General features: G+C 68.8%; 45 protein-coding genes and 2 pseudogenes (1 of these 47 cut by a window edge). 9 read left to right on the top strand and 38 right to left on the bottom strand.

What is annotated here, in order from left to right; all coding sequences use genetic code 11:
- From AOZ49_RS11835 to AOZ49_RS11810, 6 genes are all read right to left on the bottom strand, one after another.
- Positions 1-254, bottom strand: partial view of a Bug family tripartite tricarboxylate transporter substrate binding protein gene (locus tag AOZ49_RS11835; protein WP_054430035.1) — the start only. Its footprint begins 736 nt before the window's first position; the window shows 254 of its 990 coding nt (coding positions 1-254); its start codon is at positions 252-254; its stop codon lies beyond the left edge, outside the window.
- A 13-nt stretch (positions 255-267) separates the two neighbouring features.
- A complete protein-coding gene (locus tag AOZ49_RS11830; protein WP_054430036.1) occupies positions 268-957 on the bottom strand; it encodes an AroM family protein in 690 nt (229 codons plus the stop codon).
- On the bottom strand, positions 954-1,883 hold the full coding sequence (locus AOZ49_RS11825) for a DUF1177 domain-containing protein (RefSeq protein ID WP_054475468.1): 930 nt from the start codon (positions 1,881-1,883) through the stop codon (positions 954-956). The genes AOZ49_RS11830 and AOZ49_RS11825 overlap by 4 nt, the downstream gene beginning before the upstream one ends.
- Entirely contained in the window at positions 1,880-2,584 is a 705-nt protein-coding gene (pepE, locus tag AOZ49_RS11820; protein ID WP_054430039.1) for a dipeptidase PepE, read from the bottom strand. The genes AOZ49_RS11825 and pepE overlap by 4 nt, the downstream gene beginning before the upstream one ends.
- Positions 2,585-2,672: 88 nt before the next feature.
- On the bottom strand, positions 2,673-3,440 hold the full coding sequence (locus AOZ49_RS11815; RefSeq protein ID WP_054430041.1) for an IclR family transcriptional regulator: 768 nt from the start codon (positions 3,438-3,440) through the stop codon (positions 2,673-2,675).
- A gap of 153 nt (positions 3,441-3,593) precedes the next feature.
- Positions 3,594-4,634 carry a metal-dependent hydrolase gene (locus AOZ49_RS11810; protein WP_054430043.1) on the bottom strand — a complete coding sequence of 347 codons (1,041 nt, stop codon included), beginning with the start codon at positions 4,632-4,634 and terminating at the stop codon, positions 3,594-3,596.
- A gap of 105 nt (positions 4,635-4,739) precedes the next feature.
- Between AOZ49_RS11810 and AOZ49_RS11805 the strand changes: the two genes are divergently transcribed.
- The 3 genes from AOZ49_RS11805 (at position 4,740) to AOZ49_RS11795 (ending at position 6,683) form a co-directional block, all read left to right on the top strand.
- The gene (locus AOZ49_RS11805; protein WP_054430045.1) at positions 4,740-5,378 is read left to right on the top strand and encodes a DedA family protein; all 639 of its coding nucleotides are present in this window, start codon (positions 4,740-4,742) and stop codon (positions 5,376-5,378) included.
- Between the two features lie 11 nt (positions 5,379-5,389).
- Positions 5,390-5,938, top strand: a complete 549-nt coding sequence (locus tag AOZ49_RS11800; protein WP_054430047.1) for a hypothetical protein — start codon at positions 5,390-5,392, stop codon at positions 5,936-5,938.
- Between the two features lie 118 nt (positions 5,939-6,056).
- The gene (locus tag AOZ49_RS11795; protein ID WP_169537467.1) at positions 6,057-6,683 is read left to right on the top strand and encodes a dUTPase; all 627 of its coding nucleotides are present in this window, start codon (positions 6,057-6,059) and stop codon (positions 6,681-6,683) included.
- Between the two features lie 69 nt (positions 6,684-6,752).
- On the opposite strand, the gene AOZ49_RS11790 is transcribed toward AOZ49_RS11795, so the two are convergent.
- The 7 genes from AOZ49_RS11790 to AOZ49_RS11760 form a co-directional block, all read right to left on the bottom strand.
- Positions 6,753-7,865, bottom strand: coding sequence for an NADH:flavin oxidoreductase/NADH oxidase (locus tag AOZ49_RS11790; RefSeq protein ID WP_054475467.1), 1,113 nt, complete (start codon positions 7,863-7,865; stop codon positions 6,753-6,755).
- Positions 7,866-7,986: 121 nt separating this feature from the next.
- Entirely contained in the window at positions 7,987-8,757 is a 771-nt protein-coding gene (gene ehuA / locus AOZ49_RS11785) for an ectoine/hydroxyectoine ABC transporter ATP-binding protein EhuA (protein WP_054430052.1), read from the bottom strand.
- Positions 8,754-9,425 carry an ectoine/hydroxyectoine ABC transporter permease subunit EhuD gene (ehuD, locus tag AOZ49_RS11780; protein ID WP_054430053.1) on the bottom strand — a complete coding sequence of 224 codons (672 nt, stop codon included), beginning with the start codon at positions 9,423-9,425 and terminating at the stop codon, positions 8,754-8,756. Before ehuD ends, ehuA begins: the two co-directional genes overlap by 4 nt.
- Positions 9,422-10,075: an ectoine/hydroxyectoine ABC transporter permease subunit EhuC gene (gene ehuC / locus AOZ49_RS11775; protein ID WP_054475465.1), complete on the bottom strand. Its 654-nt coding sequence runs from the start codon at positions 10,073-10,075 to the stop codon at positions 9,422-9,424. Before ehuC ends, ehuD begins: the two co-directional genes overlap by 4 nt.
- Before the next feature lie 9 nt (positions 10,076-10,084).
- Positions 10,085-10,993, bottom strand: coding sequence for an ectoine/hydroxyectoine ABC transporter substrate-binding protein EhuB (ehuB, locus tag AOZ49_RS11770; protein ID WP_054430057.1), 909 nt, complete (start codon positions 10,991-10,993; stop codon positions 10,085-10,087).
- A 177-nt stretch (positions 10,994-11,170) separates the two neighbouring features.
- Positions 11,171-12,340 (bottom strand): ABC transporter substrate-binding protein, encoded by a 1,170-nt coding sequence (locus tag AOZ49_RS11765; protein WP_054475462.1) that lies wholly within the window; start codon positions 12,338-12,340, stop codon positions 11,171-11,173.
- Between the two features lie 37 nt (positions 12,341-12,377).
- Positions 12,378-13,322 carry a bifunctional Delta(1)-pyrroline-2-carboxylate/Delta(1)-piperideine-2-carboxylate reductase gene (locus AOZ49_RS11760; RefSeq protein ID WP_054460484.1) on the bottom strand — a complete coding sequence of 315 codons (945 nt, stop codon included), beginning with the start codon at positions 13,320-13,322 and terminating at the stop codon, positions 12,378-12,380.
- A gap of 249 nt (positions 13,323-13,571) precedes the next feature.
- Here AOZ49_RS11760 and AOZ49_RS11755 point away from each other — a divergent pair, with 249 nt between their 5' ends.
- Entirely contained in the window at positions 13,572-13,997 is a 426-nt protein-coding gene (locus tag AOZ49_RS11755; RefSeq protein ID WP_054430063.1) for an OsmC family protein, read from the top strand.
- Positions 13,998-14,120: 123 nt separating this feature from the next.
- Positions 14,121-15,410, top strand: coding sequence for an Nramp family divalent metal transporter (locus tag AOZ49_RS11750; RefSeq protein WP_054430065.1), 1,290 nt, complete (start codon positions 14,121-14,123; stop codon positions 15,408-15,410).
- Here the strand turns inward: AOZ49_RS11750 and AOZ49_RS11745 are convergent.
- The 7 genes from AOZ49_RS11745 to AOZ49_RS11715 form a co-directional block, all read right to left on the bottom strand.
- A complete protein-coding gene (locus tag AOZ49_RS11745) occupies positions 15,383-16,861 on the bottom strand; it encodes an efflux transporter outer membrane subunit (RefSeq protein WP_054430067.1) in 1,479 nt (492 codons plus the stop codon). The genes AOZ49_RS11750 and AOZ49_RS11745 overlap by 28 nt on opposite strands.
- A gap of 9 nt (positions 16,862-16,870) precedes the next feature.
- Positions 16,871-17,800 (bottom strand): HlyD family secretion protein, encoded by a 930-nt coding sequence (locus AOZ49_RS11740; RefSeq protein WP_369815793.1) that lies wholly within the window; start codon positions 17,798-17,800, stop codon positions 16,871-16,873.
- 7 nt (positions 17,801-17,807) lie between these two features.
- On the bottom strand, positions 17,808-18,002 hold the full coding sequence (locus AOZ49_RS11735; protein WP_049073118.1) for a DUF1656 domain-containing protein: 195 nt from the start codon (positions 18,000-18,002) through the stop codon (positions 17,808-17,810).
- Positions 17,992-20,148: an FUSC family protein gene (locus tag AOZ49_RS11730; protein ID WP_231690312.1), complete on the bottom strand. Its 2,157-nt coding sequence runs from the start codon at positions 20,146-20,148 to the stop codon at positions 17,992-17,994. Before AOZ49_RS11730 ends, AOZ49_RS11735 begins: the two co-directional genes overlap by 11 nt.
- 120 nt (positions 20,149-20,268) lie before the next feature.
- Positions 20,269-21,186 (bottom strand): LysR family transcriptional regulator, encoded by a 918-nt coding sequence (locus AOZ49_RS11725; RefSeq protein WP_054475458.1) that lies wholly within the window; start codon positions 21,184-21,186, stop codon positions 20,269-20,271.
- A gap of 112 nt (positions 21,187-21,298) precedes the next feature.
- Positions 21,299-21,520, bottom strand: a complete 222-nt coding sequence (locus AOZ49_RS11720) for a hypothetical protein (RefSeq protein ID WP_054430075.1) — start codon at positions 21,518-21,520, stop codon at positions 21,299-21,301.
- 178 nt (positions 21,521-21,698) lie between these two features.
- Positions 21,699-22,322, bottom strand: coding sequence for a TetR/AcrR family transcriptional regulator (locus AOZ49_RS11715; protein ID WP_054475456.1), 624 nt, complete (start codon positions 22,320-22,322; stop codon positions 21,699-21,701).
- 132 nt (positions 22,323-22,454) lie between these two features.
- Here AOZ49_RS11715 and AOZ49_RS11710 point away from each other — a divergent pair, with 132 nt between their 5' ends.
- Together AOZ49_RS11710 and AOZ49_RS11705 are read left to right on the top strand one after the other, a co-directional pair.
- A complete protein-coding gene (locus tag AOZ49_RS11710; RefSeq protein WP_054475454.1) occupies positions 22,455-23,738 on the top strand; it encodes an MFS transporter in 1,284 nt (427 codons plus the stop codon).
- Between the two features lie 149 nt (positions 23,739-23,887).
- Complete coding sequence (locus AOZ49_RS11705) at positions 23,888-24,685, top strand: alpha/beta fold hydrolase (protein WP_054430081.1); 798 nt, start codon at positions 23,888-23,890, stop codon at positions 24,683-24,685.
- 64 nt (positions 24,686-24,749) lie between these two features.
- Here the strand turns inward: AOZ49_RS11705 and AOZ49_RS11700 are convergent, their stop codons facing one another.
- From AOZ49_RS11700 to clpS, 13 genes and pseudogenes are all read right to left on the bottom strand, one after another.
- Positions 24,750-25,487 (bottom strand): ABC transporter ATP-binding protein, encoded by a 738-nt coding sequence (locus tag AOZ49_RS11700; protein ID WP_054475451.1) that lies wholly within the window; start codon positions 25,485-25,487, stop codon positions 24,750-24,752.
- Positions 25,484-26,284 (bottom strand): ABC transporter ATP-binding protein, encoded by an 801-nt coding sequence (locus AOZ49_RS11695; protein WP_054430085.1) that lies wholly within the window; start codon positions 26,282-26,284, stop codon positions 25,484-25,486. Before AOZ49_RS11695 ends, AOZ49_RS11700 begins: the two co-directional genes overlap by 4 nt.
- Complete coding sequence (locus AOZ49_RS11690) at positions 26,281-27,369, bottom strand: ABC transporter permease subunit (RefSeq protein WP_054475449.1); 1,089 nt, start codon at positions 27,367-27,369, stop codon at positions 26,281-26,283. The genes AOZ49_RS11695 and AOZ49_RS11690 overlap by 4 nt, the downstream gene beginning before the upstream one ends.
- The gene (locus AOZ49_RS11685) at positions 27,366-28,217 is read right to left on the bottom strand and encodes a branched-chain amino acid ABC transporter permease (protein ID WP_369815796.1); all 852 of its coding nucleotides are present in this window, start codon (positions 28,215-28,217) and stop codon (positions 27,366-27,368) included. Before AOZ49_RS11685 ends, AOZ49_RS11690 begins: the two co-directional genes overlap by 4 nt.
- A gap of 236 nt (positions 28,218-28,453) precedes the next feature.
- Positions 28,454-29,599: a branched-chain amino acid ABC transporter substrate-binding protein gene (locus AOZ49_RS11680; RefSeq protein ID WP_054430089.1), complete on the bottom strand. Its 1,146-nt coding sequence runs from the start codon at positions 29,597-29,599 to the stop codon at positions 28,454-28,456.
- 188 nt (positions 29,600-29,787) lie between these two features.
- Positions 29,788-33,609: a trifunctional transcriptional regulator/proline dehydrogenase/L-glutamate gamma-semialdehyde dehydrogenase gene (putA, locus tag AOZ49_RS11675; protein ID WP_054475445.1), complete on the bottom strand. Its 3,822-nt coding sequence runs from the start codon at positions 33,607-33,609 to the stop codon at positions 29,788-29,790.
- A gap of 168 nt (positions 33,610-33,777) precedes the next feature.
- Positions 33,778-34,465: pseudogene (locus AOZ49_RS11670) on the bottom strand (membrane integrity-associated transporter subunit PqiC).
- Between the two features lie 4 nt (positions 34,466-34,469).
- Positions 34,470-36,134, bottom strand: coding sequence for a PqiB family protein (locus tag AOZ49_RS11665; protein WP_054475442.1), 1,665 nt, complete (start codon positions 36,132-36,134; stop codon positions 34,470-34,472).
- Between the two features lie 66 nt (positions 36,135-36,200).
- Positions 36,201-37,520: a paraquat-inducible protein A gene (locus tag AOZ49_RS11660; protein WP_054475440.1), complete on the bottom strand. Its 1,320-nt coding sequence runs from the start codon at positions 37,518-37,520 to the stop codon at positions 36,201-36,203.
- Positions 37,521-37,524: 4 nt separating this feature from the next.
- The gene (clpA, locus tag AOZ49_RS11655; RefSeq protein ID WP_054415980.1) at positions 37,525-39,834 is read right to left on the bottom strand and encodes an ATP-dependent Clp protease ATP-binding subunit ClpA; all 2,310 of its coding nucleotides are present in this window, start codon (positions 39,832-39,834) and stop codon (positions 37,525-37,527) included.
- A 55-nt stretch (positions 39,835-39,889) separates the two neighbouring features.
- Positions 39,890-42,112 (bottom strand): penicillin-binding protein 1C, encoded by a 2,223-nt coding sequence (gene pbpC, locus AOZ49_RS11650; RefSeq protein ID WP_156355631.1) that lies wholly within the window; start codon positions 42,110-42,112, stop codon positions 39,890-39,892.
- Positions 42,109-47,253, bottom strand: a complete 5,145-nt coding sequence (locus AOZ49_RS11645; protein ID WP_231690321.1) for an alpha-2-macroglobulin family protein — start codon at positions 47,251-47,253, stop codon at positions 42,109-42,111. Before AOZ49_RS11645 ends, pbpC begins: the two co-directional genes overlap by 4 nt.
- Before the next feature lie 230 nt (positions 47,254-47,483).
- On the bottom strand, positions 47,484-47,798 hold the full coding sequence (clpS, locus tag AOZ49_RS11640; RefSeq protein ID WP_054430097.1) for an ATP-dependent Clp protease adapter ClpS: 315 nt from the start codon (positions 47,796-47,798) through the stop codon (positions 47,484-47,486).
- A gap of 226 nt (positions 47,799-48,024) precedes the next feature.
- Here clpS and AOZ49_RS11635 point away from each other — a divergent pair, with 226 nt between their 5' ends.
- Both AOZ49_RS11635 and AOZ49_RS11630 read left to right on the top strand, forming a co-directional pair.
- A complete protein-coding gene (locus tag AOZ49_RS11635; protein WP_006220277.1) occupies positions 48,025-48,270 on the top strand; it encodes a cold-shock protein in 246 nt (81 codons plus the stop codon).
- Between the two features lie 101 nt (positions 48,271-48,371).
- On the top strand, positions 48,372-48,890 hold the full coding sequence (locus AOZ49_RS11630) for a DUF192 domain-containing protein (protein ID WP_156349999.1): 519 nt from the start codon (positions 48,372-48,374) through the stop codon (positions 48,888-48,890).
- A 108-nt stretch (positions 48,891-48,998) separates the two neighbouring features.
- Here AOZ49_RS11630 and pcaF read toward each other — a convergent pair whose 3' ends face one another.
- From pcaF to AOZ49_RS11605, 5 genes and pseudogenes are all read right to left on the bottom strand, one after another.
- Complete coding sequence (pcaF, locus tag AOZ49_RS11625) at positions 48,999-50,204, bottom strand: 3-oxoadipyl-CoA thiolase (RefSeq protein ID WP_006396026.1); 1,206 nt, start codon at positions 50,202-50,204, stop codon at positions 48,999-49,001.
- Between the two features lie 137 nt (positions 50,205-50,341).
- Positions 50,342-51,749: pseudogene (locus tag AOZ49_RS11620) on the bottom strand (chloride channel protein).
- Between the two features lie 90 nt (positions 51,750-51,839).
- Positions 51,840-53,570: a methyl-accepting chemotaxis protein gene (locus AOZ49_RS11615; RefSeq protein ID WP_054475437.1), complete on the bottom strand. Its 1,731-nt coding sequence runs from the start codon at positions 53,568-53,570 to the stop codon at positions 51,840-51,842.
- A gap of 288 nt (positions 53,571-53,858) precedes the next feature.
- Positions 53,859-54,437, bottom strand: a complete 579-nt coding sequence (gene sodB / locus AOZ49_RS11610) for a superoxide dismutase [Fe] (protein ID WP_054430101.1) — start codon at positions 54,435-54,437, stop codon at positions 53,859-53,861.
- Between the two features lie 130 nt (positions 54,438-54,567).
- Positions 54,568-57,671 (bottom strand): ankyrin repeat domain-containing protein (locus AOZ49_RS11605; RefSeq protein ID WP_231690310.1); only part of this gene is annotated, 3,104 nt, incomplete at its 5' end.

Here is a 57,671-nt window from a genome sequence, read left to right as displayed (position 1 = left end):
GACAGGCGGTACGCCATGATGTTGCCGCCCGCGCCCGCCAGGTTCTCGACCACGACCGTCTGGCCCAGGCGCTGCGACAGCGGCTCGGCCAGCAGGCGCGCCAGCGTGTCGGCGGAGCCGCCGGGCGCGAAACCGACCAGCAGGCGCACCGGCTTGGTCGGCTTCCAGGCATCCGCGGCCATGGCCGGCGCGGCCGCCAGGGTGCTGACGACGAACAGTGCGCCCGCGGCGCGTTGCAAACTACGGCTGAACATGAAATGGATTCCCTTATTCCAGTATTTGCGCAAGCATCTGCGCGACGACACGATTCGACAGCAGGACCGGGCGGCCCGAAGCCTGCGCCACGGCCTGGCGCATGCGTTCGGCGTAACCCATGCAATGCATGACGATGAAATCGCAGTCGGCCAATTCGCGGCCGGCCTGCGTGAAATTGGCGGCCGCGCGCGCCGCGTCCGTTTCGTAGGGCGAGGCATGCACCACCACCGCCGGGCATTCCAGCGGCACGGCCATGTGGAAGGCGTCGACCTGCGCCTCCAGCGGCACCACCAGCCCGACCTTGCGGCTGTGCTGCGACAGGCCGGCGACCAGATGGTCGACCACCTGCTGCGGCTCGACCACCAGCGTGCGCATCGGCGCGATCGCGGTGCCGGTGCACAGCGGCACCAGCAGGTCGTAGCCGGCGGCGTCGGCCTCGCGCATCACCTGCGCCAGGCGGGCCTCGGCGGCGGCGGCGTCCAGCTCGATCTGGCTGCCATCACGCATGCGCGTGGCGAAGCGGTATTCGCCGGGTCGCGGCGCCAGCGCGGCCAGCGCCGCGGCGTCCAGGCCGTCGAGCGCGCCGAATTCGTCGATGCGCACGTGCGCGCCCAGCAACGGCGCCATCTCGGGCACCACGTCGCTGCGCGGCGACTGGCCGATGGTGAAGAACGCCACGCGGCGCGGTTTGGGCGCGCTCATTGCGCGCCCCCGGGTTCCTGGCCGGTGGTCTGCAGGTGCGCCATCGAGCCGTAGCGGGCCTGCAACGCGCCCCATTCGGCAGCGTCGAAGAAGGTCATCGCGCCCTGACCGAACAGCTTGGCGATCTCGATGCAGAAGCGCATGGCGACGTCGGCGTCGACCGCGTTGGTCACGCCGGTGGCGCAGCCGGGCACGGCGGTCTGCGCGGTCAGCGCCACGCCCACCACCGGCGCGTCGGTGACAATGGCCGGCTGCATCAGCGAATTGACGTGCCACAGGCCGTTCTCGTAGGGCGTGATGTCCTGCGTGGTCAACGGCAGCGTCAGGGGCAGCTGGCCGCTGACCCAGCCCAGCACGTCCAGCATGGTCTCGGGAATGCGCAGCAGGTAACCCTGCTTGGCCACGGGCGTCAGCGCCACGCCGCGCTGGTTCACCAGGCGGTTGCCGCGGGTGGTGTCGACCGACAGGATCGCGTCCATGCGCGGATCGACTTCGTGCGACATCATTTCGCGCATCGGGAACGGCGAGCGCATCATCGGCACCGGGTGGTGCGGCCGGGTGCCGGCGCGCGGGCAGATGTGGGTGCGGATGCGCACGGTGCCGGGCAGCACGTCGCCCTGGCGCGCCATGGCCATCAGCTTGAGCGCGGTGGCGACGGCGACCACGGCGCCATCGCTGTCGGACACCAGGCCGGTGACGGCCGGACGCGCGCCGATGCCGCCCAGGCGGCCGACGATGCCCAGTTGCGGCGCATTCTCGTCGGAACCGGGAATGACGATGGAGAGGAAGTCGGTGGCCAGGCCATCACGCGCCAGGCGCGTGACCTCGACCTCGCAGCGGCCGGCCTCGCGCAGGACCTGCGCCACCTCCTCGCCCGTGACATGGGCCGAGGACAGCAGCTCGATGGTATCGATGACCTGTTTCATGCCGGGATCTCCAGGACGCCGGGCTGGAACACGCGCGGCTCGTTGCCGCCCAGGAACAGGGTCGCGTCGTGCGGGCCGACCAGCGTGATGGCGGCATCGCGCACGCGCAGCGCGGCGCCTTCGGGCAGGCCCAGGACCGGCATGGTTGGGTTCAGCGTGCAGAATTCGGCCAGGCGCTGCGCGCGGGTTTCGCCGCGGTGGCCGGGAGGATGGGCGTTGGTGTAGTGCGGATTGATCTGGAAGGACAGCAGGCCGAGCGCGTCGAAGCCTTCGGGATCGGTGATCGGCATGTCGTTGGTGGTGCAGATGCTGGGGCAGGCCAGGTTGGAGCCGGCGCTCCAGCCCAGGTAGGCGGCGCCTTCGCGCACGCGGCGCGCCACCACGCTCAGCAGGCCCTGGCGGCGCAGCTGGCCGAGCAGGTTGAAGGTGTTGCCGCCGCCGACGATGATGACCGCGGCCTGTTCCAGCGCGGCCGCCGGATCGGCGGCGCGGTGCAGGCCCTGGATGTCCAGCCCGGTGTCGGCCAGCGCCGACACCACCAGCGTGGTGTAGTCGTCCCAGTCGCGGGTGACGCCGGCGTACGGCACGAACACCGCCGGCGCGCCGGCCGGCAGCGTGGCGATCAGTTCGCGGATGTCGGGCAAGGCGTGCACCAGGTAGCCGGCGTCGCTGCTGGAATTGCTGAGGAGCAGAAGGTTCATGTGCAAGGTTCCGTGGATTCGGTAAGTCGGAGTGCCGCGCGAACGCGGCCGGATAGCGGGAATCGGTAAAAAGGATCGGGCCGGGGCGTCAGTCCAGCCAGTAGGGATCGTTCAGTTCGCGCCCCAGCGCGGCGACCTGCTGCGTCAGGGCATCGCGCAACGCGGCCACGCGGACCGCGTCGACCTGGAACGACACGAAGGACAGGCACAGGCCGCGCAGTTCGCCGCTGGACGGATCGCGCACGGCCGCCGCCACGGCGCCGATGCCGGGCATCGCCTGGTCGATGGCGACGCCGTAATGGTCGGCGCGGGTCTGCGCCACGCGCTGGGCCAGTTCGCCGACGGTGGCCGGACAATCCTTGCCTTCCATCGGCAGCGACTGCGCCGGATCGGCGCCATAGAGCGCGTCGAACTCGGCCTGGCTCAGGCGCGACAGCAGCGCCCGCCCCATCGCCGTGCCCGAGGCGGCGCGGCGCGAGCCGGGCGGCGACAGCACCTGCACCGGGTGCGAACCATTCAGGCGCTGCAGCACCACGGTTTCGCGCTGGTTCAGGGTGGACAGATAGGCGGTCAGGCCGCTGTCGGCGGACAGGCGCGCCAGCACCTTGCGGCAGGCCTCATCCAGCGGCGTCGCCGCCAGGCCGGCTCGCACCGCCTGCGACAGCAGCAGGCCGGGACGGTAGCGGCGCGAGGCCGCGTCCTGGTCCAGCATGCCGTAGTGCTGCATCTGGTTGAGCAGGCGCGATGCCGTGCTCTTGGGCATGGACAGCCGCTGCGCCACGTCGGTGAAGCTGAGCTCCGCCGCGCCTTCCGCATAAAGCGCCAGCACGCGTTGGACGCCGTCGAGAATACTCATTCAATGTTCCACAAAACGGAACTACTGTTCCTTAATATCGAACAAGAATAATGCAGGGCCGGACGGACGGTCAATACGGACTCATCCCGGCGCCGCGGCGGGGCATGAAAAAACCCGCCGGATCGCGGCGGGTATCGGGGCTCGAAGGCCGGTCTAGCGCGTGGCGGTGTCCGCCCATTGCGCCAACGGCAGCGGCGGCTGGGCATGCAGGATGCGCGCCAGCACCAGCTTGAGTTCGGCCCAGCCGCCCCGCTCGCCCGGCCAGCTGGACGGGGTCACCGGCCGCCAGTTGCCGTCGGGTCCGCGCTCGGCCATCTTGAAGCGGAAGTTGTAGTGGCCCGCCATGCCCATGCGCAGATCGGTCACCACCAGCGCATCGCCCATCGCGTCATAGCGCAGCCAGTCGTCGGTGAACCAGCGCAGGCGCTGGTGCAGCGGCACGCCCGCCAGCGCCTGGCCCAGTTCCGGATGCAGCGGCTGGCGCAGCCATTCCGGCGGCTCGCGATCGAACCAGCTGCTGACGGCCTCGTAGTAATGGCCGTCGGGCGTCTTGGCGATGACGCGCCACAGCAGCGTGTTGAGCGGCATGGGGACTGCCCGCAGCTCGGTGACGGCAATGCCCTGCGCCTGCATCGCGTCGCGCACCCGGTGCTCGGCGGCGAGGCGGCCGGCCAGGCCGAACCCCAGATAGGCGGTGCTGAAGATCAGCGCCCCGGCCAGGAAGCGCCGGGCGTTGCGCGTCATGCCCGCGATGATCGCGTAGACCGACGCCAGCAGCAGCGGCACGGTGTAGACCGGGTCGATGATGAAGACCGCCGCCCAGCTTTCCGGGATCGATGGCAGCGGCCAGAACAACTGCGTGCCATAGACGGTGAAGGCGTCCAGCAATGGATGCGTCACCAATACCAGCCACAGCGTCAGGAACAATCGCCTGCCGCTATAGGGGGCCTGCGGCCAGTACTTGCGTATCAGCCAGGTCAGCAGCAGCGCCAGGCCGGTCAGCACGAAGATCGAGTGCGAGAAGCCGCGATGGTAGGTCATCAGCGACACCGGATCCGGGTAGCGCATCAGCACGTCCAGGTCCGGCACCGTCGCCAGCGCGGCGCCGTAGATCAGCGCCCGGCGCCCCTGCACGCGCCCCAGCAGCGCCCCCTGTATGCCCGCGCCCAGCACGGCTTGTGTAACCGAATCCATAACACTCCGACGAAAGCCTTCGATGGACCGCCATTTTCACCTGCCGGCCATCACGCAGGCGTTAAGATACCCGATTGCATTCAGCTAATTTTCAAGTTTCGACCCATGGACCAATACATCGACAAGATCGGCGTGCTGATCGAAACCAACCAGGCCTGGGCCGGCCCCATCACCTTCCTGCTCACGCTGGGGGAATCGATGGTGCTGCTGGGCCTGTTCATCCCCGCGACCGCGCTGATGCTGCTGACCGGCGGCCTGATCGGCGCGGGCACGCTGGACCCGTGGAGCATCCTGGCCTGGGGCATTGCCGGCGCCATCGTCGGCGACGCCCTGTCGTACGCGCTGGGCCGCTGGGCCGGCCCCAGCGTGCTGCGCCGCTGGCCGCTCAAGCAGCAACGCACCGCCGTCGCCCGCGCCCGGCTGTTCTTCTACCGCTATGGCTTCGCCTCGGTGCTGATCGGCCGCTTCCTGGGCCCGATCCGCTCGACCATCCCGACCGTGGCGGGCGTCATGGGCATGGCCCATGGCCGCTTCCAGATGGCCAACGTGCTGTCGGCCGTGCTGTGGATGCCGCTGATGCTGGCGCCGGGCTACATCACCGCGCGCAGCCTGGGCGCCGCCCAGAACGCGCAGCAGATCGCCATGATGATCGGCGCGGGCTTCTCGGTGCTGCTAGGATGCGGGCTTCTGGTCGCGATGATGCGCAAGCGCCGGCAGCCGGCCCGCATCCGTCGCGGCAACTAGCGGAGAACAGCATGGCCATCGACCTGGAGCCGAAGAACGGCGACTTCGCGCGCTACATCGAGAATCTGTCGCGCGCCGGCGGCGCCACGCCCGGACGGGTGCCGAGCAAGGCCGAGGCCAAGCGCCAGGCCGCCGCGCCGGTGGCCACGCCCGCGCCGACGCCCGCGCCCGTGCCGAGCCAGGGCTCCCTGAACGACCTGACCTGGGGCAAGACGGCCCCGCCGCCGCTGCAGTCGCGCCGCGCCGACAGCGTGCCGCCCACCGTCGCCCCCGGCCAGACCGACGCCGAAGCGGTCTCGCTGGCCAAGCGCGCGCGCCAGCGCAAGCAGGGCATCTTCCTGACCATCGCCGGCGCGGTGGCCGGCTGGGCCGCGGTCAATGTCGCCTTCAAGGCGCTGCACGCGCCGCGCTTCGACCTGGATGATTTCATGCCGGCGGTGTTCCTGGGCTTCTTCGCGCTGATGCTGTTCAAGGCCGCCAGCGGCGCCCGCGACCCGCGCAAGCGGCCGCTGGAAAAGCTGCCGCCGCTCAAGACCTCGTCGTACCGCAAGGACGCGTGAGCGGCCACGGCCGCGGCGGCATTGGTGCTAACATTTCCGCCGCTGTCGAACAGACCCCACGAATACCGGAGTAAAAGTGAATAACGTTGTCGGATTGAACCAGGCCCAGGCGGCCACGATGCTGAAGCTGCAAGGCGACTTGAACAGCATGATCAATCCGGACTGGATCAACGGTGGCGCCCGCTTCCTGCGCGCCGCCTTCGTCGAATCGGCCGAGGCCCTGGAGCACTACGGCTGGAAGTGGTGGAAAAAGCAGACCATCGACCTGCCGCAGGTGCAGATGGAACTGGTCGACATCCTGCATTTCTACCTGTCGCACACCATCGTGCAGGCCAAGGGCGACGTCAACGCCGCCGCCGCCGCGCTGGTGGCCGACCTGGCAGGCCCCGCATCGATCACGCTGGATGGCAAGAGCTACGCGCTGGCCAGCCTGAACGTGCCCGAACTGCTGGAACTGATCGGCGGCCTGGCCGTGTGCGGCCGCGCCAGCTTCAAGCTGCTCGAGCAGAGCATGACGGCCTGCGAGATGAGCTGGAACGATGCCTACACCCAGTACGTTTCCAAGAACGTGCTGAACATCTTCCGCCAGCAGCACGGCTACAAGGAAGGCACCTACATCAAGATCTGGAACGGCGAAGAGGACAACGTGGTGCTGGCGCGCCTGCTGTCGCAGCACGACGCCGCCCGCGCCGACTTCGCGGACATCCTGCACCGCGAGCTGGAAGCGGCCTATTCGCGCCTGTAAGCGCCTCCCGCACGCCCGAAAAAAACGCCGCGTCATGCGGCGTTTTTCATGGGACGGCAGTTGGCGCCGCTAGCGCTGGCCGAAGCGGGTCTCGCCGAACAGATCCTTCAACTCGCGCGGCTGCGAGCGCCAGTACTGGCGCGGCGCATTGACCTGGCCGCCCAGTTGCGCGGCGGCATGCCAGGGCCAGCGCGGATCGAACAACATGCCGCGGGCCAGCGCCACCATGTCGGCCTGTCCTTGCGCCACGATGTCCTCGGCCTGCTGCGCCTCGGTAATGAGGCCGACCGTGATGGTGGGCAGGCCGACCGCGCGCTTGATCGCGTCGGCGAACGGCACCTGGTAGTTCGGCCCCACCGGGATCTTCTGCAGCGACGACACGCCGCCGCTGGAGACGTCGATGAACTCACAGCCCAGCTCCTTGAGCCGCAGCGCGAACGCCTCGGTCTGCGCCGGGTCCCAGCCGCCCTCGACCCAGTCGGTGGCCGACACCCGCACGCCCAGCGCCACCGACGACGGCGTCACCTCGCGCACCGCGCGGAACACTTCCAGCGGAAAGCGCATGCGGTTCTCCAGCGAACCGCCGTACGCATCGTCGCGCTGGTTGGCCAGCGGCGACAGGAACTGATGCAGCAGATAGCCATGGGCCGCGTGCAGCTCGATGGCGTCAAACCCCAGGCGGATGGCGCGGCGGGCGCTGTCGACGAAAGCGTCGCGCACCCGCGCCAGGCCTGCCGCGTCGAGCGCGCGCGGCGCCGGCTCGGAGGCGTTGTGCGGCAACGCCGACGGCGCCCAGCCCTGCCATCCGCCCTGCTCCGGCGGCACCAGCTGGCCGCCTTCCCAGGGCGCGTGGCTCGACGCCTTGCGGCCGGCGTGGCCCAGCTGGATGCCGAGCTTGATCGGCGAATAGCGGCGCACCGCCTGCACCACGCGACCGAGCGCGGCTTCGGTCTCGTCGGACCAGAGTCCCAGGTCGCCCGGGGAGATGCGGCCGTCGGCCTCGACCGCGGTCGCCTCGGTGAACAGCAGCGCCGCGCCCGACAGGGCCAGGTGGCCCAGGTGGATCATGTGCCAATCGGTGGCGCGGCCCTCGTCGGCCGAGTACTCGCACATGGGCGCGATGACGATGCGGTTGGCCAGTTCGACATTGCCGACTGACGTGGGACTGAAAAGATGACTCATGCGTAGGGCTCCGGGCGATGGACGCGGATGCACAGCATAGCGCCGACACCCGCCCGGGCCGCCAATTCCGACGCCCGCGTGGGGGTTTAGGGCGTGATGGCGCCGGCCTTATTACCCATTCTTATTGACCTTCGATCACGCTGTCCAGGAATTGCCGGGTGCGCGCTTCCTTCGGATCGCTGAACAGCGTCTGCGACGCGGCATCCTCGACAATGTTGCCCTGGTCGAAGAACAGCGTGCGGTCGGAACTGCGCTCGGCGAACTTCATCTGGTGGGTGACGATGATCATGGTCATGCTCTTGCGCGCCGACAGGTCGCGCAGGATCTGCAGGATGCCGCCCACCAGCTCCGGATCGAGCGCCGAGGTGACCTCGTCGAACAGCATGATCTCCGGGCACATCGCCAGCGCGCGGGCGATGCCGACGCGCTGCTTCTGGCCGCCCGACAGCTGCGCCGGATAGACGTCGAGCTTGTCGCCCAGGCCGACCATTTCCAGGTATTCCACCGCGCGTTCGCGGGCCTGGTCGCGCGTCATGCCCAGCACGTGCACCGGCGCCTCCATGGCGTTGCCCAGCGCGGTCATGTGCGGGAACAGGTTGAAGTGCTGGAACACCATGCCGATCTTGCCGCGCACCTTGCGCAGGTGCTCGGAATTGGCGCCGGCCGGGCGGCCCTGGGCGTCGGTCCACATCGGCTCGCCGTCGATCTCGATCTCGCCGCTGCTGGGCTGATCGAGCGTCATCAGCACGCGCAGCAGGGTCGACTTGCCCGAGCCTGACGGCCCGATCACGGCCACCGTCTGGCCGGCCGGGATCTCCAGGTTGATGCCCTTGAGCACCTCCAGCTCGCCATAGCGCTTGTGCAGGTTCTTGATGGTGATGCTGGAACTCATCGCTTTCCTCCATATCGTTGCAGGCGGGTCTCCAGGCCGCGCACGCCCCAGGCCGCGATCAGGCTCAGCGCCAGGAACAGCACGCCGACCAGCGTCAGGGGCTCGGTGTAGCGGAAGGTGGTGGAGCCGATCATCTTGCTTTGCTGCAGCAGCTCGACCACCGTGATCGCCGACAACAGCGGCGTGTCCTTGAACATGGCCACCAGGTAGTTGCCCAGCGCCGGCACCACCGGCGGGATCGCCTGCGGCAACACCACGCCCACGGCGGTGCGCCACGGCGACATGTTCAGCGCCCGCGCCGCTTCCAGCTGGCCGCGCGGCACCGCCTCGATGCCGGCGCGGTAGACCTCGGCGCAATAGGTGGCGTAGTGCAGGCCGAGCGCCACGATGCCCGTCGCCAGCGGCGACATCCGCACCCCGGTCAGGGGCAGCACGTAGAACAGGAAGTACATCTGCACCAGCAGCGGCGTGCTGCGCACGAACTCGATCACGAACGCCGTGGGCAGCCGCAGCAGCGCCAGGCGCGAGCGCCGCAGCAACGCCAGCGCCAGGCCGAGCGTCACGGCCACCAGCATGCCCAGCACCGTGGCCTGGATGGTGATGACCAGCGCCGAGCCCAGGGTGGGCAGGATCTCCAGCGCGAAGGACCAGTCGAATATCGGTTTCATCGGACGCGGACCCTCCGTTCAAGCAGCCGCACGCCGGCGGTGATCAGCAGCGCCACCGCGAAATACAGCAACAGCATGAGCGTGAAGATCTCGGTGGTGCGCAGGGTCTCGCTGCGCAGCAGCTGGCCGCGGAAGGTCAGGTCGGTGATGGTGATGAGCGACACCAGCGCGGTGTTCTTGAGCAGTTCGATCAGCAGGTTGCCGGCCGGCGGCAGCATGGCCGGGATGGCCTGCGGCACCACGATGCGGCGCATGATCTGGCCGCGCGTCAGGTTCAGGGCCACGCCGGCCTCGCGCTGGCCCGGCGGCACCACGCGGATCGCGCCGCGCACCACCTCGGCGCCATAGGCGCCGGCATTGAGCGCCAGCACCACGATGCCCACCAGCATGGCCGGCAGCTGCACGCCGAACAGCGGCAGCACGAAATAGAACCAGAACAGCTGCACCAGCGCCGAGGTGCCGCGGAACACCTCGACATAGATCGACGCCAGCCAGCGCACCGGCCGCAGCGTCGACAGGCGCCCCACGCCCGCCGCCAGCGCCAGCGGCACCGCCAGCACCACGGCGCCCGCCATGATTTCCAGCGTCACCGCCAGGCCTTCCAGCAGCGGCGGCGCCAGTTCGGCGATATGTTCGGATATGAGCGGCATCGGCGCCCCCTACTTCGCGGCGCAGAGCTTGGCGGCCGTGACGTCCTTGGGCAGCTCCTCGGGCGTGAAGCCGAACGGCGCCACCAGCTGCTTGTGCTCGTCGGTGCCGATGAACTTGGCCAGCTCGGCGTTGAAGGCGTCGGCGAAGGCCTTGTCGTCGGTGCGGAAGGCATAGGCGCCGTAGCCGCGCACGCCCTTGCCATCGATCACCGGATCGGTGAACGGCTCGGCCTTCTCCAGGCCGCTGCCGGCGTCGGTCTTGCCCATCAGGTCGTTGACCGTCAACGCGGTGGCCGCGTAGGCGTCGGCGCGCCCGGCCTGCACGCCGGACAGCGCGCTCACGGCATCGGGGAACACCACCATCTGGCCGGCCGGCACTTTCACCTTGGACGCGTATTCGGCTTCGATGGCGCCCACCACCACGCCCAGCTTGGCGTCCGGGTTCTTGACCACGTCCTCGTAGCTATGCAGGTTCTTCGGGTTGCCCTGCTTGACCAGGAACGCCTGGCCCACGCCATAGGTCGGGTTCGAGAACGCCACCTGGCCGCAGCGCTCGGGCGTCACGTACATGCCGGCCGCGATGATGTCGAAACGCTTGGCCTGCAGGCCCGGGATCAGCGAGCCGAACTCGGTCAGCACGCCCTCGACCTCGTTGATGCCCATGCGCTTGAGCACGACCCGCGCGATTTCCACCGATTCACCGGTGACCTTGGCTTCCTTGCTGTCCATGAAGGCGAACGGCGCCTCGTTGGCATAGCCGATGCGGATCTTGCCGGCGGCCTTGGCGGCTTCCAGCGTACCGCCGGCGGCGGGCGCGCTGGCTCCCTGCGCGGGCTTGTCCGAACCGGAGTCGGAGCAGGCGGCCAGCAGGCCCAGGCTCAGGGCCAGCAGGATGGCGCGGGTGCGTTGGACGATCATGGTCTATTTCTCCCGTATTTATTTCTAGGTACATGGCTTCGCTAAAAATGATACGACATTAAATCATTTCACCTCTAATGATGTGGACAAAAAAAGCAGGCCGAAGCCTGCTTTTCCCGCGCCCTGCCCTATGACGGGTGAGCACTCGTTACGAACCGTAGGGGACTATGTCGTCCCCTATTTTTTCTCGGCCGCGTCCGCGTACGAGAACTTGCCGTTGCGCACCACGCCCATCACGCGGGCGCGCTCGTCGAAACCCTGGTGATTGTCCTTGGAGATGTTGAGCACGCCGTTGGGCACGATCAGGTCGCGGGTGTTCTCCAGCGCGTCGCGCAGGGCGACGCGGAATTCCGGGGTACCGGGCTTGGCGCCGGTCTTGAGGGCGCGCGCCACCGCCGAATCCAGCAGCATCCAGGCGCCATAGGCGTCGCCGGCGAACTGCGTCAGGGTGTTGGCGCCGTACTGGCGCTCATACTTGTCGGCGAATTCCACCGCGACCTTCTTGACCGGGTTCGAATCCGGCAGCTCGCGCGCCACCACGCCGGGGCCGGTGGGGAACAGCGTGCCTTCGACGTCGCGCCCGCCGACCTGCAGGAACTCCAGCGTGCCGATGCCGTGGGTCTGGTAGATGGTGCCCGTATAGCCGCGCTCGAGCAGCGTCTTCTGCGGCAGCGCCGACGGCGTGCCGGCGCCGGCCACCAGCACCGCGTCGGGCCTGGCGGCGATCACCTTGAGCGCCTGGCCCACCACCGACGCGTCGGTGCGCTGGAAGCGTTCCTGCGCCACGATCTTGATGTCATTGCCGGCGGCCGCGGAGAACTCCTTCCACCAGCTGTCGCCGTAGGAGTCGGCGAAGCCGATGAAGGCCACGTTCTTGAAGCCCTTTTTCTTCATGTCCTCGACCAGCACCGTCGCCATCAGCGAATCGTTCTGCGGCATCTTGAAGGCCCAGGCGCGCTTGGGATCGGACAGCGGCTCGACGATCACGCTGGAGGCCGCCAGCGCGATCATCGGCGTGCCGGTCTCGGCCAGCACGTCCAGCCCGGCCAGGGCGGCGGCGGTGGTGTTGGGGCCGACGATGGCGTCGACCTTGTCTTCCGAGGTCAGCTTGCGCAGGTTCTTGACCGCGCGGCTGACGTCGGTGCCGTCGTCCAGCACCACGTAGCGCGCCGGCTCGCCGCCCAGCGTGCCGGGCCACAGGCGGATGGCGTTGTTGGTCTGGATACCGATCGCCGCGGCGGGGCCAGTGGTGGAGACATCCACGCCGATCACGATCTCGGCATGGACGGACAGGGCGGGAACGGCCAGCGCGAGCGCGCAGGCATAGCGGACGAAGAAGCGGGACATGACGACAGCTCGCAAGAAAGAAAAACGGCGGATGGCGTTATTTTGCCTGACCGCTGCAAGCCTCGTAGACCAGCGCCGCCAGCGTCAGGTCTTCCAGCGCGCTGCCGACCGCCTTGAACACGGTCACTTCGTCCGCCCGGGTGCGGCCCGGCGCCTGGCCGCGCACCAGGTCGGTGAGGTTGCCGCGGATGTCCTCGCGCGCCAGCACGCCGGCCTCGAACGCGGCCAGCAGGTCGCCGGCCTTGGTCGGCGCCTCGTCGGTATCCACGTAGACCGTGGTGCCGTCGAAGCAGGCCGTGTCGGTCTCGATCATGTCGGGCTTGAAACTGCCGATCAGGTCCAGGTGGGCGCCCGGGCGCAGCCAGTCGCCCCGCACCAGCGGCACCGTCGACAACGTCGCGCAGCTGACGATGTCGGCCTCGCGCACGGCCTTTTCCAGGTCCAGGGTGCTGCTGGCGTCGAAGCCCTGCTCGCGCAGCGCCGCCGCCAGCGCCTCGGCGCCGGCCGGACGCACGTTCCAGACCCACACCTTGTCGATCGGCCGCACCGTGCGCATGGCCTGCGCCACCAGTCCGGCAATGCGGCCCGAGCCGACGATGACCAGCACCCGCGCGTCTTCCCGCGCCAGGTACGACGCGCCCAGCGCGGCCGCGCCGGCGGTGCGGAACACCGTCACCTGGTCGCCGTCCACCTGCGCCAGCGGCACGCCGGTGCGGGCGCTGTACAGGTTGTAGGTGGCGTGCAGGCCGGGCAGCGACTGGCGCGTGTTCTCGGGAAAGATGTTGATGACCTTGACGCCGAAATAGCCCTGCTCGTTCCAGGCCGGCATGATCAGCGTGGTGCCGTGCGCGCCGCCCGACTCGATGGCATGGACGTGGCGCGTGGGCACGTGAGCGCCCTGGCGGAACGCCTCGCGCAATGCCGGGATCGCCGCGTCGAACGACAATGCGCGGCGGGTTTGTTCGGTGTCGATCACTACCATCTGTATCCAATGCCTGTTCGGGTTGAGTCAGGGGCGAAGTGTGACGGCGCGGCGCAGCGCTGGCAAGCCGCGGCAGGCGTCGGTTACATCGGCTTGCCGGATGCGGGCGGCCGGCACGCGACGCCTCGCCGCGGCCGCCGTATCATGGTCCATGCCCCTTCCGGCAACGCGCGCCGCCATCAGGCGGGCCGCGCGCTCCCCCCACCGGACGCGTCCGTCGCGGGCGCGTTCCCTCAACAGGAGTCACGCATGAAGAAAACCGCAACCGCCGCCTGGTCCGGCGATCTGAAGACGGGCAAGGGTACGATTTCCACGCAGAGCGGCGCGCTCAAGAACCAGCCCTACGGCTTCAATACACGCTTCGGCGACACCCCCGGCACCAATCCCGAGGAACTGCTGGGCGCCGCCCACGCCGGCTGCTTCACCATGGCGCTGTCCAACATTCTGAGCGAGGCCGGCCTGGCCCCGCAGAAGCTGGACACGCAGGCCGAGGTCACGCTGGACAAGGTCGAGGGCGGCTTTGCCATCACGGCGGTGCACCTGACCGTCGAAGCCGTGATCCCGGGCGCCAGCGCCGAAGCCTTCGACGAGGCCGCGCGCAAGGCCGAAAAGGGCTGCCCCGTCTCCAAGGTGCTCAACGCCAAGATCACCATGGACGCCAAGCTCAGGTCCTGACCGGCCGCGGCAGGCCCGGCCACGGGCGGCGCCATTGGCCCGCCCTATCCAGGGCTTGCTGAAAATCAATTTGACGGTCATGCCAGAGCAATGGAAAATGAGAACCATTCTCAGGAAACTGACATGACCCGATTCATTTACGCAATTTCAGGCGGCAAGACGGCGTATCCCCAGGACGCCCAGGTCACGGCCAACCTGCGCCGGGTGGTCGGTTCCGGCATCCTGGTGGCGGTCGGCTACATCGACCCGGGCAACTGGGCCACCGACATCGCCGGCGGCAGCGGCTTTGGCTACGGCCTGCTGCTGGTCGTGATCGCCTCGGCCCTCCTGGCGCTGGGGTTCCAGGTGCTGGTGTCGCGCCTGGCGCTGGCCACCGGCGAAGACCTCGCCACCCTCACCGCCCGCCACCTGTCGCCGCGCACCGCCAAGGCCGCCTGGCTGGCCGGCGAAGCCGCCATCCTGGCCACCGCGCTGGCCGAGCTGATCGGCGGCGCCATCGCGCTGCGCCTGCTGTTCAATCTGCCGCTGCTGGGCGGCGTGGCCGTCACCGGCGTCGGCACCTTCGCCGTGCTGGCCCTGACGCGCGGCAACGCCGACCGCCACGAGCGCGTCATCGCCGTGCTGCTGTCGGTGGTGGCCGCGTCCTTCGTGTTCCTGCTGTTCAAGGCCAATCCGGCCTGGACCGACGTGGCCCACGGCATGACCCAGACCGGCCACGCGCTGCGCGACCCGCAGGGCTTCCTGATCGCACTCGGCATCCTCGGCGCGACCCTGATGCCGCACAACCTCTACCTGCATTCCGGTTCGCTGGCGCAACGCGCCCGCGCGTTGCCGGCCGACGCCCGCGACCTGGCCATGCGCGTGGCGCGCAACGACACCGTGGTGTCGCTGGGCGTGGCCATGCTGATCAACTCGGCCATCATGATCGTCGCCGCGGCCTCGCTGTCGGGCTCCGGCCTCATCGTCTCCAGCCTGGACGACGCCCACGCCGTGATCGGCCAGACCCTCGGCATCGGCGCCGCCATCGTGTTCGCGGTGGCGCTGTACGCGGCCGGACAAAGCTCCACCATCACCGGCGTGCTGGCCGGCCGCATCCTGTCGCGCGGTTTCCAGGTCAACAGCGGCTGGTCCGACCGCCGCCGCGCGCTGGTCACGCGCCTGATCGCCGGCGCTGTGGCGGCCGCGCTGCTGGCCTTCACCGGCGGCCAGGACCCCGACCAGCTGCTGGTGCTGAGCCAGGTCATCCTGAGCCTGGCCCTGCCCTTCGCGCTGGGTCCGCTGGTGGTGCTGGCCTGCCGCAAGCCCCTGATGGGCCGCCATGCGCTGCGCGGCGCCTGGGCCTGGGCCGCGGTCATCGCCACCGTCGGCATCATCCTGCTGGACGGCTATCTGCTGGTCGACATGGTGGTGTGATCCGCGGCTTGCGCGGATGGCTCGTCCGGCCAGCCCGCGCCCAGGGACTTGTAGAGCGCGATCACCCCGCGCATTTCCTCCCATTGGCTCAGGGCCAGCGCGTCTCGCGCCTGGTTGACCGTGCGTTGCGCCACGAGGACCGGCAGATAGGCGCTCAGCCCGCGCGAATAGAGCCGGGTCGACTGGTCCAGCGCCTTGCCGCTGTCGGCAACGGCATCCCGCAGCGAGGCCTGCCGCTGGCGCTCGCTGGTCAACGCCGTCAGGGCGTCTTCCACCTCGCGCAGCGCCACCCGCGCGTCGCGCTCATAGGCCAGACGCGCCGCGTCGGCATTCGCCTGTGCCGCCGTCACGCCGGCGCGGGCCCGGCCGCCATCGTACAGGCGCTGGCTGGCCTGCGCCCCCACCGCCCAGGCCAGGCTGGCGCTCGAGAACAGACTGTGAATGAGGCTGGCCGTGGTGTCGATGCCCAAAGGGATGCGGAACGTGGGCAGGCGTTCGGCCTCGGCCACGCCGATGCGCGCAGTCGCGGCCGCCAGGCGCCGTTCGTCCGCCCGCAGATCGGGCCGCTGGCGCAGCACCTCGGATGGCAGTGACAACGGCAGGCGGACCGGCGCGGGCAGGACGGCCGCGGGCTCTGCCAGGGCGGCATGCCAATCGCCGGGAAAGCCCCCCGCCAGGACGCCGATGGCGTGGCTGAATCGGGCAACGTCGGCCTCCAGCAAGGGCGGCTGCGCCTCGGCTGTCTCGCGTTCGGCGCGCGCCTGCATCACCTCCGCCTGGCTGCCCAGGCCCCTGCGCCAAGACTGCTCCGCCAGTCGTTCCGCCTCGCGCAAGGTGCGCAGGTTGTCATGGGCGATGGCCAGGCGCATCTGCGTGGCGCGCAACCCCGCGTAGTGGGACACCAACTCGGCGACCAGGCTCACCCGCAACGCCCGGTGGTCATCGGCCAGCGCCTGGATATCCGCGTCGGCCGCTTCGACCGCCCTGCGCGTGCCGCCAAACAGATCCAGCTCCCAGCTCGCATCGAAGCCGACCTGCCAGGTGCGCGACTCACCGCCGGGCAGCGGACCGAGCGCCTTGCTGCCGCGCCGGGCCTCGCCCGCCGCGCCCACCCCGAGCGCCGGCAAGGACGCGGAGGCGATCTGGATGCGTTCGGCGCGCGCCTGCCGCAGGCGCGCCAGCGCGATATCGAGATCCTGGTTCCGGTCCAGCGCCTGATCGACCAGGCGATCGAGCATCGGATCGTCGAACGCGCGCCACCAGGCGCGCAGCCCCTCCTGATCGCGCGGGCTCAGGGCGCTCCCGGCCTCGACCCAATTGGCAGGCACCTCGACGGTGGGCGGGTGATAGTCGGGACCCACGGTCGCGCAGCCGGACGTCGCCATTACCAGCGAGACCATCAGGGCCGCGCGGCGCAGGCCGGATCGCGGACGATTCGATTCTTGCTGCATCGTCGCCCCTCACATCCAGTGGTACAGCAGCGACAGGAGGCGGCCCTGGGCAGGCGCGTCGCCTCCCGCCGTCGCCACCTCGACACTGGCTGTCATGCCGGCGGCCAGCACCAGGTCCGGCGGCAGCTGCTCGAACGCGACGCGCACCGGAATGCGTTGCGCCAGGCGGACCCAGCTGAAGGTCGGGGCCACGCTGGGCAGGCCCTGGGCATCGGCCTGCTGGTTGGCATCGGCGATGCCGCGCCCGATGCTCACCACCCGGCCGGCAATGATGTCATCGGACCCCATCAAGCGGATGCGCGCCGCCGCGCCGGGCCGGATGCCGCGCAGCTTGGTCTCCTCGAAATAGCCGATGATCCAGAAGCTGTGGGCGTCCACCAGCGCGATATTGGGCTGGCCCGTCACCGCGCAGTCGCCCTGGTTCAGTTTCAGCCGTGTCACATAGCCGTCCACCGGGGCGCGCAGGACGGTGCGCGCCACATCCAGTCTTGCCATGTCCACGGCGACCCGCGCGCCGCGCTGCTCGGCCTCGGCGATGGCCACCGCCTGGATCGCACGCTGGATGTCTTCGGCGGGCACCAGGTTCTCCATGCCCCGCCGGCGTCGCGCGTCCTCGGTTTTCTGCCGCAACGACGCGTCGGCCGCGGCCAGCCGCGCCTCGGCCTGCGCCAGCGCCAGCTCGAAGCGGGCCGGATCGATGCGATAGAGCACCTCGCCCCGCTTCACGTACTGATCATCCGTCACCGGCACTTCCAGGACCGTGCCGGAGACCTCCGGGGCGATGCGGACGCTCTGCGCGCTGACGCGGCCATCGCGCGTCCAGGGCGCCACGACGTAGGCGCGCCAAAGCGCGCCGACCAGCATGACGGCGGCGGCCACGGCGCACAGCGTGAGGCCGACGCGCGCCAGCAGCCTCAAGGGCCATAAACGATCGGGCAAGGAACGATCAGACATAGAGAATCAACACCGAAACGAGGCAAAGGGAAATGGCGAACTCGAACAGGCCGGGGTGCCAGACCCGGCGCAGCACGCCGCTGCGCGCGAGCGCCAGGCGAACACCGAGGTAGAGCGGCAGCGCCGCGCACGCGTAGACGAAAAATGGCGGCAGGTAGATGCCTGCCACCGCGAACTCACTGAGCATGGGGGGGCCTCCCGGGGCGTCGAGAAAAATAATCCGCGTGCGCTTCGAGCAGCGCCGCGATATCGAGCAGCATGGCCCGCGATCGCCCGATGTCGGCGGACCGGATGCAATCCGCAAGCGGCAACCGCGACAGGGACTGCGCCGCCCGGCGGGCATGCCTGGCGGCCAGCCGGGGATCGCCGGCCCGTCGCCGCATGTGGCGCAACGCCGCCGAGAGCAGGCGGCGCGGCCTGGCGTCCGCGGGCATCCGCCGCCATCCCTCGCGCAGGCGCAGCAGCTCCCGGCCGAGATGGATACTGGCCAGGGCATCGGCAATGGCCCGGTCCATCGCGTCGGGCCGCGTCCTGAGCAGCGCGCCGAGTTGCGCCGTGCGATGCTGCTGCCGCCATTGCCACGCACGCGCGTCGGCGCGGCCGCCTTGCAACAGGGCCAGCGCGTCGTCGCGAATGGTCAGGCGCAGGCGCGCCATGTCGCGTGACGGATTGCGCGGCAGCACGATCCGGAACCCGAGCAGCGTGAAGAAGGCCACCAGTATCCAGGCCACCGCGCCATTCAGGAACGAGACGACGTCATAGCGCATGGGGTTGTCCGTCGCCACCAGCGTCGTGAAGGCGACGAGATAGGCGACGCCGGCCAATCCGTAGCGGGGCATGGCGCTGGCATAGACCCCGGGCAACCAGAACAGCGCCAGGACCGCCAGCAGCAGCGGCAGCCCCGAGACCTCGGGCAAGACCAGAAAGGCGCACAGGAACGCCATCACGACGGCGGCGACGGTGCCCTGGATCAAGGCCACGGCGCCGAGCGCCGGATTCGGCGCGGTGGACAGCAGCCCGCAGGCCGCCGCCAGTCCCGCCAGCATCAGGTTGCCGTTCGACCAGCCGGTCGCGATCCAGAAGGCGCCGCCCAGCGTCACGGTCAACAAGGCGCGCAGGCCGTTCTGCAGCGCGGCCCCCGTGTCGCGGTGGAACGGCACCGGGACCGGCGCCGCCGCCGGTCGCCGAGGCTGATGCAGAATCGCGATGCCATCGAGGACCTCGAGGTAGTCGTCGAGCTGCTCGATCAACCGGTCGCCCGCGATCATCAGGATGGCTTGCGCCCGGGGATCGTCGGGCGTTGTCGCCGACAGGGTTTGCGCCAGCTGCGCACGCATCGCGGACAAGGACCGCGCCGCCAGCATCAATCCGCCGGGCCCCGGCTCCCGCGCCAGCGCCTGGCTGGCTTGCCGCCACGCCTGTTCCCAGGCCGGCTGCAACGCCGCCAGGGCCTGCTGGCTGGCATCGCCCAGCCGCCTCGACGCCACGCCGCCGACCAGCGCGGAAAACAAGGACACCATGGCGCGCCGCACCGCGGCGGCGCGTCGCGCCAGGTCGGCGGACTCGGCCTTGCCCAGCGCCAGCAGGTCATCCACGGCGTAGATGTCGACGATGAGGCCGCGCCTGTCCGCATCCAGCGCCTTGCCGCCCTGCCGGCCCGCGCCTTGATGCGCCTGGATATCCCGCGCCAGGACACTGGCGGCGGACGCCGCCAACCGGTGCAATTGGGCCGTCAAGCGGCCGCGAGCGCCGCGGCGGCTGAACAGCGCCGACACCACGCCCAGGCTCGCCACGCCGATCAACACGGACGCGCCCCGCCCCATCACCTGATCGAAGGTCAACTGCGGATTCTGCATGGCGCCATAGGCCGCCAGCCCCACGGTGTATCCCGCCAGCGTCGCGCCATAGGCCCGGAAATGGCGCAGCAACGTCATGGCGGCCACGCAGGCCCCGAGCCACAGGCCGAAACCCAGCAGGAACAACCAGGGCATCTGGCCAAAGGCGCTCATCAGGACGAAGGCGGCCAGCATGCCGACCAGTGTGCCGATCACCCGCCATATGCCTTTGCCGATCACCGCCCCCTGCACCGGATTGATGACGAGAAGCACGCTGGAGGCCGCCGCGTAAGGCGCGTGCAGATCCAGCAGAAAGGCCAGGACGAGCGCCAGCCAGGCCGCCAGGATCGAGCGCATCACGTAGGCGGCTCGGGGCGTCGTCAGGTCGAGGCATCGCAGCCCGCGCACCGCCCCTGCCCGGAGCGACTGGAGGCTGGGGTACGGCCGGGCCGACGCCGCGGCGGATACGTTCGTTGAACGCACGATGACACTCTTCAATGGTGATTCGGACGCACCACTGTAGAGACCGCCATGCATGCGGAAAAGTGAATTTATCGCACGGCCACGATTGCGTTCGGCGCACTTATCGACGCGCGCCACCCGCCCCGCAGCGAGAGGTCAGCGCCCCTGCCGCGCCTCGCCGCTGCACAGGGCGTGGATCGTCTGCCGCAACCACTGATGCGCGGGGTCGCCTTCCAGGCGCGGGTGCCAGGCCTGCGTCAACAGCGCGGTTTCCAGGGGCATCGGCAAGTCGAACAGGCGGATGCGCAGGCCCGCGGCAAGCGCGCCGCTGGCGAGGTGGCGGGGCAATGGCAGCAGCAGGTCCGAATCCTGCAGCGCGAACAGTGCGGTGTAGGGGCTCGACACGACCAGGGCGACATGGCGGCGCAGGCCGTGCGCCTCCAGGGCGGTGTCGATCGGCGCCGCGGATTTGCCGCGCCGCGACACGTTAATGTGCTCCCAGCGGGTCAGGCGCTCGGGCGTGATCTCATCGTCGAAAATCGGGTGATGCTCGCGGGCGACGCCAACAAAAGTGGTGGTGAACAGCGACTGCACGCGGATCTCCGGGCCGAGCTTGCGCGACCCGCTGATGAACAGATCGATGCGGCCGCTGCGCAGCGCCTCGTCATCGACGTCGTCCTCTTCCGGCGAAAAGCGCAGCGTGGCGCGCGGCATCTCGGTCGCCATGGCGTCCAGCAGTTGCCCCAGATGAACGCTGACGAACTCGTCGGTGGCGCGGACGTTGAAACGCCGGTCGAGGGATTTGAGGTCGATCGCGGCGCCGGCCGCGAACACCTGTGTGGCCTGATCGAGCGCCGCGCGCACCTGCTCGCGCAACGCGAGCGCCTTGGGCGTTGGCATGAGCTTTCGGCCCACCTGCACGAACAGCGGATCGCCCAGGGCTTCGCGGATGCGGCCCAACGTGCGGCTCATCGCCGGCGGGCTCAGGTTCATGCGGCGCGCCGCGCCAATGACACTGCCCTCATCCAGCAACGCATCCAACGCCAACAGCAGGTTGAGATCCGGACGCGCCATGACGACTCCCCATGAATGATCAAGACGCAATCATAGGGCAGGATCCCATGATGCCCGCATCAATGAAAAACGCCAGCAATCGCTGGCGTTTTTTCTGGCGTGGACCCGCGGTTCAGCGGCGGGCGGAGATCACCGGATGCTGGCGGCGGCCGGCGTCCATGTCGTGCAGCACTTCGCCGACGGCCCCGCCCAGGCGGCGCAGGCGCAGCTTGAGCCGGCGCCAGCCCATGCGCGAGAACGGGCCGGACAGGGTTTCCGCCTTGATGGCCTCGCGGATCAGGGACCGCTCCAGCGCATCCGACATGCGGGCATTTTTCAACGCGGTATCGCTCATGATTCTCTCCTTGAGAAAGCGCGACAGGGGAACAGCACGAATTCATCTTAGATCCGCGCATGCTGCGTTGCAATAAAAATGCCTAGCATTATTTTTGCCGTTGCGGAATGGGTACAAACACCACCACAACGGTGCATCCGGCACCATATCTGGCACCAGTATTGTGCAGCGCAAAAACTTAGTGCCGCCCCAGATGCGCGTCGATCAGCAGGTCGGCCATGTCGGCCACCCGGGCGGCCGGACCACCCTCGCCGAACAACTGGCTGGAGACGAAGGCGCCCTCGATCAGCAGCAGCAACCCGTCGCCCAGCTTGGCGGGATCGGGCGCGCCCATCTCGGCGGCCATGGCGGCCAGGCGCCGGCGCAGCTCGACCTTGTGCTCGACCGCGACCACGCGGGCCGGATGGCCGGCCTCGGGATATTCCACCGCCGCATTGGTCAATCCGCAGCCCCGATAGCCGTTCTGCACCGCCCGCACGCTCAGGCCCGACAGATAGGCCCGCAACCCCGCCTGGGGATCGCCCGGATGCGCGTCGCAGGCGGCGTTGAAGCGCCCCCAGAACTCGGCGTCGTAGTCGCGCAGGTAGACCGCGGCCAGTTCGTCCTTGGACGAAAAGCTGCGGTACAGGCTGGGCTTGGTGACGCCGGCCTGGTTGACGATGGCGTCCACGCCCACCGCCCGGATGCCGTCGCGGTAGAACATCTCGCGCGCGGTCTTGCGGATGCGATCGGCCGCCAGGAGCGGCTTCGCGGGGGTATCGGCGGCGGCTTTCTTGCCGCCCGCCGGGGATTTGCTGGCCATGACTGGAACTCCTCACTGAGACCGGCCGGCAAGGCCGGCCGCCCTGAAAACAGGGACGTCAAAAATACCTCTTGACGATGTTACTAACCGGTACGTACTATTCGCAAACCAAATTACGTACCGGTCAGTAACATGAGTATAGCCCAACCCCCCATCCCCTTCCGCCGCGCCGGCCAGAAGTACGCGTTCGTCGTGGTCGCGGTCGTGTTCCTGGCCCTGCTGGTGTCGGCCGGCCTGCGCTCCTCGCCCAGCGTGCTGCTGGTGCCGCTGGAGGAAAGCTTCGGCTGGAACCGCAGCACCACTTCGTTCGCCGCCGCCGTCGGCATCTTCCTGTATGGCCTGGTCGGGCCGTTCGCCGCGGCCGCCATGGAGCGCTTCGGCCTGCGCCGCGTGCTGATCGCCGCCCTGTCGTTGATGGCCGCCTCCAGCGCCATCAGCGCCTACATGACCCAGCCGTGGCACCTGCTGATGACCTGGGGCGTGTTCTCGGGCATCGGCTCGGGCGCCGTCGCCGTGGTCATGGGCGCGACCGTGGTCAACCGCTGGTTCAGCAAGCATCGCGGCCTGATGATGGGCCTGCTGACGGCCAGCACCGCCACCGGCACACTGATCTTCCTGCCGCTGCTGGCGGCGCTGGCGTCGTCGGGCGACTGGACCCGGGTGGTGTGGACCGTGGCCGGCGCCGCCGCCGCGCTGGTGCCGCTGGCCTGGTGGCTGGTGCCCGACCGCCCCGCCAGCGTCGGCCTGGTGCCGTTCGGCAGCGATCCGCATGCGCCGCCCGCGCCCGCCGCGCCGCGCACCGGCATGATCGCCGCCACCTTCGGCGCCCTGGGCCGCGCCGCCAAGACCCGCACCTTCTGGTTCCTGTTCGCCACCTTCTTCATCTGCGGTTTCACCACCAACGGCCTGGTCGGCACGCACCTGATCGCGCTCTGCGGCGACCATGGCATGCCCGAAGTGCAGGCGGCCGGCCTGCTGGCGATCATGGGCATCTTCGACCTGTTCGGCACCACCGCCTCGGGCTGGCTGACCGACCGCTACGATCCGCGCAAGCTGCTGTTCGTCTATTACGGACTGCGCGGCCTGGCGCTGATCTACCTGCCCTATTCCGACTTCTCGTTCTACAGCCTGGCGATCTTCGCGGTGTTCTTCGGCCTGGACTGGATCGCCACCGTGCCGCCCACGCTGCGCCTGGCCACCGAAGCCTTCGGCGACCGCGAGGCGCCCATCGTGTTCGGCTGGATCGTCGCCGGCCACCAGCTGGGCGCGGCCAGCGCGGCCTGGATGGCGGGCGTGGTGCGCCAGTCGCAAGGCAGCTACCTGATGGCCTTCGTCGCGGCCGGCGCCACCGGCCTGATCGCCGCCGTCATCGCGCTGCTGATCGGCCGCGAGCGGGCCGTGCCGCAGCCGGCCTGAGCCGGCCTTCCCGCCCGCGCGCCGGCGGCGATGCCGCCCCGTTGACGCCCGCGCCGCCGATTTGATAGGATGGCGGCACTTTGAAAACGCCCTCCCGGTCCGCCGGGAGGGCGTTTCGTTTTCGTTCCCCTCACACAAGGAAACCTGGAATGAAGACGTCCCTTGAAATCCATCCCGGCTCGCAGGCCGGTCTCGGCTACGCGCGCCTGGGCCACGGCCCGATCCCCGTGCTGGTCCTGCACGACTGGCTCGGCGACCACGGCAGCTACGATGCCGCCATGCCCTGGCTCGACGGCCAGGCCTTCACCTACGTGTTCGCCGATCTGCGCGGCTACGGCCAGTCCATCGCGCTGACCGGCGCCTGCACGGTCGAGGAAATCGCCGCCGATTGCCTCGCGCTCGCCGACCGGCTCGGCTGGCAGCGGTTCCACGTCGTCGGCCATTCGATGACCGGCATGATCACGCAGCGCCTGGCGGCGGACGCGCCGTCACGCATCGCCAGCGCCATCGCGGTATGCCCCGTCTCGGCCGCCGGCAACCGCCTGGGGCCGCAGGCCCTGGCGTTCTTCGCCAGCACGACCGAGGACGACGAGGCCTTGCGGCGGCTGTTCCGGCATGTCTCCAGCGGCCTGTCCGACGGCTGGGCCGACGCCAAGGTCCGCCACAACCGCGCGACCGTGGCGCCCGCCTGCCGGCGCAAGTACCTCGACATGCTGGTGACGGCGGATTTCGTCGACGCCGTGCGCGGAATCGAAACGCCGTTCCTGGTCGTGGTCGGCGACCGGGATCCGGGAATCGACGCGCAAGCGATGCAAGGCAGCTTCCTGGCCTGGCATCCCAACGCGACGCTGCACGTCATTGCGCATTGCGGCCATTACCCGATGCAGGAGTGCCCGCCCGCCTTCGCCGCCCTGATCGAGGGCTTCCTCAAGCGCCAGGCCGGCTGAGTCCGACGCGCATAAAAAAAAGCCCGGCATGGCCGGGCTTTTTCATTGCGGCAAATGGACGGGCCTAGGCCTCTTCCACTTCGCCCAGGTACGCGGCGCGCACCTTGGGGTCGTGCAGCATGTCGCGCGCCGGCCCCGACAGGGTGATCTCGCCGGACTCCATCACATAGCCGCGATGGCTGTTCTCCAGCGCCAGGCGGGCGTTCTGCTCGATCAGCAGGATCGTCACGCCTTCGCTGGCGATGGTGCGCACCACCTCGAAGACCTTCTCGACCATCAGCGGCGCCAGGCCCATCGACGGCTCGTCCAGCAGCAGCAGCTTGGGGCGCGCGATCATCGCGCGGCCCATCGCCACCATCTGCTGCTCGCCACCCGACAGCGTGCCGGCCGCCTGCTTGCGGCGTTCGGCCAGGCGCGGGAACAGCGTGAACACGCGGTCCGTGTCCTGCCGCACCTGCGCCGCATCGCGCCGGATGTAGGCGCCCATCGCCAGGTTTTCCTCGATGGTGAGCTGGCCGAAGATGCCGCGGCCCTCGGGCACCATCACCAGGCCCTGGCGCACCAGCTCGTGCGACTTCTGGCCGCCGATGGACCGGCCGCCGTAGACCACTTCGCCGCCGGCCAGCGGCACCAGGCCGCAGATGGCGCGCAGGGTCGTGCTCTTGCCGGCGCCGTTGGCGCCGATCAGGCACACCAGTTCGCCTTCGTCCACGCGCAGGTCGATGCCGCGCACCGCGCGGATGCCGCCGTAGGCGACCTGCAGGCCGCGCAGTTCCAGTAGGGGTTTGCTTGCCGTCGTCATGCCGGGCGCTCCTGATGAATCAGCGGATCCTGGGCGGCGCCCGCGCCCAGATACGCTTCAATGACCTTGGGGTCGCGCTGCACCTGGGCGGGTTTGCCCATGGCCAGCACCTTGCCGTATTCCAGCACCAGCACGCGATCGCACAGGCCCATGACCAGCTTCATGTCGTGCTCGATCAGCAGCACCGTGACGCCGTCGTCGCGGATCTTCTCGATCAGCTTGCGCAGCACCACCGTTTCCGAGGCGTTCATGCCGGCGGCCGGCTCGTCCAGCGCCAGCAGCTTCGGGTCGGTCGCCAGGGCGCGCGCGATCTCCAGGCGGCGCTGGTCGCCGTACGGCAGCGAGCGCGCCACGTCGTTGGCGCGGTGGCCGATGCCGACGTAGTCCAGCAGCTCCTGGGCGCGGGCCTCGATGGCGGCTTCCTCGGCGCGCGTGCCGCGGGTGCGGAACACCGCGCCCAGCACGCCGGCGCGGGTGCGCATGTGGCGGCCGATCATGACGTTCTCGATCGCGCTCAGGTTGGCGAACAGGCGGATATTCTGGAAGGTCCGCGCCAGGCCGGCATAGGCCACCTCGTGCGGCTTCTTGCCCGACATCGACACGCCGTTGAAGGTGCAGCTGCCGTCTTCCGGGATGTAGAGGCCCGTGAGCACGTTGAACAGCGTGGTCTTGCCCGCGCCGTTGGGCCCGATCAGGCCGTAGATCTCGCCCTGCTCGATATCGAAGCTGACGTCCGACAAGGCCTGCAGGCCGCCGAAGCGTTTGCCCAGCCCCTGGGCTTGCAGCAACTTGCTCATGCCGCGCCTCCCTGGGTCTTGGTGGCCAGCTCGCGCTTGCGCACGGCGGACGGCCACAGGCCGGCGGGACGGAACAGCATCACGCACACCATCGCCAGGCCGAACAGCAGCATGCGGATGCCCTCGGGATCCAGCACCACGGCGCCGAACAGCATGTGCTGCACCGGCTCGACCACGGCGCGCAGGAACTCCGGCAGCGCGGCCAGGATCAGCGCGCCCAGGATCACGCCCGGGATGTGGCCCATGCCGCCCAGCACCACCATGCACAGGATCGAGATCGATTCCATCAGCGAGAAGCTCTCGGGGCTGACGAAGCCCTGCATCGACGCGAACAGCGCGCCCGCCACGCCGCCGAACGAGGCGCCCATGGCGAAGGCCAGCAGCTTGATGTTGCGGGTGTTGATGCCCATCGCCTTGGCGGCGATCTCGTCTTCACGGATCGCTTCCCAGGCGCGGCCGATGCGCGAGTTCTGCAGCCGCACGCACACCAGGACGATGATGAGCGTCAGCGCCAGCAGCAGGTAGTAGTACTTCTCCGGCCCGGTCACGCGGATGCCCAGCAGGCTTTCCGTGCGGCCGAAGGCGAACTCGCCCACCTTGAAGGTGTCGATGCGGTTGATGCCCTGCGGGCCGTTGGTGATGTTGACCGGCGCGTTCAGGTTGTTCAGGAAGATGCGAATGATCTCGCCGAAGCCCAGCGTCACGATGGCCAGGTAATCGCCGCGCAACTTGAGCGTCGGCGCCCCCAGCAGCACCCCGAACAGGCACGCCACCGCCAGCGCGATCGGCAGGATCGCCCAGAACGGCAGGTGCAGGCCGAAGTGCGGCGAGGCCAGCAGCGCCCAGGTGTAGGCGCCCACCGCGTAGAACGCGATATAGCCCAGGTCCAGCAGGCCGGCGAAGCCCACCACGATGTTCAGGCCCAGCGACAGCATCACGTACAGCAGCGCGAAGTTCAGGATGCGGACCCAGCTCTGGCCGGCCATGCCGATCACGAACGGCAGCACCGCCAGCACGATGCCGATCAGCGCGATGCCGATCAGGTTGCGGGTCGACAGCCCGCTGTTTTTCAGGGTGGTGCTCATGCGCGGTCCCCCACGCGTTCGCCCAGCAGGCCGGACGGACGGAAGATCAACACCAGCACCAGCACGAAGAACGCGAACACGTCCTGGTAGTGGCTGCCCAGGAAGCCGCCGGTCAGGTCGCCGATGTAGCCGGCGCCCAGCGATTCGATGATGCCCAGCAAGAGGCCGCCCGCCATGGCGCCGACCAGGTTGCCGATGCCGCCCAGCACCGCGGCCGTGAAGGCCTTCAGGCCCAGCATGAAGCCCATGGTGTACTGCGACACGCCGTAGTAGGTGGCGACCATCATGCCGGCCACGGCGGCCAGCACCGAGCCGATCAGGAACGCCGCCGAAATCACGGTGTTGATGTTCACGCCCATCAGGCCGGCCACCTCGCGGTTCTGCGCGGTGGCGCGCATGGCGGTGCCCAGGCGCGTCTTGTGCACCACGGCCAGCAGCCCGCCCATGATCAGCGCGGCAATCGCGACGATGGCGATCTGCAGCGTGCTCATGCGGGCGCCGAAGATCTCGAACACCTGCGGCGTCAGCACCTGCGGGAAGTTCAGGTAGTTGCGGCCCCAGCCCATCATCGCCACGTTCTGCAGGATGATCGACACGCCGATGGCGGTGATCAGGGCGGCCAGGCGCGGGGCGCGGCGCAGCGGCCGGTAGGCCACGCGCTCGGCGGTCCAGCCCACGGCCATGCACAGCGGCACGGACACCAGCAGGCCCAGGCCCAGCACCAGGAAGGCGGACGCGGACGGGTCGCCGCCGACCAGCGAGATGGCGATCGTGGTCGCCGCCATCGCGCCGATCATGACGACGTCGCCATGCGCGAAGTTGATCAGCCCGATGATGCCGTACACCATGGTGTAGCCAAGGGCGACCAGGGCGTACACGCTGCCGAGCGTGACGCCGTTAATCAGTTGTTGAATGAAGATATCCATAGGGGCCGTGGGAAATAAGCCTGGAAAAATCGCGCGAGAATCGGATGCGGCGCGGCCCGGGGGCCGCCTTCGCGCAAATCGCCGCCGCGCCGGGCGGCGCGCGCGGGGTCAAGATGGCCAGGCGCGGCGGCGCCGCGTCCTGGCCGGGTCAGGCGGCCTTAGTTGGCCTGGCTGACCATCGTTTCAACCATCTCCCACTTGCCATTCTTGACTTCGTAGATGGTGACCGAGATTTCCTTCAGATCGCCGTTCTTGTCGTAGGCGATGTGCTCGCTGGTCGCGCCCTTGCGGTTCAGCTTGGCCAGTTCCGGCAGGTACTTCTCGGGCTTGGCCGAGCCGGCGGCTTCGATGGCGCTGATCATGTTCCAGGCGCCGTCATAGGCGTAGGGCGCGTAGACGCCGGGGGCCTTCTTGAAGCGGGCCTGGTAGCGCTGCTCGAAGTCCTTGCCCGCGGCCATCTTGTCCAGCGGCACGCCGGCCAGCGAGGCGAAGGTGCCGTCGGCGGCGTCGCCAGCCAGCTTGATGAAGGTGTCGCTGCGGGTCATTTCGCCCGAAACCAGCGGCGACTTCAGGCCGAGCGTGGCCAGTTGGCGCTTCATCGGGCCGGACTGGGCGTCCAGGCCGCCGTAGAAGATGGCGTCGGGCGCCGAGCCCTTGATGTTGGTCAGGATGGCCGTGAAGTCGTTGGCCTTGTCGGTCGTGTACTCGCGGCGCACCACCTGGCCGCCGGCGGCCTTGACGGCCTTCTCGACCTCGTCGGCCAGGCCCTGGCCGTAGGCGGTGCGGTCGTCGATGATGGCGACCTTCTTGGCCTTCAGGCTCTGCACCATGAACTTGCCGACCGCGGCGCCCTGCTGGGTATCGCTGGTCATCATGCGGAAGGTGGTTTCGTAGCCCTGCTTGGTGTACTCGGGCGAGGTCGCCATGGCGATCTGCGGCAGGCCGGCTTCGTGGTAGACGCGCGACGCGGGGATCGTGGTGCCCGAATTGAAGTGGCCCAGGATGCCGACGACGTTCTCGTCGACCAGCTGCTGCGCCACCTGCACGCCGACGCGCGGGTCGGCCTGGTCATCACGCGACACCAGCACGAACTTGGCCGGCTGGCCGTCGATCTTGATGCCCTTCTTGTTGGCTTCTTCCAGCGCCAGGTTCAGGCCGTTCTGCATGTCCTCGCCATAGTGCGACTGGGGACCGGTCAGGGGCGCGGCAAAGCCGAACTTGATGTCGGCGGCCTGCGCGGCGGCGGCCATGCCGACGGCGGCGATGCTGGCGGCGACAAGCTTCAAAGTGGTGCGAAACTTCATTGGAATCCTCCGGTATGTCGGATGTGGCTTTGTTATACCTGGGCTTTTGGGCCAGGTCTTTCTATTTGAGTGCGATTGCCGGGTTGCCACAATCGAACTTCAGGTGCGACCGGATTTTGCTTCCAGTGCAACCTCACGAGATATTGGAGATAACCCTTGGTTTCCCAAGGGTTACCCCTCGGTCACCCTCAGCCGATGGTCATGAGGCTGGCGTTACCGCCGGCCGCGGCCGTGTTGACGCTGATGGAGCGCTCGGTCAATAGGCGCTCCGGCACATACGAGACGCCGGCCGCCAGCGCATCCGAGGTCAGGCCGTGTACCGCCAGGATCGCGCCGGGACGCTGCGCGATGCGCTGATTCAGGGCGCGCAGCGCGTCGCCGTCGCCTTCGAACAGCACCGCCTGGTAATCGGCCTGGTCGACCTCGGCATCCGCCAGGATGCCCGCCTGGCCCTGCTGCTCGGCATCCAGCGTGGCCAGCAGCGCCTGCGCCGCGGGCGTATCCGCGAACCAGGCGTGGTTGCCGGTCAGCCGCGCCGCCGACCACTGCGCGCGCGCGCCGGCCTCGGTGGCAGCCACGCAATAGACCGCGCCGCGCGGCTCGACCAGATAGGTGTTGGTCTCGCCCGTGGGGCCCGGCAGCGCGATGCGCTGCGGCAGCGGCGCCGCCGCGTCCAGCGTCGGCGGCAGGCCCTCGGGGCGCGTGCCCAGCAGGCGGTACATATACAGCGGGCCGCCAGCCTTGGGACCGGTGCCCGACAGGCGCTCGCCGCCGAAGGGCTGCACGCCGACCACGGCGCCGACGATGTTGCGGTTGACGTAGACGTTGCCGGCGTGGACCTGGCCGGTCACGTGGGCGATGGTTTCGTCGATGCGGGTGTGCACGCCGAACGTCAGGCCGTAGCCGGTGCCGTTGGCGGCGTCCAGCAACGCGTCCAGCTCGTCGCGGGCGTAGCGCACCACGTGCAGCACCGGGCCGAACACCTCGCGGGTCAGCTCGCTGATGTGGTCGATCTCGATGATGGTGGGCGCCACGAAGGTGCCGTGGCGGCATTCGCCGTTCAGCTCGACCTGGTCGACGCGGTGGCCCGCCGTGCGCATCGTGTCGATGTGACGCTGGATGCCGTTGCGTGCCTCGGTGTCGATGACCGGGCCGACGTCGACCGACAAGCGGTCCGGGTTGCCCACACTCAGCTCGCGCATCGCGCCGCGCAGCATCGTCAGGACGTGATCGGCGTTGTCTTCCTGCACGCACAGCACGCGCAGCGCCGAGCAGCGCTGGCCGGCCGAATCGAAGGCCGAGCTGAGCACGTCGAACACCACCTGCTCGGACAGCGCCGACGAATCCACCACCATGGCGTTCTGGCCGCCGGTCTCGGCGATCAGCGGAATGGTGTGGCCGTCATCGTCCAGGCGGTCGGCCAGCGTGCGCGCGATGATGCGCGCCACGTCGGTGGAACCGGTGAACATCACGCCGCGCACGCCGGGGCTGGCCACCAGTTGCGCGCCGACGGTCTCGCCGCGGCCCGGCAGCAGTTGCACCGCGCCGGGCGGCACGCCGGCGGCGCGCAGGATCGCCACCGCCTGCGCCGCGATCAGCGGCGTCTGCTCGGCGGGCTTGGCCAGCACGGTGTTGCCGGCGGCCAGCGCGGCCGCGACCTGGCCGGTGAAGATGGCCAGCGGGAAATTCCACGGACTGATGCACAGCACGGTGCCCAGCGGGCGGTGCGTGTCGTTGCTGAATTCGCGGTCGGCCTGGTCGGCGTAGTAGCGCAGGAAGTCCACCGCCTCGCGCACTTCGGCGATGGCGTTGGGCAGCGACTTGCCGGCCTCGCGCACGATCAGGCCCAGCAGGGTCTGCATCTGCTCTTCCAGCAACTGGGCGGCGCGGCGCAGGCATTGCGCGCGCTCGGCCACCGGGGTCGATTGCCAGATGGGCGCGGCGTTGGCGGCCGCGCGCAGGGCCACCTCGGCTTCTTCGCCGTTGGCCTCGATGACATGGCCGACCACGTCGCGCAGGTTGGCGGGATTGCGCACTTCGATGGCGCGGGCCATGTCCCAGGCGCCGTCGCCCTCGCCCAGCATGGGCGCGGCGCGCCAGGGCGTGGCGGCGCTGGTCAGCAGCGCGGCCGACAGCGAGCCCAGGCGGTGTTCGTTGCTCAGGTCCAGGCCGGCGGAGTTGGCGCGCGCGCCCTGCTGCGGATTGCCGTACAGCTCGCGCGGCAGCGGGATCTTCTCGTGCGGCGCGCCCAGCGGCACGATGCGCGAGGCGGCCTCGACCGGATCGGCCACCAGCGTCTCGACCGGAATGCTCTCGTCGCCGATGAGGTTGACGAACGAGGTGTTGGCGCCGTTCTCCAGCAGGCGACGCACCAGGTAGGCCAGCAGCGTTTCGTGCGTGCCGACCGGAGCGTAGATGCGGCAGGGGCGGTTCAGCTTGCCCTGCGCCAGCGGTCCGACCACCTCGTCGTACAGCGGTTCGCCCATGCCGTGCAGGCACTGGAATTCATACTGGCCCGGGTAGTAGTTCTGGCCGGCCAGCTGGTAGATCGCGGCCAGCGTGTAGGCGTTATGGGTGGCGAACTGCGGGTACACGGCTTCCGGCGCGCCCAGCAGCTTGCGGGCGCAGGCCAGGTAGGCCACATCGGTGTAGACCTTGCGGGTGTAGACCGGATAGCCTTCCAGGCCGTCGACCTGGGCGCGCCTGATCTCGCTGTCCCAATAGGCGCCCTTGACCAGGCGCACCATCACGCGATGGCGGCTGCGGCGGGCCAGGTCGATGACGTAGTCGATCACGAACGGCGCGCGCTTCTGGTAGGCCTGGATGACGAAGCCGATGCCGCTCCAGCCTTCCAGCTCGGGCGTGAAGCACAGCGCCTCCAGCAGGTCCAGCGAGATCTCCAGGCGATCGGCCTCTTCGGCGTCGATGTTCAGGCCGATGTCGTAGCTGCGCGCCAGGATGGTCAGCGCCTTCACGCGCGGCAGCAGCTCGGCCATGACGCGCTCGCGCTGGGCGCGCGAATAGCGCGGGTGCAGCGCCGACAGCTTGATGGAAATGCCCGGGCCTTCATAGATGCCGCGGCCGGCGGCGGCCTTGCCGATGGCGTGGATGGCCTGCTCGTACGAGGCGTAATAGCGGTCGGCGTCCTCGGCCGTGGTGGCCGCCTCGCCCAGCATGTCGTAGGAATAGCGGAAGCCGCGGCCTTCCATCTTGCGGTTGTTGGCCAGCGCCTCGGAGATGGTCTGGCCCGACACGAACTGCTCGCCCATCATGCGCATGGCGATGTTCACGCCCTTGCGCACCAGCGGCTCGCCGCCCTTGCCGATCAGGCGCGTCAGCGCCTTGGATAGCGACTGTTCGCTGCTCACGGCCACCAGCTTGCCGGTGATCATCAGGCCCCAGGTGGCGGCGTTGACGAACAGCGACTGCGAACCGCCCATGTGCGACTTCCAGTCGCCGCGGGAAACCTTGTCGCGGATCAGCGCATCGCGCGTGGCGCGGTCGGGAATGCGCAGCAGCGCCTCGGCCAGGCACATCAGCGCCACGCCTTCCTGGCTCGACAGAGAAAACTCCTGGATCAGTCCCTCGACCCCGCCGCCGGTGCGCTTGCCGCGCAGCTTCTTGACCAGATCGGTGGCAACCGCGTGGACCTTTTCCAGGTTCGGCATGCGGGCCTGGCCCAGCAGCAGCGGCACGCACTCCGGCTCGGGGCGGCGGTAGGCGGCGGTGATGGCGGCGCGCAGCACCGATTGCGGTTGCACGTCCTGGCCGAATTCGTAGAACGGTGGCGTGGCGGCGGCCTGCTGTTCGCCGCCCTCTTCATCGCCGCCCTCTTCGCCGCCCAGATGGGACATCTCGGCCGGCAGGTGGCCGCGCTCGATCTTGTCCAGGTAGGCGAGGATCGCCTGCTTGTGCAGCCAGTGGGGCGTGCAATTGAGTTTTTGCGCGGCGGCCTTCAGGCGGTCGCGCAGCGCGTCATCGACCTTGACGCCGAGGGTGGTGCTGGCCATAAGAGATTGCTTCCTGTCGCATGGCAGAGGTCACACCGGGCCCGCAAGGGGGCCCGGCATCGGTAGGACCGTATGCTAGTCAGGTTGCAACCGGCTTTGTATTAAGGTTAACCCTAGGGGTTAACCGGTTGAGATCATGGCAGGTTTTGGTATCCTGCCCGTCCCCTTTTATTTGCCGGATTCGGGCAGCGGCGAGCAGCCCAGCATCTGCACCGCGCCGGCGCTGTCCGGCGTCTGGCCGCGGATGGCGGATGCCATCGCGCCCGCCAGCGCCGCCACCGCGCGCTGCTGCGCCGCGACCAGCGCCGGCACGCCGGCCTCGGACACGGTTTCGGTGACGACACTGCGGCACAGCAGGCCGTTGCCCTTGAGGTTGACCGGCCGCACCCGCCAGGTGGCGTCCAGCTGCGCCATGCGGCCCGACACCAGGTCGAAGCGCTGCACGTCGGTCTGCACCCGCCACAGCGGCGCGGACGGACCGGGCTTGACCACCTGCACATCGAGCGCGCCCAGGTCGTGCTTGAGGGCATCGGACAAGGCGCCCCGGATCTCGTCGCCCAGCGGCGAGCTCCAGCGCTCCGAATACAGCGCCGCCACGCTGCCGTCGCCGGTGCGGACCATCAGTTGCGGCTGGTCGGCCTGCGCCGCCACGTTGACGCCCTGCACTTCCAGCAGGAACGGCGCCGCCGCGCGCGGCACGGCCAGCGCCTGGGGCGCCGGCCCCCTGCAGGGTGTAGTAATGGACCGGCGGCGACGAGGCGCAGGCGGCCAGCAGCAGCGGCAGGGCCAGCACGGCCAACCCGCGGCGCAGGGACGGCGCGGCGGCGCGGACGGGACGGAAACGGATATGGGTCATGGGTTCAGTTCCTGACGGGGCCGGCGCCGGGGATCGGGTCGCTGCCGCGGCCGCGCAGCAGCGCTTCGGGGTTCGATTGCAGGAAGTCGGCCAGCGCGCGCAGCGAGCGGGCGGCGCGGCTCAGTTCCTGCATGGCCTTTTCGGCGTTGACCGGCAGCGAGGCGTCCGAGGCCACCAGGGCGTTGAGGCTGGCCATGGAATCGCGCGCCTGCTTGAGCACGTTCTGCGCCTCCGGCGCCACCTGCTTGTCCAGGCGGTTCATCAGCTTGGAGGTGCTGGCCAGCGTGGTGCGCAGGTCCTCGCCGATCTTGTCGAACGGGATCTTGTCGATCTTGGCGACGATGTTGCTGACCTGCTGCTGTAACTGGTCGAGGTTGCCCGGCACGGTCGGGATCAAGGCCGGGTTGGACATCTTGAACTCCACCGGCTTGGCGTTGGGGAAGTCGTCCAGCACCACGTACAGCTGGCCCGTCAACAGGTTGGCCGTGCGCAACTGGGCGCGCAGGCCGTGCTTGATCATGATGCCGAGCAGGCGTCCGCCAGCCTCGTCGCCGTCCTTGATGGCGTGTTCGCGCACGTCTTCGTAGACGCGGCCCAGGCGTTCCGGATACAGCGTCGCGTCCACCAGCGCGTAGAAACGCTTGCTGACCGGATCGAAGTCCATGTTGATCTGCGTGACATTGCCCAGCGTGATGCCCGAGAAGTCGATCGACGCGCCCACCGCCAGGCCGCGGATCGACTGGTCGAAGCGCATGCGGATCGGGAAGGCCTCGCCATCGGGGTTGGCCTTGGCCGCCGCCTCGGTGGCATACAGTTCGAAGTGCGCGTCGGCCGGCGCCGGCGTGCTGGCGTCGCGCACGCTGTAGACCGGCTCGAAGGCCACGCCGCCCACGGCCATCGAGACCAGCGACTGGGTGCGCACCTTCAGGCCTTCGGCATTGACGCTGAAATCCACGCCGCTGGCGTTCCAGAAACGCGTGCCGTTGGTGACGAACTTGTCGTTGGGCGCGTCCACGAACACTTCGACGTTGACCGCGTTGCCGGTCTTGTCGAGCGCATAGCCGATCACGCGGCCGACGTTGATGCGGCGGAAATACACCGGCGAGCCGATGTCCAGCGAACCCAGGTCCGCCGCCTTGAGCTTGAAGCGCTTGCCGGCGCGATCATGCGTGACGGCGGGCGGCGTCTCCAGGCCGACGAAGTGCAGCTTGGTCGCCTTCTTGGACGCATCCTTGCCCTCGACCGCGTCCACGCCGATGTAGGCGCCCGACAGCAAGGTGCCCAGGCCCGACACGCCGCTGACGTCCAGGCGCGGCCGCACCACCCAGAAGTTGGTGCCCTCGCGCGCCAGGTCGGCCACGTCCTTGGACAGCTCGGCGTTGACCACCACCTTGCTGCGGTCGGCATTGAAGCCGATCGAGCGCACGGTGCCGACGTTCACGTCCTTGTAGCGCAGCTGGGTCTTGCCGACTTCCAGCCCTTCGGCGGTATTGAATTCGATCGACAGGTCGGGACCGGCCTGCATCCAGGTCCGCACCACCAGCGACAGGCCCATCAGCGCCGCGACGATCGGCACCAGCCAGATCCATGAAATCCGGCTCTTGCGCTTGCGCGAGATCGTGGGTGACGCGTACTTCTCTTCACCAGATCCAGGTGCTTGGTCGGACATCGGTTTTCCTTTTCTTCTTTGAACGGCGCGCGGCGTTCCCGCCCACGCGCCGCAATCGTGCTGGCGTCAACCCGCTTGCGCGCCAGCGGCGGACGCCGGACGCCGGCCCGCGGCCGGTTCCGGGTCGTCCAATTCACCCGCTGCTTCCAGGTCCCAGCTGCGGCGCAGATCGAAGCTCATGGCGGACAGCATGGTCAGGATGACGACCACGCCGAACGCCGCCGCGCCCGCGCCGGCGCTGATTTCCATCAGGCCCTGGAAATCGGCCAGGGCCGCCAGCAGAATCACCACGAACACATCCAGCATCGACCACTGGCCGATGAACTCGACCATCTGGTACAGCCGGGTGCGCGGGCGCAGGTTGGTGGTGCTGCGCCACTGCTCGGTCAACAATAACAGGATCAGCGCCAGCAATTTGGTCAGCGGCACCGCCACGCTGGCGATGAAAACGATCAGCGCGATGTCCCAGGAACCCATGTCCCACAGTTCCACCACGCCGCCCAGGATGGTGTGGGCGCTGTCGCCCAGCACCGAGCTGACCTTCATCACCGGCAGCACATTGGCGGGAATATAGAACACCACGGCCGCCAGCAACAGCGCCCAGGTGCGGGCCAGGTGGTCGGGCTTGCGGTAGTGCACCACGGCGTGGCAACGCACGCAGTGGTGCTCGGCCTCGGCGTCTTCCGCGTGCGCCACGGCCTGCACCTGGCCGCAGACATGGCAGCCCGTCAGCACCACGCCGGGACCCGCCTCGGGCACGTGCACCGGCACCACGCCGTCGCTTTCGGCATAGCGCCACAGCACGTGCGGCGAGAGGCGGCCGAGCATGGTCAGGAAAATGGTGAGGATGCCAAAGGCGATCAGGCCGATGCCGGGCGAGACCGCGGCCATGCCGGCCAGTTTCACCACCGCGACCAGCACGCCCAGCAGGAACACCGGCACCATGCACCAGGGCCGCAACAGGCCCAGCAGGCGCATCGCGCCACGGAATCCGGCCGGCTCGACGCCGCGCGACAAAGGGCCCAGCACCCACAGCAACAACGTCAACTGGAACAGCGGCAGCACGAAACCCGCCAGGCCGGTCATGATCGCCACGGCGTAATGCCCCTGGCGCCAGGTGATGCCGATGGCATCCAGCAGCGAGGCCTGCTGCACCATGCCCTGCACCGACATCGAGGCGACCGGGTAGGCGTTGGCCACGCCAAAGATGATCAGCGCGGCGATGGCGAGTGCCAGCCAATTGGACAAAGTAAGCCCGCTGTAGCGCCAGAGTATGGTGCCGCAGCGGGCGCAATTGGCGGTCTCGCCAGGTTCGAGCTGATGTCGGCGATAGATGCTTGCGCAGTGTTCGCACTCGATCAGCGGCTGGCTCTCCGCGGTCGTCATAGGCCTATTCGACTAGCTCGACTTCCTGCTTGTCGGGCGCGGCCGACGGCGGCTTGCCGTGGTCGTCGAAATCGAGCGTGACCTTGCCGGCCTCGTCCAGGTCCACCGTGACGGTGCCGCCATCGACCAGCTTGCCGAACAGCAGCTCGTCGGCCAGCGCGCGCCGGATGGTGTCCTGGATCAGGCGCTGCATCGGTCGCGCGCCCATCAGCGGATCGAAGCCTTCCTTGGCCAGGTGCTCGCGCAGGGCCGTGGTGAACACGGCTTCGACGCGGCGCTCGTGCAGCTGGTCTTCGAGCTGCATCAGGAACTTGTCGACCACGCGCAGGATGATCTCGCGGTCCAGCGGCGCGAACGGGATGATCGCATCCAGCCGGTTGCGGAACTCGGGCGTGAACATGCGGCGGATTTCCGCCATCTCGTCGCCAACCACGCGCGAATTGGCGAAGCCGATGGACGGACGGTTCAAGGTCTCGGCGCCCGCGTTGGTCGTCATGATGAGGATGACGTTGCGGAAGTCCGCCTTGCGGCCGTTGTTGTCCGTCAGCGTGCCATGGTCCATGACCTGCAGCAGGATGTTGAAGACGTCCGGGTGGGCCTTTTCGATTTCATCGAGCAGCAGCACGCAGTGCGGCTGCTTGGTGATGGCCTCGGTCAGCAGGCCGCCCTGGTCGAAACCGACGTATCCCGGCGGCGCGCCGATCAGGCGCGACACCGCGTGGCGTTCCATGTACTCGGACATGTCGAAGCGCAGCAGCTCCACGCCCAGCGTGAAGGCCAGCTGGCGCGCGACTTCGGTCTTGCCGACGCCGGTGGGGCCGGAGAACAGGAAAGCGCCGATCGGCTTTTCCGGCTTGCCCAGGCCCGAGCGCGCCATCTTGATGGCGGCGGACAGCGCCTCGATGGCGTTGTCCTGGCCGAACACCACGGTCTTGAGGTCGCGGTCCAGCGTGGCGAGCTTGCTGCGGTCGTCGTTGGAGACGGACTGCGGCGGAATGCGCGCGATCTTGGAAACGATGTTCTCGATGTCGACCTTGCCGATCACCTTCTTCTGGCGCGAACGCGGCAGCAGGCGCTGCGCGGCGCCGGCCTCGTCGATCACGTCGATGGCCTTGTCAGGCAGGTGGCGGTCGTTGATGAAGCGCGCCGACAGTTCCGCGGCGGCCGACAGCGCGGCGGCCGAGTAGCGGACGTTGTGGTGTTCCTCGAAGCGGCTCTTCAGGCCGCGCAGGATCTGCACGGTCTGCTCGACGCTGGGTTCCGGCACGTCGATCTTCTGGAAGCGACGCGACAGCGCGTGGTCTTTCTCGAAGACGCCGCGGTATTCCGTATACGTGGTGGCGCCGATACACTTGAGCTGGCCCGAGGACAGGGCCGGCTTGAGCAGGTTGGAGGCGTCCAGCGTGCCGCCCGAGGCCGAACCGGCGCCGATCAGCGTGTGGATTTCGTCGATGAACAGGATCGCGTCGGGATTGCCGCGGATCTGCTTGAGCACGCCCTTCAGGCGCTGCTCGAAATCACCGCGGTACTTGGTGCCCGCCAGCAGCGCGCCCATGTCCAGCGCGAACACTTGCGCGGCCTGCAGGATCTCGGGGACCTCGCCGCGCGTGATGCGCCAGGCCAGGCCCTCGGCGATGGCGGTCTTGCCCACGCCGGCCTCGCCGACCAGCAGCGGGTTGTTCTTGCGGCGGCGGCACAGCACCTGGATCACGCGCTCGACTTCGTGCTCGCGCCCGATCAGCGGATCGATGCGGCCGGCCAACGCCGCGGCGTTCAGGTCGGTCGCATACTGGTCCAGCGGCGACTGGCGCGATTCGCCCTGCTCTTCACCATTGGTTTGCTGCTCTTTCTGCACGGCGGCGGACTCCACCTGTGGCTGTTTGGTAATGCCATGCGACAGGAAATTCACCACATCCAGCCGCGTGACGCCCTGCTGTTGCAGGTAGTACACGGCGTGCGAATCCTTTTCGCCAAAAATGGCCACGAGCACGTTCGCGCCGGTGACCGGCTTCTTGCCGGTGCCGCCCGCGGACACATGCATGATCGCGCGCTGGATCACGCGCTGGAAACCCAGCGTGGGCTGGGTGTCGACTTCCGCGCCGCTGGGGATCACCGGCGTGTTTTCCGAAACGAACTGACGCAGGTTGCGGCGCAGGTCATCCAGATTGGCGGCGCAGGCGCGCAACACTTCAACCGCGGAAGCGTTGTCGAGCAACGCCAGCAGCAGGTGCTCGACGGTAATAAATTCGTGCCGGGCCGAACGGGCCTCGACGAAAGCCATATGCAGGCTGACTTCAAGCTCTTGGGAAATCACGCTTCCTCCGTAACGCATCGAAGCGGTCAAATACACGATTCATATTCTATGCCGATCAGGGCGTAACGCCAGCGATTTCAAAAACCACGCTGTCGTGGCGGCCTTGCGCGTCCATGGCGGTCAACGTATACCGCCCGTCCCGCGTCAGCACCAGATTAAACGGACGACCCGACGCGGCATGACCCACCACGCGACCATCGAGCATCCACCATACTTCACCCTCAGCGCCCTGCACATCCACATCCACCGACACCTGCGTGCTGCCCGGCACGGGCCGCAGCACCGAGCCGGTGGCCACGCCACCCAGGCGCAACGGCCCCTGCGTGGCATCGGCGTAGCCGGCGAACGACGGCGGCACCGTGTCATTCAGGGCCCAGGCCGCACGCTGCTCGGGGCATTCCCCGGACGGCACGCTGCCCAGCCGGTAACCCAGCGGCCAGCACGTCACGACCGCCTGCACCGAGGCAGGCCGCATGCGCACGTGCTGGGCGCCTTCCGGCAACGCCGCCACGATGTCCTGCAGTAGCGGCGCCGCCACATTCGCACCGAAAAACCCGGGATTGGGCGTGCCGTCGGGACGGCCCACCCAGACCCCGATCGTCCAGCTGTCGGTCACTCCGACGGCCCAGGCGTCCCGGAATCCGAAACTCGTCCCGGTTTTCCAGGCCAGTTGCCGGGCCGGACTGCCCGACTGGTAAAAGGGCCGGTCCGGGTGGCCGCCGCCTTCCAGGATGTCGCGCACGATCCAGGCCGCGCCAGCACTCATCATACGGGACTCGACCCGCGGCTGCTCCGGCCGCAGGCGCGGACGCCCGGAGATGCCGCCACGGGCCAGGGCCCGATAAGCGCCGACCAATTCTTCCAATGTGGTGCCGCCCCCGCCCAAAATCAAGCTCAGATTCGGCTCGGCGCCGGCCGGCAAACGTAACCAGACCCCGCCCGTCAGCATAACCGAGGCGAAACGGGTGGGTCCGACCCGGTCCAGCAGGTCCACCGCCGGCACGTTGAGCGAGCGCCGCAGCGCCTGCGCCACACTCACCGGCCCGGAGAACGCCGCCTGGAAATTGCCCGGGGCGTAGCCGCCGAACGACAACGGCGCGTCGATCAGCAGGCTTTCCGAGTGGATCAGGCCGTCGTCCAGGGCCTGCGCGTACAGGAACGGCTTGAGGGTCGAGCCGGGCGAACGCACCCCGCGCACCATATCCACGTGCGCGTATCGGGAATCATCGGAAAAGTCGGCGGAACCGGCGTAGGCCTTGACCTCAAGGGAGTCGTTGTCCATCACCAGCACCGCCATCGAGACCTTGGGCGGCAGGTTGTCGACCCGGTCCAGCAGCATGCGCTCGACCGCGGCCTGCATGTCGGCGTCCAGGGTCGACGTCAGCAGCGGCGGGCGGCTGCCGGGGCGGCGCGAACCGGCCGCCGGGCGGCCGGCCTCCTGCAACAGGCGCTGCGCGGCCAGCGGCGCCAGCCAGCGGGCCCGCAGCGGCGGCGCCACCACTTGCTCGATCTTGGCGTCGGCCACCTCGGCGGGCGTCCAGCGGCCCAGTTCCACCATGCGGTCCAGCACCTTGTCGCGCGCGGTCTGCGCCGCCTGGGGATGGCGGTCCGGCCGCAGCCGCGACGGCGCCTGCGGCAAGGCGGTCAGCATGGCGGCCTCGGCCGGGCTCAGATCGCGCGCCGGCTTGCCCAGCCACAGGCGCGACCCCATTTCCACGCCCTCGACGATGCCGCCCATGGGCGCGTGGGTCAGGTACAGCGACAGGATCTCGTCCTTGCTGTAGTGCATTTCCAGCTGCACCGCGCGCCAGGCCTGGCGCAGCTTGGCGCTCATCGAGCGCGACGGCTTGCCGGCCAGCTGCGGGTCGATCAGGCGAGCCACCTGCATGGTCAGGGTCGAGCCGCCCGAGACGATGCGGCGGTTGGTGGCCCATTGCCAGCCGGCCCGCGCCAGCGACACCGGATTGACCCCGGGGTGCCAGTAGAACCAGCGGTCCTCGTAGGTCAGCAGGGTATCGAGGTAGTGCGGCGACACCTGGTCGGGCTTGACCGGGTAGCGCCAGATGCCGTCGCGGCTGGGATAGTTGCGCAGCGGCGTGCCGTCGGCGGCGACCACCACGGCCGCGCCGCCGGAGTCGATGGCAGGCAGGGGATAGAGGCGGTCGAACACGAATAACAACGCGGCCAGCGCGAGAAGCACGCTGGCCGCGAAGAGTCCGCGCCGTCGCCAGCGGCGGGCGCGCGAGGCGCCCGCCGGCGGGGTGGCGGCGGTGTTCAAGGACGCTGCTTGGCGCTGCGATCGCGGATTTCGACCGTGCTCCATTGCTCGCCTACGCCACGGATCTCGGGCCGGTACATGTCTTCGGCCACGGTCGACGGCACCGAATAACGGCCCGGCGTCACGACCCGCACCAGGTAGAACACGTCCACCTTGCCGCGGCCCAGCGATACCGCCGCCACATACCGGTCATCGCGGAATTCGCGGTGCTTGATGTTGGGGTCGGCCATCGCGTCGGCCACGCGGCGCCCGCCGATGCTCCAGTCCTGCATTTCGGGGCTTTGCGACAGGTTCAGGTTCTCGACCTCGAAACCGGCCGGCACGCGGTCCACCAGCAGGCCGTCCGGAATGTTCTGGTTGGCGCTGGCCTGGACCCACACCACCAGCATGTCGCCGGTCTGCAGCGTGCCGCCATCCCACGGCTTGCCGTCCGGACGGTACCAGCCGCGCTTGAGCTGGATGACGTCGCTGCGCGGCGCCGGCACCGTGGTCGGGCTGCCCTGGATGTCGTACTCGATGAACAGCGACTGGCTGCCGGTGTTGGTCAGCTGGGTGCCGGCCAGGTCGGCCGCGGTCAGCGACACGGTGCGGTCGGACCTGCCGCCTTCCAGTTCCTTGCGCACGCCATTGACGGTCAGCGCGGCCTGCCACGGGGTCGACTTGTCGCCGCCCGCGGCGCGCGCGGCCATCAGCAGGGCCATCTGTTCCTGGGTCGACAGGTACGAACGGTTGCCCATGCGCGCGGCCAGCTGCGTCATCAGGTTCTCGACGCGGTCATGGCGCAGCTCGTACTGGTTGGCCAGGGCGTAGGCCAGCGCGTAGTCACGCACGGCGCTGCCGTAGTCGCCGAGCCAGTCGTCGTAGTAGCTGTTGGCGCGGCGGGTGATGCCGTATTCGCGCGTCATGGCCAGGTCGAGCGCGCTCTTCATGCGCCCTTCGTCGCCCATCAGCTTGAACGCGGCGGCCAGCTGGATCAGGGGCAGCGGCGAACGCGCGCGGTCCTGGTAGTTGTCGAACAGCTGGCGCACCGTGGACAGCGGCGCCTTCTTGTCGCGCGCCAGCGCCAGGGCGGCGGTGGCCAGGCCGGCGAAGCGGCGATGGTCCTCGCGCAGCACGTTCAGCCCGCTGCTGTCCAGGCGGCCCGCCTCGAAGTCGCGCTTCAGGTTGGCCGACCAGGTGCCGAACGAACCGCTGCTCTGCTGCACCTGCTCCAGCAGCCACTGGCGCGAACGGTCCAGCGAGGCCTCGGGGATCGAGAAGCCCTTGTCGCGCGCATCCTGCAGGAAGCCCACGGCGTAGGCCGTCAGCCACACATCGCGCGCCGACGAGCTGCTCCACAGGTTGTAGGAGCCGACCGCATTGCGCATGCCCGACAGGCGGCCGATGGCGCCCGCGACCTTGGCTTCACGCTCGGCCTGGGTGCGCGGCTTGAGGCCGAACTGCTTGGCCGCTTCCTCGTCGATCAGCACCCACGGCAGGGTCGCGCTGATGGTCTGCTCGGTGCAGCCATAAGGGTAGTTGAGCAGGCCTTCGACCACGCGATTGACGTTGATCGGCGGACGGTTCGAGACCGTCATGCTGATCGTGGTCGAGTCCGGGTAGTACGACGCCACCCACGATGCCTGCGGCGTGTTGGACTCGCCCGGGTTCAGGCGCAGGCGGCGCATCTGGCGCTCGGCCGCGTAGGCCGGCTGCACCTGCAGCACCGATTCACGCACGATGTGGATCGGCTTGGCGCCGCCCTGCCCGTCCACGGTCAGGCGCATCAGGCCCAGGCCGTAGGAACCGGTGGTGCTGGCGGTGAAGCGCAGCGTGGTGCGTTGCTTGTCCTTGAGCGTCACGGTGCGGGTGCCGTCGACGATGCCGACCGGATCCAGCGCTTCCAGCTTGACCGTCACCTTCTGGTCGGAACCGCTGAGGTTGGTCACGTCCAGTGCGATGGCGGCCTGGTCGCCCGGGGTAATGAAGCGCGGCGTGTTCAGCTCGGCCACGATCGGCGCCGCCACCACCATTTCGGTGTCGGTGCTGCCGAAGTTGTCGGCGGTGAACGCGACGGCCATCAGGCGCAGCGTGCCGTTGAAGTCGGGCAGATCCAGCGTAATGTCGGCCTCGCCCTTGTCGTTGAGCTTGACCGGACCCGAGAACAGGTCGACCAGCTTGACCTTCTTGGGCAGGCTCTTGCTGTCGCCGCGCATGGCGGCGTCGCCGCCCCACTTCAGCTTGCCCTTGGTGCCGTCCATCTTCTCGATCAGCTTGCCGTACATGTCCAGCAGTTCGGCCGCGTAGCGGTGCTTGCCGAAGAAGAAGTCGAGCGGGTCGGGCGTGCGGTACTGGTTGATGTTGAGGATGCCGACGTCGACCGCCGACAGCGTCACCATGGCCTGCTTGCCCTGGGCGCCATCGACCTTCACGCGGACCGTGGTCTTGGTCTCGGGCTCGGTCTTGGCGGCGGCCGTCAGCTTGACGTCGAGCTTGCGGTCGGCGCTGGCGATCGGCAGGAAGGTCAGGCCCAGCGCGCGCGCCGGGGTCACGCGGTCGCCTTCGCTGCCGGGACGGAACACCGCCGCGGCCACGTACAGGTCATGGCGCTTCCAGCTCTTGTCGATCGGGATTTCCACTTGCGTGCCGGTCGCCTTCACGGCCACCCAGGTCGACCACAGCATGCGGTCGCCCTCGACGGTGATCAGGGCCTGGCCGTCGTGCGGCGGCGTCAGGGTCAGCTTAACGCTGTCGCCCGGCTTGGCGGGCACGCCTTCCAGCTTCATCTGGACGCGGTCGGGGCGGTTGCCCATGGCGTCGGCGTCCTGGGCGTCCCAGCCCGCATAGAAGCGGTAGCGCAGGGTTTCACCGGTCTCGGGATCGGCGATTTCCAGGCGGTAGCGGCCCCACTTGACCTGCACCGTGAACTGGCTGCGGTCCTGCAGCGCGATCTCGCGCGAGTCGAGCAGTTCCTCGGTTTCGGTGTAGCCGCTGTTCCAGCCGCGCTGGTCGTCGAAGCGCCAGTAGTATTGGCGTTCCTCGCGGTACAGGCGCATCTGGGCCTGCGCCAGCGGCGCGATCTTGCCCTGCGCGTCCACGCGCAGCACCTCGAACGAGGCCGGGGCGCCTTCGCGCGCGACATCGCTGTCGAACTGCGGGCGCACGGCGATCAGCTTGTCGGCGGGCCAGACGCTGCGCTCGATCGAACGCACCACCGGGCGGCCGCCCGATTCCAGCAGGCTGGCCGAGACCCGCACCTTCATCGGCGAATGGGTGCCGTCGGTGCGCGGTTCGACTTCCAGTTGCGCGGCGCCGGTCGAATCCAGCGCGGCTTCCGGCAGTTCCTCGAAATGGCGGCGCGAATCGTCGGCCACGTCGCCGAAGATGAAGCCGGGCCATTGCTGCGGCAGCGCAAAGCGGTCACGCTTGACCTGGAAGCTGGACAGCAGGCGGTTGCCGGCGGCGGGCGCGCCATACAGATAGTCGCCCTGCACGTCGACGGTCAGGGTGTCGTTGGGCGACAACACGTCCTGGTCGGACGTCAGCGCCATCTTCATGCGTTCAGGCAGGAATTCCTCGACCTGGAACTTCCACGAGGCATCGGGCGCGCGCGACGCGGGGTCGACGCGCAATTCCAGCATCCAGGCGCCGGTCTGGGCGTCGGGCGGCAGGTCGATGGCGCGCTCGACATAACCCTGCAGGTCCTTGGCGGGCTGCCACAGGTTGGTCGAGACCACGCGGCCGTCGGGACGCTTGAGCGTGGCGGTCAGCGGCGCGGGCGGCATCACGCGGCCGTCGAGGTCGCGCGGCAACACCGAGACATGGAAGGTTTCACCGGGGCGGTACAGATTGCGGCCGGCGTAGACGAACAGGTTGTTGGGGCGGGAGATATGGCCGCCGGTATCGAATTCGGACAGGTCCAGCGCCGGCTCGGCCAGCGCCAGCACGGTCATTTCCTTGTCGCGCGAGGCGCGGATGACGCGGGCATTGGCGAAGGTGCCATCGAAGCGCACGTGGCCCTGGCCGTCGGCCTGGGCCTTGGCCAGCGTCTTGCCGGCGCCGTCCACCAGTTCGAACAGCGCGCCCGAGATCGCCTGGCCGCTCTTGAGCGACACCGAGTAGGCCTCGATGCGGTCGCTGTAGCGGCGCGCGTGCAGGCCGATGTCGCTGACGTAGAAATAGGTGACCTGGTATTCATAGCGGAAACGGCCGGGCTGACTCATCACCGCGACGTAGATGCCGGGTTCCTGCAGTTCCTTGATGCCTTCGACCGGCAGGAAGGTGACGTGGCGGCGGTTCGGCTTGTCGTCCGTCACGAAACGGCCCTGGTAGACGCTGGTGGTCAGCGAATTCAAGCGGTCCAGGTCCCAGTTGCTGACCGAGCCCTTCAGGCTGCGGTTGTCGGAATAGCGCCAGCCGTCTTCGTCGTAGCCGCCGGATTCGTCATCGTCCGACGAAGCGGCGTTGCGGCCGATGCCCAGCACCGACTCGAACAGTTCCGGCACGCGCTCGGGCGCGACGCGCAGGAACTGCACGTCGACCTCGGGCATGTTGACGGTCGCCACCGGCAGGCCGCCGTTCTGGCCGGCCGGCAGCACCACGCCGCGGCTGGCGAAATAGAACGAGGGCGGCATGGCGTCGGTCACCACGTCGCAGTGCGAGCCGCTGGCCAGGGCGACCTTGTCGCCGGCGCCGGGCAGGCCCGCGCGCACCGAGACCGAATACGAGCGCTGCGGCTGCACGTAGGGGAAATACACCATGCGCGGGTTGGAGCCGACCACCCAGTTGCCCTGGACGATCTTGCCCTTGGGCGCGGCGTCGCCCGGCTGGACCGAAGCCGGTTGCATGCCGTTGGCGCTGCGCTCGGTGTCCTGGTCCGCCTTGCCCGACGGGGCGCCGGTGTCGGTGACCTGCAGGAACTTGCTCAGGTCGGCCTTGGCTTCGACCGGCTGCGTGAAGGTGACCGCCAGCGACAGCGAGTCGTTGTACTGGCGCGGTTGGCAATTGAGGACCGCGAACGGATCGGCGCTGCCGACCGTGGCCGCCGCCGGCAAGGCCTCGGGCTTGGCGCCGCCGGCCGCCGTGGCGGGCGCCGCCGTGGTTGCCGCCGGCGTGGCCGTCTGCGGCGTCGCGGGCGCGGACGGTTGACCGCCCTTGCCCATCCACCAGCCCACGCCGATGGCGCCGGCCACCACGATCGCGCCGGCTGCCGCCAGCCAGGTCTTGCTGTTCTTTCCACTCACGGCAAACCTCCCCGCCTACTCGAATGCGATGCTCCTTTGCGGCGGAGCTGCCGACCTGATATTGCCGCGCGCTTCTCGGTGCGCGGTTCCTGCTTTGCAACCCTGTACAGCAGAACGCCGCCTGTTCCGGCGGCGCTGTTCTTGCGAGTTCAGACCGGTTCCATCACGCACTGCAACGGGTGCTGGCGCGCCCGCGCATACTGGGCCACCTGGGCAATCCGGGTGGCGGCCAGGTCGCGCGGATAGACGCCGCAGACGCCGCGCCCTTCGTGATGCACCTGCAGCATGATGCGCGTGGCTTCTTCGTGATTCTTGTTGAAGAACTTTTGCAGCACCTTCACGACAAACTCCATCGGGGTGTAGTCGTCATTCAGCAACAGGACCTGGTACATCGGAGGCGGCGCGACGCGGGCCGGCGCCTTCTCGACGGCCAAATCTTGTTGGGTATCCAAGGTAGAACTCATAGGGCGGCTATTCTATTTAATCAGGGGACGGCTTGCATGTAACTTACGCAAAATTACACGTAGAAATGCGTAGTTTCCATACTTGACTCCGCAAAGAAAAGCGGCGCATTATCCACGCATTCTGGGGTTTTCAATTCATCGAAAACCTGCCAGGAGGCCGGAGGGGGGACAGGGGTCTAGGCCGCGATGCCCTTCTGTCAACATACGATTCAATGAGGCAGTCCGCATGTCTGATACGACCGCAACCGCCGTCCAAGGGGACAATCCCAAATCGACGGGTACCGTCAAATGGTTCAACGATGCAAAGGGTTTCGGCTTCATTACGCCCGACGACGGCGGTGAAGATCTGTTCGCCCACTTCTCGTCCATCCAGATGAATGGTTTTAAAACCCTGAAAGAAGGCCAGAAAGTGGCTTTCGAGATTATCCAGGGACCCAAAGGCAAACAGGCGCTCAATATCACCGCTGCCTGAGTTACTCTTTAAAGCGCAACGGTAAGGTTGCGCCATTATCAGGCGGGGCTTTCGGGCCCCGCCTTGTTATTTTCTTATTACTGCGATTACCGCGTCTGGTTATGCTGAAGAATGCTGCTTTGTTTCATGTTGGTCGTGCGTTGCTCAAAACAGCGTTCATTAAATCGGCGATGCGCGGGACGATAGCGGCGCTGCTCGGCGCCGCCACGCTGGCGCTGCCCGCGACGGCTGGCGCCCAGACGCCGACCGGCCCGCAACCGACGCTGCCCATCGCGCAACTGGCCGCCGGCATCCATATTATCCGCGCAGAAGTCGCCAATACGGAAGCCAGCCGCCGCGACGGCCTCATGTTCCGCAAGGAACTGGCCGGCAACGACGGCATGCTGTTCGTCTTCGAGCAGCCCGACGTGCAGTGCTTCTGGATGCGCAACACCCTTTTGCCGCTGTCGATCGCTTTTATCGCCGACGACGGCACGATCGTCAACATCGAGGACATGGCGCCCCAGACCGACGACACCCATTGCTCCAAGAAACCGGTGCGCTACGCGCTGGAAATGGCGCAGGGCTGGTACGACAGCCACGGCATGAAGGCCGGCCGGAAGATCGACGGACTGCCCTGAGCCAGCCCGCCTTCTCACGCAACAAGGGAGCCCGCGGGCTCCCTTGTCGTTTGGCCGCGCCGCCACGGCGGCCGGCCCGGCCCCGGACGAGCGGGGCCGTCGCGAAAATCAGACGCGCTCGATGATCAGGGCGATGCCCTGGCCCACGCCGATGCACATCGTGCACAGCGCGTAGCGGCCGCCGGTGCGGTGCAGCTGGTTGATCGCGGTGGTGGCCAGGCGTGCGCCGCTGGCGCCCAGCGGGTGGCCCAGGGCAATGGCGCCGCCGTTGGGATTGACGCGCGGGTCGTTGTCGGCGATGCCCAGCTGGCGCAGCACGGCCAGGCCCTGGGCGGCGAACGCTTCGTTCAGCTCGATCACGTCCATCTGGTCCAGCGTCAGGCCGGTCTGGGCCAGCACCTTGCGGGTGGCGGGCGCCGGGCCGATGCCCATGATGCGCGGCGCGACGCCGGCGGTGGCCATGCCGACCACGCGGGCGCGCGGCGTCAGGCCGTGGCGCGCGGCGCCCTTCTCGTCGGCCAGCAGCAGCGCGGCGGCGCCGTCGTTCACGCCCGAGGCGTTGCCGGCGGTCACGGTGCCGCCTTCGCGGACCACGCCCTTGAGCTTGGCCAGCGCTTCGAGGCTGGTTTCACGCGGGTGTTCGTCCTTGGACACGACGAGCGGATCGCCCTTCTTCTGCGCGATCGAGACCGGCACGATCTCGGCGTCGAAGAAGCCTTCCTTCTGGGCGCGGGCCGTCTTCTGCTGGCTGGCCAGCGCGAACAGGTCCTGGTCTTCGCGGTTGATCTTGAAATCGTCGGCGACGTTCTCGGCGGTTTCCGGCATCGAGTCGACGCCGTACTGGGCCTTCATCAGCTTGTTGATGAAGCGCCAGCCGATGGTGGTGTCATAGATCGCGGCGTTGCGCGAGAAGGCGCTGTCGGCCTTGCCCATGACGAACGGCGCGCGGCTCATGCTTTCGACGCCGCCGGCCAGCATCAGACCGGCTTCGCCGGCGCGGATGGCGCGCGCGGCGCTGCCGATGGCATCCAGGCCCGAACCGCACAGGCGGTTGACCGTGGCGCCGGGCACTTCGACCGGCAGGCCGGCCAGCAGCGTGGCCATGCGGGCGACGTTGCGGTTGTCTTCGCCGGCCTGGTTGGCGCAGCCCAGGATGGCATCGTCGATTTCTTCCCAGCGCACGCCAGGATTGCGCGCCACCAGCGCCTTGATGGCTACGGCCGCGAGGTCGTCGGGGCGCACCGAAGCCAGTGCGCCGCCGTAGCGGCCGAAGGGGGTGCGAATCGCGTCACAAATATAGGCATGCACGGTCATGAGATGCTCGGATTGAAGTGGAGGAATCGGATGCGCACGATCTTAACGCAGCGGTTTCGCGCCAAGTTGGTGCATCCCGCGGATGTCCGCACAACGGACGGTGTCCAGCAGCTGTTCACTCACCGTACGGCCCGCGCTCACGGCGCGGGTGTGCCGGCACGGGCGGCGCGGCCCGCGTCGACGATGGCCTGGCGCCGGAAACGGCCGGCGGCGAGGTGATAGAACGGCTGCGGGCAGAACTGGCGCGACACGCCCGAAGCCAGCAGCGAGCCGACCAGCAGCCAGAACAGCATCGGCTGGCTGCCCGTCATTTCCATGACCACCACGCTGGCCGTCAACGGCGCCTGGGTGGCGGCGGCCAGGAAGGCGGCCATCGACACCAGCACCAGCACGCGCTGGTCCACGCCCTCGCCCGCCAGCTGCCAGATGTGATGGCCGATGCCGGCGCCGGTGGTCAGCGCCGGCGTGAAGATGCCGCCGGGAATGCCGGCCCAGTACGAGGCCACGGTGGCGGCCAGCTTGGCCAGGCCGAAGCCGGCGGGCAAGGCGTGCTGCGTCTCGCCCGACAGCAGGTCGGCGGCCGCGCCGTAGCCCGTGCCGTAGACGCTGCCGGCCGTGGCCAGGCCGATCAGCGCCAGCGCCACGCCCATGGCGAACGCGGTCCAGATGGGATGGGCGCGGATCCAGGCGCGCCAGGACGCGGGCGCCATGCCCGCCGCCCCCCTTGCCCAGCAGGCGCGCGAAGATGCCGCCCAGCGCGCCGTTGAGCGCGGCGCAGATCAGCACCCACCACAGCATGCCGTGCGTCAGCACCGCGCCGCCAAAGGTGCCGAAATAGGGGTTGTTGCCCTGCACCGCCACCACCAGGAAACCCGCCGCCAGTACGCCGATCAGCACCAGCCGCTGCCAGCGCAGCACCGTGCCGCGGCCCAGCTCCTCGATGGCGAAGATGACGCCCGCCAGCGGCGCATTGAAGGCCGCGGCCAGGCCGCCGGCGGCGCCCGCCGCGATCAGTTCGTTGGCATGGAAGCCGCGCAGCTGCAGGCCGCGGCGTTTCCAGAAATCGCCCCAGGCCAGCATCACGGCGGCGCCGACCTGCACCGACGGCCCTTCGCGGCCGATCGAGGCGCCGGCCAGCATGCCGAAGAACGCCAGGGGAATCTTCCATAACGCCTGCGCCAGCGACACCAGGCTGCGCTGGCTCGCGCCGGGCGGCAGCGACAGCGCGCCGATGACCTGCGGGATGCCGCTGCCGGCGGCGTTGGGCGCGAACCGCAGCGTGGCCCAGCGCAGGATGGCCAATGCGCACGGCAGCACCACTAGGGCCAGCCAGCCGGCGCGTCCGACCCATTCGCGATTCCATTCCAGCGCGCGGTCGGCCAGATAGGCAAAGCCCAGCGACACCAGCGCGACCAGCGCCGCGCCGCCCAGCAACAGCGCCATCTGCAGGCTCTTGCGCGACAGGCGGTTGGTTTGCCGCAGCTTGCGGCGCAGGAAGTGGCGGGAACCGGTGGCGATGCGGCGCAGCGGAGTGGGCAGGAACATGAGCGGGGCCAAGCGGCAAAGGGCGGCGAAACCAGAAGTGGCTCAACCTTACCATTGCCGCCTGACTGCCAGCCCACAACGGCGCGCCATTCAGAACGACGACCAGTCGTCCTCGTCCGCGCCGTGCTTGATGAGGGCCGGACGCGCCACCACCGGTTCCTGGCGCGCCGCCACCGCCGCCGGATGCGGCGTGGCCCGGCCGGCCTGGATCAGCCGGGCCTGCGGCTCGGCGCCCATCGCCACCACGCCGGCATCGACCTTGAAGCGCCGCACCTGCTGCGACAGGCGACCGGCCTGGTCCTGCATGCTGCCGGCCGCGGCGGCGGCCTGCTCCACCAGCGCGGCATTCTGCTGGGTCACCGTATCCATCTGCGCCACGGCCTGGTTGACCTGGCCGATGCCGGTGGATTGCTCGGCCGAAGCGCTGGCGATTTCGTGCACCAGGATCGCGGCCTGGCGCACGCTTTCCACGACCTCGCGCATAGTGTTGCCGGCCTCGTCGGCCTGACGCGTGCCGCCCTCGACGCGATGCACGGACTCGTCGATCAGGGCCTTGATTTCCTTGGCGGCGACGGCCGAGCGCTGCGCCAGGGTGCGGACCTCGCCCGCCACCACGGCAAAGCCGCGGCCCTGCTCGCCGGCGCGCGCGGCCTCGACCGCGGCGTTCAAGGCCAGGATGTTGGTCTGGAACGCGATACCGTCGATCACGCTGGTGATATCGGCGATGCGGCGCGAACTCTCGGAGATCTCGCTCATGGTCCGCACCACGACATCGACCACTTCGCCGCCGCGCGACGCCACGGCCGAAGCCTGGGTGACGAGCTTTTCGGCCTCGCCGGCATTGCTGGCGTTCTGCTGTACGGTGCTCGTCAGCTGCTCCATCGAGGCGGCGGTCTCCTCCAGGGAAGCGGCCTGTTCCTCGGTGCGCTGCGACAGGTCGGCGTTGCCCTGCGCGATCTGCGCCGACGCCGTGGCGATATTCTCGCAACCGTCGCGCACGTCGCGCACGATGCGCGACAGGTTCTCGTTCATGGCCTTGAGCGCGGCCATCAGGTCGCCGGTTTCATCACGAGAGGTGACCTGGATGTTGCCGCTGAGGTCGCCATTGGCCACGCGCCGCGCCGCCGCCACCGCCTGACCCAGCGGCCGCACGATGCCGCGCGTCACCAGCCAGCCCAGCAGCAGGCCAAGCACCACGCCGGCCACCGACAGCACGATCAGAATCAGGCGCGTGCTCGAGTACAGCTCGGAGACTTCCTGCACGGCCCGCTCGGCGGCCTGTTCCTTGGCCGCGGCCAGTTCGCGCATGAGCTTCTCCGCCTTGTCCGACGCCGCCGCCGCGCGCTTGGTGAGCGCCGCGGCCTCGGGATCGACCTGCGCCAACGGGTACTTCTGCGCATCCTCCAGGAATTCGATGGACTCGTGCTTCCAGACCTCTTCGGCTTCCGTGAATTGCGCCAGCAGCCGCTTGCCGTTCTCGCGGATGAAGGTGTCGGCGGCCTTGGCGCGCATGCGCTCGAGCTTCTCGAGCGACTGGTCGAACTGCTTGCGCAGCGTCTGGCGCTCTTCTTCAGTGGATGCCGCCAGATAGCTTTTGCGGGCGCGGCCCGCTGCAATCAGGCTGATATTGGCTTCCTTGATGTCCGAGAGTCCGCGAAATTCGGTATCGAAGATGCGGTCGTTCATGTCGTTGATGCGGGACAGGCCCCACACCCCGAACGCGCCGATGATGCCTCCCAGCAGCGCCACCATCAGGAAGGCCCCCGACAGGCGCCCGCCGATGCGCGCGCCAATATTCAACCCCGAAAAAAACCGCAACATGCTTCCCTTCCCGTCAAACACCACGGTGTTTTATGGCGGGCATGCCGCGATCGTTGGCCCCATGGCTCAGCCGCAGACTGCCATCAACGATAGCGGCAGCTTTCCTCCCGGGTACCCAGGAAGAGAGGGAGATTCATTCTCATTTTCTACAAAATGGATTCGACAATATACAAAATTTTGGGCTGCAATCCAGGATGTCAGTCGGGTTTTGCAAAGCGCCAAAACAAAAAGGCCCCTCGCGATGCGAGGGGCCCAGGCCTAGCGGTGCGCGCCGGGCGCGCAGCGGAATCAGGCGAAATTCTTGGCCGCGAAGTCCCAGTTCACCAGGGCCCAGAAGTTTTCCAGGTACTTGGGACGGGCATTGCGGTAGTCGATGTAATAGGCGTGTTCCCAGACATCACAGGTGAGCAGCGGCTTGTCGGCCGTGGTCAGCGGGGTGGCGGCGTTGCTGGTGTTGACGATGTCGACGGAGCCGTCGGCCTTCTTGACCAGCCAGGTCCAGCCCGAACCGAAGTTGCCGGCGGCCGACTTGTTGAAGGCTTCCTTGAAGGCGTCGAAGCTGCCCCACTTGGCGTTGATGGCGTCGGCCAGCTTGCCCGTCGGCGCGCCACCGGCCTTGGGAGCCAGGCTGTTCCAGTAGAAGGTGTGGTTCCAGATCTGCGCGGCGTTGTTGAAGATGCCGCCCGAGGACTTCTTGACGATGTCTTCCAGCGACAGGGTCTCGAACTCGGTGCCCGGGATCAGGTTGTTCAGGTTCGTGACGTAGGTCTGGTGGTGCTTGCCGTAGTGGAACTCCAGCGTCTCTTTCGAGATGTGCGGAGCCAGCGCGTCCAGTTCGTAAGGCAGGGGGGGAAGAGTATGTGCCATGTGTCGGTTCCTTCTGTTGAGTGCACGATCAAGCCGTTCAATTGTATCGGCAACTCTGCGAGGATACCGCGTTAACCCCGCGGCGGCGCGGGGTTAACAAGCATGTGTTTATGCCTTGCGCGCGTAAACGCTACTCTTTCTCATAGCGCAGTTCGCGCCCGCCTTGCGCGGCCACCAGCGCGCCGTCTTCGCGCAACGCCAATGTCATGTGCAACGGTGTGCGACTGGCCGATTCCGGCAGTTCCAGATCGATGCGCAACGCGCGCGACGAGATATCGGACTTGCTCACATCCACGCTGTGCCAGCGCGCGCCGGCAGGCAGCGGCACGAACACCGCCAGCGCCTTGAGCTCGCCCGGTGCGATCGGCGCGCTGACGCCATCGGCGCCTTCCGACTGCTTCGGCGTGCCGGCGTAATCGGCGCTGGTCGACGACATCGCCACATCGACCTTGACCGGCCGGCCCTCGTAGTACACGCGCACCGTGAGGTCTTCGCCCTGGGCCGGCCGCGTGTCCGCGCCGACCTTCGCGATCGCCGAGAACGGCTGGATCGGCGGCGTGTCCAGGCGCACCTGCCTGCCCTCCAGACGCCAGGTGCCGCTGGCCTCGATGTCCGTCGCGCCGTAGCTCATCAGGTAATCGAAACGGCCATCGGGCGACAGCAGCAACTCGCTGCCGACTTCGCGCATGCCGCGCAGGTAGTAGTGGCCGGCGACGCGCGCGGCGGCCTTGCCGGGGGCCTTGGCGGCGCCGGCCCCGGCCGGGCAGGTCTGCTTGAGCGGCGCGCCGGCCGCCTGCAGCGCGGCGGCGAAGTCGGGCGCGGCCTGGCATGCCAGCGTCTGGCTGAAGGACTGGCCCGAGGGCGCCGCCGCGCCATCGAAGCGCGCGTGGCGCCGCGCCAGCAGCGCCAGCATGTCCGGCTGGCCGCTGGCCAGCGCCGTCCAGGCCGGACTGCGGCCTTGCGCATCGGCCGCATCCGGGCTGGCGCCCGCCATCAGCAGGGCGTCGGCCAGATCGGCGCGGCCCAGCTCGATGGCGGCCACCAGCGGCGTGGCGCCGCTCTCGGCCTGGCGCGCGTCCAGGTCGGCGCCCATGGCCTTCAGGCGCGTGAGCACATCGATCACCGTGTCGCGGCGCGCGATCGCCAACTGGCGGTCGCGCAACAGCGCCGACAACAGCCGCTGCGGCAAGGCCCCGTCCTTGCCGGCGCACTCGGCGCGCGCGCCGGCGTAGCCCGCCGCCTGCAATTGCGCGAAGTACCCGGGCCGGTCGAGCAGCGCGTATTCCGCGCCCGACGGCAGGCAGGCATCGGCCAGCGGCTGTTTGGCGCCCTGCTCCACGCGCTTGACCAGCGCCATGTCGCCGGAGGCCAGCGCCGCGTTCAGCAAGGCATGGCTGGCCGGCGCGCGCGGCAGGCGCGGATCGTCGAGCCGCGCGCCCGCGCCCAGCAGGCGGTCGAGCATGGCGCTGTCGCCGCCGCCGATGGCCCAATACAGGGCGCTGCGGCCGTCGGGCGCCAGGCCGAGCGGATCGGCGCCCTTGGCCAGCAGCGCTTCGACCACGGCCGCCTGGCCCGAGGTCACCGCCACCAGCAAGGGCGGCACGCCCTTGTTGTCATAAGGGTCGTCCGACGCCGCCGCCGTGGCCGGCGGATTGACCGCCACACCGGCGTCGATCAGGTATCTGGCCATCTCCGCATCGCGGTTCTCCAGCGCCTGGCGGATGGCGCCGGCATCGAGCGTCTTCAGGTCGAGGCCGGCGTCGACCAGGTTGCGCAACATGGCCGCGCCCTGCTTGCCCGGCTGGCGCAGCGCCTGCGCCAGCGGCGACCGCGCGGGGTCGGCCAGCAAGGCCTGCAAGGCGGCCGGCGGCGTGGCCGCCAGCAGGTCGTGCAGCAGCGCCGCGTCGTCCGCCTCGATCGCGCGTTGCAGCGCGGACTTGCGGTCGTAGCCTTCGCGCACCAGCGCGGGGTTGGCGCCCGCGGCCAGCAGAACGCGCACGGCATCCGCCTGGCGCGCGCCGACCGCATCCGCCAGCGGCGTGTCGCCATTCTGTTCGGCGCCGTCGCCATCGACCGCCGCGCCCAGCGCCAGCAGGCGCCGCAGCACGGCGACGTCGCCCTTGCGGGCCGCCAGGTTCATGATGGGGCGCTCGTCGGCCTCCATCCTCAGGAAGACCGCCGCGTCGCCGGTCTGCGGTCCGCGCTGGTTGAACGGCATGCCGGCGCGCAGCAGCGGCACGGCGATGTCGCCGTGCCCCGCCGCCACCGCCGCCTGCGCCGCGTCCAGCCACAGGTCGCGGTCGCCGCTGGCGCCATAGCCCGTCTCCGGCGTCGTGCGCGGCCCCAGCTCGGCCAGCGCCGTGACCGCGCCGGCGTTGCCGGTGTAGGCGGCCAGCGCCAGCGGACTGACGCCCTCGCCATAGGCGGGCCGGGTGCCGGTGGCGGCCAGCGCCCGCACCACCTCGGCGCCTTCGGTCAGTTCGACCAGCGGCCCCCACGCCAGGTAGTCCGCGGCGTGGCGCGGTTGGCCCTGCGCGTCCTTGAAGGCCTGGCGCGTGGCGTCGTCGGCGTGCTCGTCGATATAGGCGAAGGGGCGCGCGGCGCCGGCCTTGAGCAGCGCCAGCACCATGCGCGTGGTCTGCGGCCGGTCGACCAGCCGCGGCAGATACGTCATGCGCACCGCGAATTCGAAATCGCGATTGAGCAGGAATTCGAGCGGGGTCTTGTTCTCGTCGCCGCGCTGGTCGGGCCGGGCGCCGGCGGCCAGCAGCATGTCCAGGATCTCGGGCGTGCCGTACAGCAGGGCCAGTTGCAGCGACGGACGGCGCGATTCGTAGGTGATGTCGTCGAGCGCCGGCCGGGTCGCCAGCAGCGCCGCCAGCATGCGGGTGCGGGCCGGCAGCGCGGCCTGATAGGCCTGGCGCAGGCGCGCCGCCTCGTCCGCCGGCATGTCCCAATACACGTGCTTGCCACGCTCGCCCGCCGGCCTCAGCAGCGCGTGCAGCAGCGGCACGCCTTCCAGCGCGTAGTCGCCCGGCTGCTTCACTTTGGCCAGCGCGGCGGTGAAGGCCGCCTCGTCGCCGGCGGCGGCGGCGCTGAACAAGGCGCGGGTCTCGGCGGTCTCGGCCGCCTGGTATTCGCGGTAGGGCGATACGCAGTCGCAATCGGACCGCGGCTTGGGTGGCGGCGCGGCCGGGGGCGGTGGCGCCACGGACGGCGGCGCGGCGGGCGGCG

Source organism: Achromobacter sp. 2789STDY5608615, assembly GCF_001298995.1.
Classification (GTDB): domain Bacteria; phylum Pseudomonadota; class Gammaproteobacteria; order Burkholderiales; family Burkholderiaceae_B; genus Achromobacter; species Achromobacter insuavis.
This window is presented reverse-complemented; position numbering and strand designations above follow the sequence as displayed.

Excerpts from the sequence above, each read along its gene's own strand:
- AOZ49_RS11830 (WP_054430036.1), bottom strand. The coding sequence starts at position 957 with ATGAGCGCGCCCAAACCGCGCCGCGTGGCGTTCTTCACCATCGGCCAG.
- AOZ49_RS11825 (WP_054475468.1), bottom strand. The coding sequence starts at position 1,883 with ATGAAACAGGTCATCGATACCATCGAGCTGCTGTCCTCGGCCCATGTC.
- pepE (WP_054430039.1), bottom strand. The coding sequence starts at position 2,584 with ATGAACCTTCTGCTCCTCAGCAATTCCAGCAGCGACGCCGGCTACCTG.
- AOZ49_RS11815 (WP_054430041.1), bottom strand. The coding sequence starts at position 3,440 with ATGAGTATTCTCGACGGCGTCCAACGCGTGCTGGCGCTTTATGCGGAA.
- AOZ49_RS11810 (WP_054430043.1), bottom strand. The coding sequence starts at position 4,634 with ATGGATTCGGTTACACAAGCCGTGCTGGGCGCGGGCATACAGGGGGCG.
- AOZ49_RS11805 (WP_054430045.1), top strand. The coding sequence starts at position 4,740 with ATGGACCAATACATCGACAAGATCGGCGTGCTGATCGAAACCAACCAG.
- AOZ49_RS11800 (WP_054430047.1), top strand. The coding sequence starts at position 5,390 with ATGGCCATCGACCTGGAGCCGAAGAACGGCGACTTCGCGCGCTACATC.
- AOZ49_RS11795 (WP_169537467.1), top strand. The coding sequence starts at position 6,057 with ATGCTGAAGCTGCAAGGCGACTTGAACAGCATGATCAATCCGGACTGG.
- AOZ49_RS11790 (WP_054475467.1), bottom strand. The coding sequence starts at position 7,865 with ATGAGTCATCTTTTCAGTCCCACGTCAGTCGGCAATGTCGAACTGGCC.
- ehuA (WP_054430052.1), bottom strand. The coding sequence starts at position 8,757 with ATGAGTTCCAGCATCACCATCAAGAACCTGCACAAGCGCTATGGCGAG.
- ehuD (WP_054430053.1), bottom strand. The coding sequence starts at position 9,425 with ATGAAACCGATATTCGACTGGTCCTTCGCGCTGGAGATCCTGCCCACC.
- ehuC (WP_054475465.1), bottom strand. The coding sequence starts at position 10,075 with ATGCCGCTCATATCCGAACATATCGCCGAACTGGCGCCGCCGCTGCTG.
- ehuB (WP_054430057.1), bottom strand. The coding sequence starts at position 10,993 with ATGATCGTCCAACGCACCCGCGCCATCCTGCTGGCCCTGAGCCTGGGC.
- AOZ49_RS11765 (WP_054475462.1), bottom strand. The coding sequence starts at position 12,340 with ATGTCCCGCTTCTTCGTCCGCTATGCCTGCGCGCTCGCGCTGGCCGTT.
- AOZ49_RS11760 (WP_054460484.1), bottom strand. The coding sequence starts at position 13,322 with ATGGTAGTGATCGACACCGAACAAACCCGCCGCGCATTGTCGTTCGAC.
- AOZ49_RS11755 (WP_054430063.1), top strand. The coding sequence starts at position 13,572 with ATGAAGAAAACCGCAACCGCCGCCTGGTCCGGCGATCTGAAGACGGGC.
- AOZ49_RS11750 (WP_054430065.1), top strand. The coding sequence starts at position 14,121 with ATGACCCGATTCATTTACGCAATTTCAGGCGGCAAGACGGCGTATCCC.
- AOZ49_RS11745 (WP_054430067.1), bottom strand. The coding sequence starts at position 16,861 with ATGCAGCAAGAATCGAATCGTCCGCGATCCGGCCTGCGCCGCGCGGCC.
- AOZ49_RS11735 (WP_049073118.1), bottom strand. The coding sequence starts at position 18,002 with ATGCTCAGTGAGTTCGCGGTGGCAGGCATCTACCTGCCGCCATTTTTC.
- AOZ49_RS11725 (WP_054475458.1), bottom strand. The coding sequence starts at position 21,186 with ATGGCGCGTCCGGATCTCAACCTGCTGTTGGCGTTGGATGCGTTGCTG.
- AOZ49_RS11720 (WP_054430075.1), bottom strand. The coding sequence starts at position 21,520 with ATGAGCGATACCGCGTTGAAAAATGCCCGCATGTCGGATGCGCTGGAG.
- AOZ49_RS11715 (WP_054475456.1), bottom strand. The coding sequence starts at position 22,322 with ATGGCCAGCAAATCCCCGGCGGGCGGCAAGAAAGCCGCCGCCGATACC.
- AOZ49_RS11710 (WP_054475454.1), top strand. The coding sequence starts at position 22,455 with ATGAGTATAGCCCAACCCCCCATCCCCTTCCGCCGCGCCGGCCAGAAG.
- AOZ49_RS11705 (WP_054430081.1), top strand. The coding sequence starts at position 23,888 with ATGAAGACGTCCCTTGAAATCCATCCCGGCTCGCAGGCCGGTCTCGGC.
- AOZ49_RS11700 (WP_054475451.1), bottom strand. The coding sequence starts at position 25,487 with ATGACGACGGCAAGCAAACCCCTACTGGAACTGCGCGGCCTGCAGGTC.
- AOZ49_RS11695 (WP_054430085.1), bottom strand. The coding sequence starts at position 26,284 with ATGAGCAAGTTGCTGCAAGCCCAGGGGCTGGGCAAACGCTTCGGCGGC.
- AOZ49_RS11690 (WP_054475449.1), bottom strand. The coding sequence starts at position 27,369 with ATGAGCACCACCCTGAAAAACAGCGGGCTGTCGACCCGCAACCTGATC.
- AOZ49_RS11685 (WP_369815796.1), bottom strand. The coding sequence starts at position 28,217 with ATGGTGTACGGCATCATCGGGCTGATCAACTTCGCGCATGGCGACGTC.
- AOZ49_RS11680 (WP_054430089.1), bottom strand. The coding sequence starts at position 29,599 with ATGAAGTTTCGCACCACTTTGAAGCTTGTCGCCGCCAGCATCGCCGCC.
- putA (WP_054475445.1), bottom strand. The coding sequence starts at position 33,609 with ATGGCCAGCACCACCCTCGGCGTCAAGGTCGATGACGCGCTGCGCGAC.
- AOZ49_RS11665 (WP_054475442.1), bottom strand. The coding sequence starts at position 36,134 with ATGTCCGACCAAGCACCTGGATCTGGTGAAGAGAAGTACGCGTCACCC.
- AOZ49_RS11660 (WP_054475440.1), bottom strand. The coding sequence starts at position 37,520 with ATGACGACCGCGGAGAGCCAGCCGCTGATCGAGTGCGAACACTGCGCA.
- AOZ49_RS11645 (WP_231690321.1), bottom strand. The coding sequence starts at position 47,253 with ATGGGCAAGGGCGGTCAACCGTCCGCGCCCGCGACGCCGCAGACGGCC.
- clpS (WP_054430097.1), bottom strand. The coding sequence starts at position 47,798 with ATGAGTTCTACCTTGGATACCCAACAAGATTTGGCCGTCGAGAAGGCG.
- AOZ49_RS11635 (WP_006220277.1), top strand. The coding sequence starts at position 48,025 with ATGTCTGATACGACCGCAACCGCCGTCCAAGGGGACAATCCCAAATCG.
- AOZ49_RS11630 (WP_156349999.1), top strand. The coding sequence starts at position 48,372 with ATGCTGAAGAATGCTGCTTTGTTTCATGTTGGTCGTGCGTTGCTCAAA.
- pcaF (WP_006396026.1), bottom strand. The coding sequence starts at position 50,204 with ATGACCGTGCATGCCTATATTTGTGACGCGATTCGCACCCCCTTCGGC.
- AOZ49_RS11615 (WP_054475437.1), bottom strand. The coding sequence starts at position 53,570 with ATGTTGCGGTTTTTTTCGGGGTTGAATATTGGCGCGCGCATCGGCGGG.
- sodB (WP_054430101.1), bottom strand. The coding sequence starts at position 54,437 with ATGGCACATACTCTTCCCCCCCTGCCTTACGAACTGGACGCGCTGGCT.